A 57671-nucleotide genomic window follows, 5' to 3' on the forward strand; every position below is an offset into this window, starting at 1 on the left:
ACTCGACTAACTACAAGTTGATCTCTTACATTTTCCCATGCCTTATCAGTAACTTTATATTCCTTTCCTTGTCGCTGGAATAAATACATATCTTCTCGCATGACAAGCTCTTTTGTTAAGTAGTTTCGGATAAATGAACTATCAGACTCTAACTCTCGTACTTCAAACATTTTTTCTCGACCGCTGCCAGGTTTAACGCCTAATTCTTTCATTTCTTTTGTTGGATTATTATATCGTTCTTCGATATCTTCAAACATTCTTAGTCCTAAGTAGTATGGATTAATACTTGTTTTAGAAGGTTGAACTACTCCTGCGTTTAGTTTCGCGTATTCGATTGCTTCGTTTGAGTCTAGGTTCAGTTCGCGCATGATGCGGATGTGCCAGTAACTTGCCCAGCCTTCATTCATAATTTTCGTCTCAAGCTGTGGCCAGAAATAAAGCATTTCTTCACGTAACATTGTCAAAATGTCACGTTGCCATTCTTCTAGTTCTCTTGAGTATTCTTCAATAAATAAGAGGATATCTTTTTCCGGTTGAGGTGGGAATTGTTTCCGTTTAATAGGGATAAGATTTGAATCATTTTTCTTCTCTTTACTGAGATCCATATTCCAAAGATCATCATATGGTGTAACTCTTTTCTTCTCTTTAAGTGGAAAATCATTTTCTAAATCATATGCCAGTTTTGGTCTCATTAATGATGGATCAATATGTTCTTGAATGGAGAGGACTGCATCTAGGAAATTTTCTACTTCTTGTTTTCCGTAAATATGTTCATAGTGCTTAATTCGTTCAGCAGTAGCTGCCATACTTTCAACCATATCTCGCTTTGTATTTGAGAAACGAATGTTATTTTTAAAGAAGTCACAATGGGCTAAAACGTGTGCAACGATTAATTTATTTTGAACGAGAGAGTTTGTATCTAATAAAAACGCGTAACATGGGTCAGAGTTAATAACTAATTCGTAAATTTTACTTAATCCTAAATCGTAATGAAGCTTCATCTTATAAAACTGTTTTCCGAAGCTCCAGTGAGAGAATCTTGTAGGCATACCATATGCTCCAAAAGTATAAATAATATCTGCAGGACAGATTTCATAGCGCATTGGGTAAAAATCTAGCCCAAATCCTCTCGCAATTTCTGTTATTTCATCGATTGCATATTCCAAAGCCCTATAATCACTTGCCTTCATCACACTCTCCTCCTGTCTCTTCTTATATTATTCTATGAACAGAAAATAGAATTAATGTAAAAATAGTCATATCTCTACTATATTCATAAGCTTTATTCGAAATTGAAAAATGCAAAAAAACGTATGAAAAAATTTCATACGGTAGTTCATTTTATTTTTTTTATGCGATGGATATAACTTGTTTTTGAAATTTTTTATTTTTTGTGGAATTTCCATTTTAGGGTCATAATTTCCCTAGTGTTTAGGTTTGAATTTATTTAATGTTAGTATCTCTAGTTTTAATAAAAGTATTCTTATGATCTGGAAAGAAAGATTGCTGAAAATAGCTCAGTCAAATTCCGGGATCGAGAATAAATCTGGAATCGCAATTAAATTCCGAGTATCGGAAATAAATTCCGGGAATCGCAAATATATTCCGAGTATCGCAAATAAATTCCGGAAATCGCAATTAAATTCCGGAAATCGCAAATAAACTTCAAACAAACCTTAAAAATAACTGTAAATCACTAAAAATTAGCTCATTTCCATCTTATTTTGACCCTACCGAACTAAAATTAAGCCCCGTCTTTAATAAATTAATCAAAATCGACCAGAAATGATCTAAGTTACTTAAATATTCTACCTTCCCTAATCCCCGGTACCATCTGCTTTTCCAACCACTAAAATATCCATCCTTATTTTACCTAACCTCTACACTAGCACTTTGTCAAATTCTCTCAAGGCTAATTATTTTTTTTCGCCATAAACTATGTGTACCCTCTAAAAGGAGGTTCACAATGCAAGCACAATCCGATTATGATTTAGCATTGTATTACACTTATTGTTGTCAATGGGATAAGCTTCTCGTGTTAATGGTAAATACGAAAGACGAGCTTTTTTCAAAGCGTATTGAACATTTTCTGCATGCTTTTAAATACGAGAGGGACTTAGCGATTATTGATGAAAAATTAAAAGGAATGTTCCAGCATATTGAGCATGCTACTAGGGATGAAAGTGCCCAGGAACAATCTTTCATATCATCATTAGAACATCTTTAAATAGACAAAAAGAGCGACAAAATAGTCGCTCTTTTTTTTAGACTAATACTTCAATTTTTTCCATAAATGCTTGTTGTAAACTATCCAATTTTTGGATGCTGTTTTCACGAGATTGTCCAACGATTCCAAAATAGAATTTAATTTTTGGTTCAGTTCCTGATGGACGTAGGCATACCCATGAGCCGTCTTCAAGGTGATACTTTAATACATTTGATTTTGGTAGAAGAATTTGTTCTTTCTCTCCAGTTTCTAATGTTGTTTTCTCTTGAAGTTTGTAGTCTTCAACAGTAACTACTTTTAAGCCATTAATATCAGTAGGTGGGTTTTGACGGTAATTAGTTAAAATCGATTGGATTTTTTCTGTTCCTTCAATTCCTTTTAATGTTAATGATTTTAATCCTTCTAAGTAGTAACCATATTGTTCGTATAAGCTATTTAGACCTTCATATAAAGTCATACCTTTTGTTTTATAATAAGTAGCAATTTCTGCAGCAAGTACTGTTGCTTGGATTGCATCTTTATCGCGAACAAATGGCTTAATTAAATAACCGTAGCTTTCTTCATATCCGAATAAGAATGAATATTCATTTGTTTGTTCATATTCTTTAATTTTCTCACCGATAAATTTAAATCCAGTAAGTGTATCAATTGTTTTAACACCAAATTTAGATGCGATTACTTGACCGAATTCTGAAGTAACGATAGTTTTTAGCAATAACGCGTTCGAAGGAATATCTTGTTGACTTAATAAATAATGAAGCATTAATGCTCCTGTTTGATTTCCTGTTAGCACTACGTATTCGCCATTTTCGTTTTTTGTAGCGATTCCTAAACGGTCTGCGTCAGGATCAGTTGCGATTAATACGTCAGCATCAATTTCTTTACCGTAACGAATTGCATATTCAAATGCAGCGTGTTCTTCAGGGTTTGGTGATTTTACTGTTGTAAAATTCGGATCTGCTATTGCTTGTTCTTTCACAACTGTTACATTTTCAAAGCCAACAGCTTTTAATGACATCGTTGCAGGTATTAATGCTGTGCCGTGTAATGGTGTGAAAACAATTTTTAAATCTTTACCATGTTCTTGAACTAAATCATTGTTTACAACAACTGTTTTTAATTGCTCCACATATAATTTGTCCATCTCTTCATCTAATCTATGTATTAAGCCTTTTTCAACTAATTCGTATTCAGAAGATACTTCAATTTCTAACTCATTTTCAAATGAATTAACGTAATCAATTACTTGGTCAGCAGCAGCTGGAGGTAATTGACCACCATCATCGCCATAAACTTTAAATCCATTATATTCAGGTGGATTATGACTAGCTGTTATAACAATTCCACCGAAGCAGTTTAAGCTACGTACAGCAAATGATAATTCTGGTGTTGGACGTAATTCATTGAATACATATGCTTTAATACCATGTGTTGCTAATGTTTTTGCTGCTTCCATTGCAAATTCAGGACTTTTATGACGTGAATCGAAAGCAATTGCGACGCCACGGTTTTTAGCTTCTTCACCAAAGCTTTCAATATATTTTGCAAAACCAGCAGATGCTTTGCGAATTGTATAGATGTTCATACGATTCGTACCTGGTCCGATTTCTCCGCGCATACCACCAGTTCCGAATTCTAAATTTTGATAGAAGCTTTCCTTAAGTATAAGCTGATTATTCTCAAGTTTAATTAATTGCTCTTTCAATTCTTGATCTAATGTCGGTGATTTAATCCATTTTTTATAAGTTGTTTCCCAATTCATATTTGTTCTCCTCCTATACTTAATCAGAGTTTTGATTCGATAAAAGTCTTCCTAACTCCTTCTATCTTGATAAAAGTTTACAATATTCTCCTTAAAAATTCTACAATGGTCCTACTTTAAATCTGAATGAGATTGCAAAGTATGTAGAAAATAAAAACAAAGGAGGGCGAGTTCATGCCAGAAATAAGATGTAGTGTTGCTAATTGTAATTTTTGGGGACAAGGAAACTTTTGCCAAGCAGATTCAATTCTTGTTCAAACAGAAGCTTATGAATACTCAAACGACGTTGATTTAACAATTCAAAACGCAGTATTAGACGGTCAAATAACTACTTCTGCCGTTCATAGTGGTGAAACTTGCTGTCACACATTTCGACCTAAATATTAATGAAGTGGTGCCATGTACATAAACCGTATATGGCACCTTTTTATTTATTATCCGTTCACAATGACTCCACCATTTACATGCATCATTTGTCCTGTAATATAGGAAGCTTCATTACTAGCTAAGTATAGATAAGCAGGTGCGAGCTCTACTGGTTGTCCAGCTCGTTTCATCGGTGTTGTGCTACCAAACTTCGCTACTTCTTGTTCATCAAAGCTTGCTGGTATTAATGGTGTCCAAATTGGGCCAGGAGCTACACCATTCACACGAATTCCTTTTTGGGCAAGATTCGTAGAAAGTGAGCGAGTAAACGTTACAATTGCTCCTTTAGTCGCTGAATAATCAATTAATTGATCATGTCCCTTATATGCAGTTATTGATGCCGTATTAATGATTGAATCACCTTGCTTCATATGTGGAAGGCATGCTTTTGATAAAAAGAACATTGAAAAAATATTTGTTTCAAATGTTCGTCTTAATTGTTCTTCGGTAATGTCTTCCAAATTCTTTTGTGGATACTGAACAGCAGCATTGTTCACTAAAATATTGATTTTTCCGAATGATTGAATGGCATTTTGAACGACTTGTTTACAAACTTCTTCAGTTCGAAGATCGCATCTCATGATTTCACATTTACCACCAAAGTCATTAATGAATTTTTTTGTATCTTCAGCGTCGACATCTTCATCAAAATACGGAATAAAAACAGACGCTCCTTCTTTCGCAAATAAAATGGAAACTGCTCTTCCGATTCCGCTATCTCCACCGGTAATAATGGCCACTTTATCCTTTAATTTACCACTTGGTACGTAATTTGGATCATCCGATAAAGGGATTGGTGTCATTTCCTTTTCGATACCTGGTTGCTTATTTTGATGCTGCGGAATAAATTTAGTCGGAAACTGTTTTTGAGTCATTTACTACATCCTCCTTATAAATAATTCAGATTTAGCATACCCAAATCATACTTTTTGGAATACTAAACATAAGTCAATTGTTAAAAGATGTTAAATTCTAAAAAAGTATTGCACTTTTAGCATAAAACGAATATTATTAATAACTGTTGAGTTTATCATTCGTATTTTTTAACAAGGAGAACGATTATGTTTAAATTAAAAGAGGCTAACACCACCGTTAAAACAGAAGTTATAGCCGGCTTTACCACTTTTTTAACTATGGCTTATATAATTATTATAAATCCTATTATATTATCCGCTGCTGGTGTTCCATTTAACCAAGCATTTACAGCAACAATCATTGCAACATTGGTTGGAACATTATTTATGGCATTGTTCGGAAACTACCCTATTGCGATTGCTCCTGGTATGGGAATGAATGCATATTTTGCTTATTCAGTTGTTTCAAAAGCACACGGTATTTCTTATCATTTAGCATTTTCAGCAGTATTTGTTACTGGTATATTATTTGTTATTTTATCTTTAACTAAATTTAGAACTCATTTAATAGAAGCAATTCCAAATACACTAAAACATGCAATTAGTGTTGGAATTGGATTATTCATCGCTTTTATAGGCTTACGTCTTTCTGGTATTATCGTTGCTAACAAAGATAATCTTGTTGGATTAGGCGATCTACATTCTAAAGGAGTAGTCCTTACATTAGTCGGTATTGCAATTACAGTTATATTATTTGCCCTAAATGTAAATGGAGCTTTATTCTTCGGAATGGTTACAACAGCAATCATCGCAGGCTTTGCTGGAATGTTACACATTAAAGGAAGTATCTTCTCTTTCCGAAGCATCTTCTCTTTTCCTAAATTACCTGAGCATATCATTGTTTCTAATCCAATAACTGCATTTTCAGATGTGATTCATTATGGACTATATTCAGTTGTCTTTTCATTCTTATTAGTTACAATTTTTGATACGACAGGTACATTCTTAGGTGTTGCATCACAAGCGGGATTATTAAATAAGAAGGATGAGAAACGTACTGGTCGTGCGATGTTATCCGATTCTCTTGGTACAACAATTGGTGCAATGTTCGGTACTTCACCAACAACTGCTTATATCGAATCTACAGCTGGTGTTGCTGCTGGAGGAAGAACAGGTTTAACGGCACTTGTAGTTGCATTACTATTCGTTTTTGCAGCATTCTTTAGCCCACTTGTTAATTCAATTTCTGATGTTGCAGCAATTACATCACCATCACTAATCGTAGTAGGTTGCTTAATGATGGGTAGCGTTCGTCATATTGAGTGGGATAACTTTGAGGAAGCTTTCCCAGCATTCTTAGTAATTCTCTCAATGCCACTTACTTCAAGTATTGCAACAGGTATTGCTCTTGGATTTATTACGTACCCACTATTAAAAATAGTTAAAGGGAAAGCAAAAAAAGTCAAACCAGTTATTTATATATTTGGTATTTTATTCTTAATCCAATTAGCTTTCTTCCAACACTAATTTCAAATCATTCAAAGCACATAATCTATAAAAGATTAATGTGCTTTTTTATTTTTTATTTAGGTACTAGCCTTTCCTCGATAGGACATCTATGCATACCTTGTATATGTAGATTAATCAAGGAGGTGTTCTACGATGTGGAACAACCAAGATCAAGTTAACATGAACTCAAGTAGCTGTAGAAGAAATGACTGTGATTGTGACGATTGCAGAAGAAGACGTTGCGATTTTGATGATTGTGATAGAGATCGTTGCGATTGCCGTCGCCATGATTGTAACTGCAATTGCAGAAGCTGTTGCTTCAGAAGAAGAAGTAACTGTGGATGTATGAATCCGTGTTTAGGTGTCGATATGGTAATGTTTGAAATGATGATGAAAAACATGATGAACAATAATAACAAAAACAACAACAATAATAAGGATTAATCATTTATCTCCCTTCCCCCTATATTAGCGACCTAAATTTATAGGTCGATCACACTGTTGATAAACGCTCGAATTTCTCCGCTGTTTCATTAGCATCAAATTAACCAATAAGCAAATCTACAACTCATAATGTTTCACGCCTTGGAAGACAAGCGCTTTCAATCAGTCTGTATTGCTTTTTCAATATAAAAAAAACGACCTGCATTTTAACAGGTCGTTTTTGCGTAAGAAATAAATTCTTGGATTTGTTCACTAAGACTTTTTGCATCTTCATAGCCCTCTTTATATAACTCTAAAAGACGAGCTTTGTTTCGTTCGATTCGTCCAACCTTTAACTTTTTTAAAGGACGAATAACTAAAATATTCCCAGCCTTTTCTTGCTCCTCAATATAATCAAGCTGTTTATTATAAAGCTCATATCGATTTAAAACTGCCTGAATAAGTCCAGGATACTCTTTATATTTTTTCTGCAAATACCAAGTTCCTTTTGAAGGCTTTTTGCGATATCCAGCATTTCTAGTTAAAACAACTATATTTTTCTTATTCCCATCAGATTCAGATTTACAAATAGGAATCGGATCAGCAATGGCGCCATCCAACAAGAAATGCTCATTAAACTCAATAATCGGAGCCATAAAAGGTAACGAGCTTGAAGCTCGAATTATATTTAACATATCAGTTGAATCTACAATTTGATTTTTATCAAAATAAACGGGTTTACCCGTAACACAATCAGTCGTACCAACCACAAATTTTTGCTCAGCATTATAAAATGAATCAAAATCAAATGGATCTAATTCATTTGGAATAATATCAAATAATAAGTCCATACCAAAAAGCTGCTTATTACGAATTAAATTTTTAAAAGAAATATAATCTGGATGCTGTAAAAATTCCGTATTCACTCGTTTATTACGCCCGTGTTGTTTCGAAAGATAAGAAGTTCCCATACAAGCACCTGCAGAAACACCTATTACATAAGGAATTTCTATATTTTGTTCTAAAAAATAATCAAGAACACCAGCAGTATAAATCCCTCTCATTCCGCCACCTTCGAGAACTAAGCCCATTCCATCCTTCATTTACAGCCCCCCTTTTTTCCTGTTGATTTAGACAATCTACTTAAATATTTTAGTATATGGCGTGAGGAAAGGGAAGAAATTGGTGTTGGGTTAATAGTCGTGTTTCTGTGGTATTATGAACTGCAAATAAAATCAGCAATTGTGCAATTAAATTTATGAAAACTGCAATTAAAACAAGCAATTGTGCAATTAAATTTAATCAACTGCAAATAAAATCGGCAAAAGTGCAATTAAATTTCCCAAAACTGCAATTAAAATAGTCAATTATGCAATTAAACAGAAATTAACATAACGGTTTTCTCTAAAACCATCACTATATTAACTGATTTCACACAAATCTAATCAATTACATAATTAATTGACCAGATTTCCTTAAAAATCGCCCAGTTCCACCTATTTAACTCACCTCTCGCAAAAAAACAGACCTCCACGAGGTCTGCCCAAAACGTCTATTTACTTTTTCCCAGGTCCCAAAATTTCTTTCTCACCGTCAACATTTTTCAACGAAGTAGTATGATAAGTTCCGTTTGCCCAGTCTTCCATTTGGTCGCTATACCATTTGCTTCCGAGGTTGCCAGATTGTCCGGGACCTACTATGTTTGTTGATTTACTTAAGTCTGCGAAGTCTACTACAGTTCTCCAAGACGCACCGTGGTCTACTACTCCTTGGTCATCATACCCTGCAGCTTTAACGGTTGTTGCACTACCACCTACCGGGGTTGGGTTTTTTGCGTTAAAGAAATAGCTTAAAATTTTTATGCTTGATAGTGGGTGTTCAAAAGCAACTTTATGGTGATCTCCCCAGTTCCAATTAGATACTTTTTTACCATCTTCTTTACTAATATTTTTAATTGTTGTTTTGAATGTTTTTAATAAAAATTTGTCAATTCCGCCTTGTTCATCAATCCAGATTACTTTTTTACCACTTAAACTGTCGCGTAAAAGTTGATCAACTACGACTTTTTGATCCCCAAATAAATCCATCATGTCTTTTGAGATTTGTTTATCAAATAGTGCTTTATTAATTTCTGTCATCCACATTTGGAATATAAGGGGTGATGCCTCATTTTTATCATCTACAAAATTCCATTTTTCGAGATTCTTTAAAGCTGCCTTTTCTACAGATGTTAGTTGGTTTTCATTTTGTTTTAGTGATTGAATAAACTTCGGTGCGTGTTCTCTTGCTTGTAGGTTCATTTCATCCATTTGCAGGTTTTGCATATCTTTTACGGTCAGTTTGTCATTTGATTTTAATACTTCTTGAATGCGTAATTGACGATAAGGCTGTGCCCATGAATTTGAGATGTGGTATGGATACGAATCATCTACTACTTTATTATTAGCAGATGATATAAATCCTTCTTTTGGATTTACGCTCGTTGGTAATTTATCGTATGGAATATAGCCTTTCCAACCGTAATCACTAGTCCAACCTGGCACTGGCATTAGACCATTACCTTTTTTACGAATTGGAATTTTTCCGTTTGCTCGATAGGCAATTGTGCCGTCATCTGAGGCAAAGACGAAATTTTGTGCAGGTGCTTCAAATAAAGCTAGCCCTTCTTTAAAGGTATTCCAATCCTTTGCAACATCAAACTTTAACACTGCTTCGAGCTCAGTTGTTGGTTGTAGCGCTGTCCATTGTAATGAAAATACAGTTTTCTTCCCGGCATCACTTGCAAATTCTGAGATCACTGGTCCATGTCTAGTGATCATGACAGGTAAAACTTTACTCTTTTTACCTTTTATTTTGATAGTTTCATTTATAACCTGTGCTTTTTCCCATTTACCGTCATACAAAAATTCGTCTGACTTGCTAGGATTTCGTTTTTCAATATATAAATCCTGTACATCTGGGCCAACATTCGTTACTCCCCAGGCAATATGTTCATTATGACCTACGATAATACCTGGCACTCCAGCAAAAATTACCCCACTAACATTCATATCACCAGATTTTAATTGAGTTTCATACCAAACCGCTGGTGTTGCTAATCCCAGATGTGGGTCATCTGCCAATATTGGTTTGCCGGACTTAGTTTTAGAGCCACTGACTACCCAATCATTACTTCCGTTCCAAACAGGAGGAATGATTGCGCTCGCAAAGCTTTTTTCAACATCTACTTTTGCAGTATCACTTGGAATAATATACGGGTCTAAATCATTATTAGCAGGGAATAGTTCCAAAGCCTTGTCTTTTGGGAATTTATTCATAGCATAATATCGAAATGCTTGCTCATTCCAATGCCCGCCTAAATCGAACGCCATATATTTCCCAATTACAAGCGAATCAATTGCTGACCATTTGGTTGGTTTATATTTTAAAATTTTAAATTCGATTGGTAGTTTATTTTCCTTCTTTGCATAGTTAATGTACGCATTCACTCCTTCTGCGTACCAATTTAAAACATTTTGAGCATTTTTATCGTATTTACTATAAGAAGCTTCTGCAGCTCTCCTTAAGCCAAGGGTTCGAAAATATGAGTCACGATCTACTGTTGCGTCGCCGATTACTTCACTTAATTGCCCCGATGCTTGTCTCCTGCTTAAGTCCATTTGAAATAAACGATCCTGTGCAGTTACATATCCCTGTGCCACATATAAATCATGTAAATTTTTTGCACTTATATGAGGTACTCCTTTAACATCCCTAACGACCTCTACTTTATGATTCAATAGATTAATCGTTAGATCTCCATTAATACTTGGTAATGATTTTTTTGTTAAGTAAAGACCAGTTCCCGCAACGATCAAGATGATAACAATTAAGACTGCGGATGTAATTTTAACCCACTTCGGTAAGCGCTTTCGATTTTTAGATATCTCAATTGACGTACTCATTTTTCTCCCTCCTGCTTAAACTGCATATAAAATATATACTGTATATACATTCTTCAATACTTATTACATTCCTTCTTATTACGAATACGGTATAATACTATTTATCAACTATAAAGGAGTGTTTACAATGGCGTTAAATACTTGGTTCGAAAAAGGGATGACTTTTCAAGAATATGTAGAAGCAATGAATGTAAACAAGGAAGAACTCTTACAAATCTATAATGGTGTTACAATTCCTGAAAATACACAATTAAAACTTGAGCAACTTAAAAATCGTCATTGGAAAGTTGTAACTTTAACAGCAGATTGGTGTGGCGATGCATTACTTAATATACCAGTTATTCAAAAAATGATGGAAATAGCAAATGTAGATACTAGATTCCTAATTCGAGATGAAAACTTAGAATTAATGGATCAGTATTTAACGAATGGGAAATCTCGTTCAATTCCAATATTTGTTTTTATGGATGAGCAAGGGAACGAAGTAAATGTATGGGGTCCACGTTCTGCAGAGATTGAAGAAATTGTAACTGAAATGAAAAAAGAATTACCAGATAAAGAAGATCCAAATTTCCAAGAAAAACAAACGGCAGTATTTAAAGCAATCAGAACAAACTTCGTAGAAGATAAAAAATACTGGGATTCAGTAATTAGTAGTGTAGAAGATAAATTATTTTCATAATAAATAAGTAGAGGTTATTTAGTTGAGGGACATTTCAATTAAATAGCCTTTTTTCATGTTCTTTCATCCAAAAATGGAAAGATAAATCTCTAATAATTTTTCGCTATAAAAGTAACTAACGATTCCCCCTGCTGCAATGAATGGTCCAAAAGGAATCGGACTTCGTTTCTTTGATCGATCCTTCATTATTAAAAGTAATCCAAACATACAGCCTAAGAAGCATGAAAGCATAAATGTAATGAGCGTTAATTTCCACCCTAAAATAATTCCAAGCACACCAAATAATTTTATATCTCCCCCTCCCATTCCACCTTTACTAATGATTGAAATAAGAAGCAAGACCATGAAAGCTCCTACCGCTCCCACAACACTACTCCACCGTGAATCCAACGGAATAAAAATTCGTTCAAGTATAAAAAGAAACAAAAAGATTAGTAGAATCCGATTTGGGATCATCATAAACCTACTATCTGATACCACGATAATCATCAGTAATGCAATGAAAGACAATGAAATAATTAATTCTTTATGAAAGCCGATTTCATGGATTGCTATTACGAATAAGAAACCTGTTACTAATTCGATTAAAATATACATCTTGGAAATTGGTAGCTTACAACTTTTACACCTCCCTCTTTGTAATAGAAAAGAAAGTACAGGTATTAACTCTGCAGCACCTAGTTTATGTGAACAATTTGGGCAAGTTGAGCCTGGTGAGATAATTGATTTACCCAATGCAACCCTTATTCCTACCACATTAAAAAAAGAACCAAACACAAGTCCTAGTAGAAAAAAAGATAGGTAGATTATGGTTATGTTTACCATCTCCTTCAAAATATATTTAAATGATGAATGAATCTCATTATAACATTCGGGGATCTTCTACCTGTTTCATAAAATGGAACATTCTATGAAATATAAAAAAAAGCAATCTACCTTTCTTAAGAAAAGTAAATTGCTCTATTATTATGTTAGTTTATTTAATTACACTACCTGAGCCCGCGAATTTTGGTTTCCAATATGAATTAGAAAGACTTACAACAGCTACTCCCTTACTTGAAGTCGCTGAAATAAAATTGTTATTTCCCATAAAAATTCCTACGTGGCTAATACCTTTTTTATATGTATTTTTGAAGAAAACTAAATCTCCAGGTACGGGTTTTTTAACAATTGAACTAACAGTATACATTGATGAAGCAGTACGAGGTAATTTTTTACCTACTTTGTTATATACATATCCAACGTATCCCGAGCAGTCAAAACCATTAGTACTTGTACCACCAAAACGATATGGTACTCCAGTATACTTTTTAGCGATTACCGTTACCTGATTTTTCTTTGAGTACGGGTTATATGTAGATGCTGCTTGTGATTTAGTCGTGAAAAATACCATGCTCAGTAAGCATACGAAAGCTATCATTAATTGCTTTTTCATCACTTTCTCCCCCTTCATTGATAATGTAAGTCTAGCAAAATACAATAATGAAAGCCATTACAGGATTGTTACAAATTGTCGAAGTGTTTGTAATACTATAAAACGATGTAAGTTTTTGCCAAAGTGTGCAACAAAAAATGACTGCCATTCGACAGTCATTTTTCAGATTGATGAAGTGTAGAGCTATGAATGTGGGGAATGCGAACACTAAGTGGACTTTGTTGATATAGTTGTGAACTTTGTTGATATATCGGTGGTTTTTGTTGATATATTAGTGATATTTGTTGATATATCGAGGATATTTGTTGATAAGGTCATCTGTCCTTCTTTGAATGCGTATTTCAACGTGGGAATTTATAGATTTAATGGAGCTTCTTTAGTTTTCATTGTTTTCTCTTCTATTTTTTGATGATTTCACTCAATTTCTTTATGATTCTTGCCCTTATTTGCAGTTATGCTGATTTTAATTGCAGTTTCTCCTTTTTTATTTGCACTTCCTCTGATTTAATTGCAGTTTCAGCCTTTTTATTTGCACTTCCCCTGATTTTAATTGCAGTTTCAGCCTTTTTATTTGCACTTCTCCTAATTTAATTGCAGTTTCACCTTTTTTATTTGCACTTCCCCTGATTTAATTGCGGTTTCTCCTTTTTTATTTGCACTTCCCCTGATTTAATTGCAGCTTCACCTTTTTTATTCGAACTCTTTTACCTTGCAATATTAATTAGCAATCTCATTTTTCAGCCATAAAAAAAAACTGCCATATGACAGTTTTTTAAGTCTACTCTATTTCAGCGTTAGAATTATACTAGTCGATATACTCTTGCTTCAAAAGGTTTAAATTCCATTTTTTCAACTAATTTCTGATCTGCTTGATTGATGTTTGTTAAACATAATTCGCTAGTCTTGTTCGTAAGTTCTTTAGGTAATACAAATTTTTGTTTCTCAGAAGATAAGTTAGAGATTACCAAGAATGTTTCATTTTCTCCGTTACGAGTATATGCATAAATAGGTTCATTTTTTACATCTAAGTATTCATAGGGCGCATGAACTAATGTCTTATTTTGCTTACGTAATGTAATCATCTTTTTATAGAATGATAAAATTGAGTCAGCATCTTTTAGTTGAGTTTCAACATTGATTTCTTTAAAGTTTTCATTCGTTTTAAGCCAAGGTTTGCCCGTCGTAAATCCGGCGTTTTCTTCGCTATTCCATTGCATAGGTGTACGGGAATTATCACGGCCCGTTTTCCATAGAATGTCTAAAACAGCTTGTTCTGTTGAACCATTTTCAATCATTGAATTGTACATATTTTTTGCACTTACATCATTATAGTCGTTGATTGATGTGTAATGAACATTTGTCATTCCAATTTCTTGCCCTTGGTAAATGAATGGTGTTCCTTGCATAAAGAAATACATTAATCCAATCGCTTTAGCGGAATTTTTCCAATAAGCTTCGGCATCATTTCCTAATGTGCTTACTGCTCTTGGTATGTCATGGTTTTCTATAAATAACGCATTCCAACCGAAACCGTCTAGCCCAGTTTGCCATTTAGTAAGAACTTCTTTTAAGTCAGCGATTGACGTTTCAGAATCGTCAGTTTTCTTCCAAAGGTCTAAGCTTTCGAATTGGAAAATCATATTGAACTTACCTTCTTTTTCTCCAACCCATAGGTGAGCATCTTTCGTCGTTACGCCGTTTGCTTCACCAACTGTCATTATGTCATATTTATCAAAGGTTTCACGCTTTAATTCGTCTAAATATTTGTGGATTCCTTCTTGGTTCATATGCATATCAAAGCTTGCGACATATTTTTCTTCCTTGGGATTTGGCATATCGGGAAAACCTGTTCTTTTCTTAATGTGACTTATTGCATCCACACGGAAGCCGTCTATTCCTTTATCTAACCACCAGTTAATCATGTCATATATTTTTTGTCTTACTTCTTTGTTTTCCCAGTTTAAATCAGGTTGCTTTTTAGAAAATAAATGTAGGAAGTATTCCTCTGTATTTTCATCGTACTCCCATGCAGATCCACCGAAAATACTTTCCCAGTTATTTGGCTCTTTACCTGATTTATTTCCTTCTCTCCAAATATAGTAGTCTCTGTAAGGATTATCCTTAGACTTTTTAGATTCTAAGAACCAAGGATGCTCATCACTTGTGTGATTGACGACTAAATCTAAAATGAGTTTCATTCCTCTTTGATGTACACCTTCTAATAGCTCATCAAAATCAGCCATTGTACCGAATTCATCCATAATGTCCTGATAATCTGAGATATCATAACCATTATCATCATTTGGTGATTTATAAAATGGACAAATCCATATAACATCTATTCCTAATTCTTTTAAATAATCTAATTTTGAAATTACCCCTCTTAAGTCACCGATTCCATCACCGTTTGAATCCATGAAACTACGTGGATAAATTTGGTAGGCAACCGCTTCCTTCCACCAACTTTGATTTGTCATAATCTCTCTCCTCCAAATGCATAAAAGCGTTTTCAATATTAGTTATAATAATAAATACGATAAAAAAGATGATTACTAATTTCATTGCAATCGTTTGCACAATAATATCTTAACATTCTACTAGTTATAGTTCAATAACTGAAATCGACGCCAGCTTGCACATAATAGAAAAAAGCGGCTAGAAATTACTTAAGCCGCTTTTCGTTTACTTCTACTTATTGTTCTAATTTTTTTACATCGTTTACCTTTGCAGAAGGATGTATTTGCACATCTTCTGTATATTCCACTAGTTCAATTACACATTTTGGTCCAATTGTTACAGCATCGCCTCTTACGACACTCGCTGTCGTATAATCAACTTTTACAGCACTACCCTCGATCACGTCTGCTTTAAAATTCAACCGATTATTAAAAAGTTTACTAAAAAGTCGTGCAAATATATTGTTGTCATCGAATCGACTAATTTCAATTGTTTCTCCACCAATTTCAGGAATATAGCTAAATCCATTGTGAGGTAAATAACCAAATCCGCCATGTGTAATTTTTACGTTTTCAGCATTTAATAAACCATTCATTGATAAGTGACCCTTAGCTGTAAATACTTCACATTCAGATCCTTTTTCCGTTGAAAGCGATCCTTTTACAGTAATTACTTCTGCCTTTACTATACCTGTCGTTTTCATTGAACCTGAGACATTAATACTTTTAACATTTAAGTCACCTTTTGTTTTAAAGCTTCCGCTAACATTCACATCTCCACCTGAAACTTTACCATCAATCGAAGCCGAGCCACTGACACTCATTTTTTTCGCATCAACGTCACTTAAACATTTAGCGCTTCCGCTACAATTAAAATATTCAGTTTCAACTTTTCCATTGAATTTAGCTGAGCCACTTACTTTCACTTCATGACAAAAAATATCACCAAGTATTCGTCCGCTTCCACTAATTCTAACGTCATCATATTTGCCAGAACCAATTGTTCCTGAACCATTTATAACCGCATCTTGCCTTGATTGCACGCTCACTATAATCTCTCCTCCATTATTTATTTAACCGATTTATTTAAATAGCTTGAAAGAGCAACATTGATTAAGATCGAGTCCTTTTGATCAACAAATGTTTCATGTCGATTACCAATTATCCAATTGCCCATGCCAAATTTTCGAATATAAATTACGATTGCTTCATCTAATTTAATTTCTTTTTTATGTGTTTCTACTAAATTTAAAAATTGTGTTACTTCATCAATCGTTAAAGTGCCTTTGGAAAGCCAGTCGTTCACGCATAGTAATGAACTTAGTTGAACCGTACCTAAATGCTCTAACTTATTATTTGGAAAAAGTGTTTGATATATTTGTAGGACTTGTTTAGGGACTTGCTCCAAAGATAAAGTAGCATGCCCGCGATCAGAAACGATTTCTTCATTGATTGAAAACACTCTCGCAATATCATCTAATGATTGATCATCCTTCAACTCTTTTATTTTTTCAATCCGATCCAAAATTTGCTTCTTCGGAAAAAACGTTTCCTGTCCAGTAAAGCTTGATTTTTTCATAAACCACTCTTCAGGAATGATGTTTTTTCTTTTCCATCTATAAAGCTGTCCGTACGATATGCCTGTAAGTTGTAGTAAATCTTTTTTTGAAACTAATTCTTCACTCATATGACATTCCTCCTGACACGAGTATAACAAAACAATGTTTCATTGTAAAGTATTCACATAAAACACATTTGACACTAACTTTTCTCTTTTTACAACAATTTTATGCGTAACAATGTTCTAATTATAGTCTTTTTCATAAAAAAAAATACCCAAAATCCATTAATCTGTGAATTTTGAGTAATACTTCATTTCAATTTTTACGATATTAAATATCATTTTTAAGCTCCAGTTGCTCCTGCTAAATTAAGTCGACATCTTCCTTTTCAAGAACAAGAGCCACTTGATATTCCTTTAAATCAATTGTTTTCTCATCTATAAATTTAACCCCTTCGTTTTGTAAGAGCTCCTTTTGCTTTAGTGCTCCAACTTCATCTTGGATTCCAATTTTCCCTTGTGAATTCAATACCCTATGCCATGGCAATTGATATTTTTGCGTCATTGAATGTAAGATTCTTACAATTTGTCTTGCGCCTCTAGGACTTCCTGCTAATTTGGCAACTTGACCGTAAGTCATTACTTTACCTAAAGGGATATTTTTAATAATTTCAATTGCTCTACTTGTAAAAGATTCCATGTTTTCCCCTTCACGTTTTGGGCCATTTTATATTAATTTTACCACAAAATTTATTATGCCTATATTTTATTAAAATAGTGTCCAATTCTACTATGTAAGAATAATCTAGTTAGTAGATTTAAAAATATTAAGGAGGAAGATAGTGAATTGAACGCTAATTTTTTAATAGCATTGAGAGAAGGTCTTGAGGTATCCTTAGTGATTGGATTTTTACTCATTACTTTAATACAGAGTAAAAAGAATCATTTAATCAAGTCGGTTATTTACGGTACACTTCTAGGAGTAGTCGTTAGTATTTTCGCTGGATTTTTCTTATTTTCAACATTCGGTGATCTAAATGCAAATATTGAACATACTATTGAGGGCGTAATACAATTAATTGCAGCGTTATTAATTTTTTACTTTATCTACTGGTTAAGTGGTCAAAGTAGCATTAATATTTCAGAAAAGATGAAATCAGAAGTTAAAATTAAAGATAATAATTTATCATTATTTTTAATGGCGAGTGTATTTGTAATACGTGAGGGCTTAGAGCTAGTTTTATTTGTTTTATCAAATGCTCAAACAATCGAGTTTGTTGGAATGATTGCAATTCTACTAGGTATTCTCTCAGCAATCCTAATCGCATATTTATTTATCAAAACTACAATCAATTTAAATATTAAAGTCATTTTTACTTTACTAGGTATTCTATTAATTTTCTTTGGAGGAAAAGTATTTACTGAAGGAGTTTTCTCATTTGTAGATGCTTCATCATTAGTTGAACAAATTGTCTATTATGCTTTTGTCGTCATTTCACTATTTGTTTTATTTAAAAACAACATTTTATCATTCTTCAAGAAATAAAGATTACCTTAAGCAAATGTCTCATAATAACGAAAACCCACAGGGTGTAAAATACCTTGTGGGTTTTACTGTTATTTCAACAATTGCAACCATACTTAAATTATTAGTTTCCTTACTATCACTTTTCTGTATAGTTTTTCACATTCATACTATAATACTTTTATAAGATATCGAAAGGACGGTTGGAATGAAAATTACAATTACTGATGACGCAATAAAATGGTTCCAAGATGAGATGAATGTGAAAGAAGGAGATACAGTTCGTTTTTTCGCAAGATATGGTGGAAATAGTACAATACATAAAGGTTATTCATTAGGTGTAACAAAGGAACAACCAGTTAATATTGGAGAATCTATTACGATTAATAATGTTGTTTATTTTATTAATGAGACTGATTTATGGTATTTCAAAGACTATAATTTGAATGTAATTATAGACGATCAAAAAGAATTACATTTTAGTTATGAACCTAAATAAAAAATGAGCTTAGGTAACACCTATCCCATTTTCTGTTTCAATTGAAAAGAGTGCCTCACAATTTATGTGAGACACTCTTTTTGTTTATTCTTCTATTTTTTTCTTTTTACTTACTAATTTGTAGATAACTGGAATGATGATTAATGTTAAGAATGTTGAAGTTGTTAAACCACCGATTACAGTTACTGCTAGGCCTTTCGAAATTAAACCAGATGTTGAATTTGAAAGTGCCATTGGAACTAATGCAAGGATTGTTGCTAATGCTGTCATTAGGATTGGACGTAATCTTGTTTTTGAAGCTTCGATTAATGCGTCAGTTACTTCTAATCCTTTTTTACGGTTGTGTTCAACACGGTCTAATAATACAACTGCGTTTGTTACAACGATACCAATCAACATTAATAATCCGATCATTGCACTCATTGATAGTGTTTGCTTTCCGATATAAAGTGCTAAGAAAGCTCCTACTGGTACGAAGATTAATGACGATAATATGACAAACGGTGTTCTTAAGCCACCAAATGTCATGCTCATGATTAGGAATACTAATCCAACAGCAACTACCATTGCTATACCAAGACTGCTGAATCCATCTGTAATCATATCTAAACCGCCGCCAATTTTCATATCGACACTATTAGGAAGATCAATTTTCTTTAATTGTTTTGTTACGTCTTTTGTAATTGCTGCAGTGTCTTTACCTTTTACTTCAGCACTTACTGATGCATACATTTTTCCATCATCATGGTTGATTGAAACCGGTGCATCCTTTTGAGAAATTGTTACATAGTCTTTTATTGCTTTTGGACCTGTAGCAGTCATAATTTTGATGTTTTCAAGGTCTTCTTTTGTACTTGCTTTATCTTTATAACCAACAGTTAGTTTATTTGTTTCTCCGTTTAAATCATAATCGCCGATTTCAACGTCGTTAATTTTTTCGTTAATTGCTCCCATTACTTGGAACATTGAAATATTTTCATCACGTGCTTTATCGTTTAATGTTATTTCTAATTTTGGTTGTACATCTTTTAAATTATTCGTAACATTTTTTAAACGATCATCATTATTTAATTCTTTCTCAATTTTTGATGCTGCATCTTTTAACTCAGTAAAGTTAGCAGAGTATAGATTTACATCAATATTGTTTCCTGTTGGTGGACCATTTTGAGAAAGCTCTTTTGCTACAATTGTTGTACCTTTAACTTTCGCATCAACAATAGAAGGCACTTCTTTTGTGATTTTTGAAAGTTCTTTATCCATATTCTTTCCATTTTTTAGATTAACTTGGAAGACCGCTTTATTTTTACCGCCATCCATATTCATCATAAAATCACGTTTACCACCGACAGTAGCTTGTACACTATCAATTAAGTCAGAATCCGCAAAGTATTTTTCGATTTCCTTGGCAACTAAATTAGATTGTGCAACTGTACTATTTGATGGAAGAGTAGCTGTAACTTGAAGAGTTTTATTTACACTTCCAGGTAAGAATGAGAATCCTAATAAAGGAATCATCGACAATGAACCTGCTAATAAAACGATTGATAATAAAAGAACAATCCATTTACGTTTTAATGCAGAACGAAGAATTTTTTCGTATCTTCTCATAAAACGTGTATCATTACTATGTTCTTTTAATGGTTTAGATAAGAATTTTGCTCCTAAAGTCGGAATTAGAATAATCGCAACGATTAAAGAAGTTAATATTGAAACTACTACTGAAATCGCAAACGGTCTAAAGAATTCTCCAATAATTCCACTTACAAATGCTAACGGTAAAAATACTACTACTGTTGCAAATGTAGAAGAGGCAATCGCTCCGATAACTTCTTTTGTTGCAAATAGAGCCAATTCTTTTCTCTTAAATTGATTAGCTTTTTGTTGCTTCCATCTGTATATATTTTCAATTACAACGATACTATCATCAACGATACGTCCAATTGCAACAACTAGACCACCTAAAGTCATGATATTCAATGTATAGCCTAATGAGTTTAATACTGAGATCGTTGCAAAGATTGAGATTGGTAAAGATAAAATTGAAATTAAAGTCGCTCTAATATTTCTTAAGAATAACAGAATAACAACGACTGTAAATAAAGCTCCAAGTAGACCTTCTTTAATTAAAGAACTAACGGATTTTTCAATTTCTTTCCCGTTATCCATAATTACATGTGTTTCTACATTATTATCCTTCTTAAATGATTTAATTTCTTTCTTAACAGCTGTTGCAACGTCTGCTGTATTTGAATCTTGTGTTTGAGATACTGATAAAATATAACTTTCTTTTCCGTTATATCTTGAAATTTGATCTTGAACCGAAACTACTTTTACATCTGCAATATCAGCAACTGTAACATTTTTTGGCACTAAGTTTTGAGCTTGTCCTGCACCTCTACCTAATTGTGCACTACCGGCCGTAGCTCCCATTTGTGCACTTTGGCTAGCAGCACTAGATAAAACTGTTTTTTTGATTTGATCGATTGAGTTTAACGTACCTTTCATTCGAACAGATACAGTTTTGCCATTATTTTCAACAGAACCTAGTGGTACTGCATAATCAAGGCCTTGAATTGCAGTTTTAATTGTATCTAATGAGATTCCTTTTTCTTCTGCTTTTTTGTTATCTACAACGATTTGAATTTCTTCTTCTTTTGTTCCTTGAAGACTAACATCACTAACACCAGTTATTTTTTTAATTTGAGGTAGTAAATCATTTTCGATTGATTGCTGTAAATTTTTAGCTTGACCATTATTTGCAATCGCTACTTGATAAATTGGAGCAGAGTCCATCGCAATTCGTTGAACTGTTGCTTCAGCTTTGTCAGGTAATTTCGTTTTGTTGATTACGTTATCTACATCTTTTTCAATTTTATCCATATCCGTTCCAAAAGGATAAATTAAAAAGATTGAAGCCATATTTTCACTTGAAGTACTAGTTAACTGATCATAGTTTTCAAGCTTCATTAAACCAGATTCGATTGGCTTTGTGACCTCTGACTCTATATCCTCAGATGATGCACCAGGATATACTACCTGAACTGCAACTGCTGGGAATGAAACATCTGGAAATGTTTCAATTTGTATTTTTTGGGCTGAATAAATTCCACCAACTAATACAAGAACACTTAATATAATCACTGAGATGGTATTCTTTAAACTTAATTTTGTTAAGCCTGCAAACATATTGTATTTATTTCTCCTTCCATTAGTTACATTTCTAATACTTGATTATTTTATCAAAACTATATGAACAGAATATGAACAATTAGGAACATAATATGAACTTTTTAAGTTTCCAAGTTCTTAGGCAAGATGATCGTAAAGCTTGTTCCTTTTCCAACATCACTTTCCACTTCAATTTTCCCACGGTGCATTTCAACAATTTTTTGTACAATTGAAAGACCAAGCCCGGTTCCTTTTTTATTTCTAGAACGGTCTGCTTGATAAAAGCGTTCAAAAATACGCTCCATATCTTCCTTACTGATTCCTAGTCCACTATCACTAATGATGACTTTAATTATTTGATCCATTTCCCAAATATCTACTTTAATGTACCCAGCAATACTCGAGAATTTAATCCCGTTTTGTAATAAATTAATCCATACTTGTTCAAGTAGTAAGCGGTCAGCTACTATTTCAGTTTTTGGTAAATTTAAAACTAATTGAAGTTTTTTACTTTCCCAATGCGGCTCTAATGCTAAAATAATTTTTCGAATTTGTTCATCTAATTTATATGTCGTGGGCAAGAATGGATGTTGCTCAGAGTCTAAGGAAGCTAACTTCAATAGTCTTTCACTCATAATAGAAAGACGCTCACTTTCAGTCTCTATTATAGTTAAATAATGCTCTCTTTTTTCTTCAGTTAATTGCTTGTTCCTCAATACCTTTGCAAATCCTTTGATGGATGTTAAAGGTGATTGAATTTCATGAGAAACATTGGAAACAAATTCACTTCTCATCTCTTCTAAATTATTTAATTTATTCGTCATCAAATTAAAGTTGGAAGCAAGTAAACCAATTTCATCCTTCCGCTTAATTTTTACTTGAACGTCATAATTACCGTTCGCCAATTCTTTCGTAGCTCGAATTAGCTCTTTTACAGGCTTTATTAATAACTTAGCAACAAATAAAAATGTGATTGAGCCAATTATTAAAGTTGTAAGTAAACTAAAAAATAATACCCGACGCATTTTAAAGAATCCTCGATCAATATTTGGCTGAATAAATAAAGCATATTTATGCCCATCTTTTTCAAAAGGTAGAGCTATTAGATAAGGATTACTTTCTTTCTGAACATTTTTTTGGTTTAGCACTTTTAATATTTGGTCTTTTTTAATGCTCTTCTTTTTTTGTACTGTATTTTTCAAAACAATTTTACCCGACTCATTATAAAGCGTAATATAAAAGTTTTTACTAAGAATCTGTAAGGTCGCTTCTACTCCATTTTGATTATTTGGCTTAGAGTAAGTGGTAATAAAATTTTCTCCAACATCTATTAAATCACTTTGCACTTCTGTTTCAACATGTTTAATAAAGTATTTTGATGCGATAAAAAAAGTTATGACTAAACTCAGTAAAATGACTGATATGAAAATTAAGACGAGTCTTGTATACATACTTTTCATGTATTATTTTCCTCTAACTTATAGCCTAGTCCTCTGATTGTAACGATTTCAACAGTAGCCTTTAACTCTCTTAGACGTTCTCTTACTCTTTTAATATGTACGTCAACTGTCCGCTCATCACCCTCATAATCAAGGCCCCAAATTTGTTCAATTAAGTCGTTTCTCGTAAAAATTCTGCCAGATTGACTAGCAAGCTTAAACAGTAACTCAAATTCCTTTAAAGGGAGTGTAATCGATTGCTCATTAACAGCAATTTCATATTTTATTTGATTAATCGCTAAATTTCCTAAAAGGATATTTTTATCAGAAATTAATTGAAACCTTCTTAAAAGAGCTTTAACACGAGCAACAATTTCTAACGGATCAAACGGCTTCACCACATAATCATCTACCCCAAGATCAAAGCCTTTAAGTTTATCCTGTGACTCACCTTTAGCAGTAACCATTAAAATCGGAATATCATAAAACTTTTTAATTTCTTTTGTAAGTTCATATCCATCTATTTCAGGCATCATCACATCAACTACTGCGATTTGAATACTGTTTTTTTCTAAAAGCATTAATGCTTTTTCTCCGTTTTCAGCCTCAATTACTGAATAACCTTCAGCATTTAAAAAAATAGAAATCAACTCTCGAATATTTGCGTCATCATCAACGACTAAAACTTTAACATGATTCAAAAAAGCCACCTTCTTACATTAACAATTAATTATATTCCTATTATATAAATTCATTATGAACTAAATATGAATTATGAAACCAAAACTTAAAATGATTAAGAATACTCGCCGATCGGTCTACTTTGTATTTTAATGCGTAAAAAAGAGAGTGGTCTGATTGACCACCCTCCTATAGAAGGTTATAAATATCAATTTAATTATTTAAACTCGGTATTCCCTACTACTTTACCAGCTTTTCGTTCTCTTGCTATTCTAATCCTATTAGCTCTTTTCTTACTATGCTCACTATTACCAGAATCTTTACGAGTAAAATAAACTGCCGTTAACATTGTTATAATAAGAATTCCGCCAAACACGTACATATCTAACACTTCATTTCCCCCGTTTTATAAATTATTTTTTCAAAAAATGGATGCAAAAAGACACTGGAAGAATCTCCAGTGCCTAAAAATACATCCACGTGGAAACCTTCTCCTTACACGCCTACGAGGTTAGCTGTCGGATTCGGACCTAAAAAGTAGCCCTACCTAAAAAGGATTCACCCCAAAGTGCAATTGCACAAAAATCGGTTCCCCCGCTTCAATGTTGAAAAACCATTCCGATAAAATAGTAAAGAAGGTCTTCAACAGAACTCAGCGATCAACGGTCATTTATTTATATATATTACTTAAATTACAATTCAACTACTAAATTGTATACTATTTTGTTACATTTTGAAACTCTAAAGCTTTGATAAAGGGAAAAGGTAAGTGAAATACGTTAAAAAAATGGAAGAATCCAGCTCAATTGGAACTAATTAGGACGATTTTTAAAAATTTTTTTAATTTATTCTTCTATTTCCTAGTTGCCACATTGAAGGTCTCAAGATGAGAAATACGGTAATCCTTAAAACCGATCTCACCCTATAAAAAGCGAGTCCATATAGTGAAAATCAATGTACTTCTTAGTCAGAATTTAAGTCGCAAAACCAATCTTAAAGTTAAAATCTAGTTAACTTTTTTTCTTCAAAATAATAAGTTATTAAATTTTCTACTTCTTGTTCATATTCTTCTTGTTAAATAGTGGAATAATATGGAATACTAAAGCTAAGTATTAATATTTATTTTGTTTAATTATAACTTCAGGAGTGTCTTATGAATAAGATTCGGATTAGTAAAGTAGGTTTGTTTAAACTATTTTTCATTTCAATATTACTAGTTACATTCATCTTTGTTGGAAAAAGCGTACTTTTAAATTTCGACTTTCAAATGTTCTTTAACTATATGGAGTCTCTTACATTAATACAATATTTTCTAATTTTTGCATTAGGTATTATTGCTGTTTCTCCAATGTTTTTATATGATTTCGTCCTTGTTAGACTATTAAAATTAGATTTCAGTTTTCGTAAAATTTTAATGGTAGCTTGGCTTGCAAACACTTCCTCTAACTTAATTGGACTCGGTGGAGTGGCTGGTACTACTATTCGAACTCTTTTTTATCGACAAGAGCGCACTGGACCAGAAATTGTTAAAGCGGTAAGTAGTGTAACAATCTTCTTACTTTCTGGATTATCGATATTGAGTTTAGTTTTATTTACAGGAATCTTTGATTTATCATTTTTAAATGAATATAAGTACTTATATGTCGCAATCGTCATTGCCATTTGTTATTTCCCGGTAATGTTTTTAGTAGTTTATATGAAGCGAAATTTTTTCTCGGAAAATTTTTCCGCAAAATATATGATCTCATTGGTTACCATTTCCTTATGTGAATGGTCCTTTATATTTTTATTTATTTACTTTATTTGTTTATTTTTAAATATTGATATTTCGATTATCGAAGTTTTGCCCGTTTTTTTAGTGGCCTCTGTAGCAGCACTGTTAAGTATGATCCCTGGCGGATTAGGTTCATTTGATTTTATTTTTCTATTAGGTTTCACTTATTTTGGGATTGATAAAGAAACAACACTACTAGTTTTATTAATCTATCGTTTCAGTTATTTCTTCTTCCCATTTGCTTGTGGTATTGTTTTAGCACTTAAACTATTATGGAACAAAATCAATCAATCATTTAATGATATTCCAAACCAAATATCAACCTATTTGGGCCATAAGATTTTAACGATTTTAATTTTTTTGTCTGGAGTAATTCTCTTAGTTTCCGCAGCTGTGCCAAGCATGCTTTTAAGAATTAGTCTTTTAAATTTAATTTTACCGTCAACAATTATTAATCTTTCTCATTTGATTTCGGTCACAGCAGGCTTTACATTATTAGGGCTCTCGCGAGGAATTGATTATAAAGTGAAAAGAGCATGGTATATTACTTTATTCATGCTAATTGTTGGAGCAATTACAACTTATTCAAAAGGGTTAGATTATGAAGAAGCACTTTTTGTACTAGCAGTAGCATTTATATTATTTGCTTCAAAGAAACAATTTTATAGAGAAAGCTTCGTTTTAACTTGGGGAAAGCTGATCGTTGATAATTTTATCTTGTTTTTCTTTTTAGGGAGCTATTTACTAATTGCTTATATTAATCTTCCACATACAAATGTGCGAATCCCTGCCAAATATTTGCCTTATATTCTTGTCAATTCGAGGGATATCGTAATAAGTGCAGTGCTCGGTTTTGTAGCGGCTTTTCTATTTTTTTATATCGCTTTTTTCAAAGTTAATAGAAAAGAATTTAATTTTATAGGCACAAAAAATGAAGAAGAAAAAATAAGAGACCATTTAAATACATATGGTGGAACTGAACTTTCCCACTTAGTTTTTTTACATGACAAATATTTATTTTGGGCTCAAGATGAAACAGTATTATTTATTTTCCAACCATATGCAGACAAATTAGTTATTTTAGGTGACCCAATTGGGGAAAAGTCCCGTATCTATCCTGCAATTGAAGAATTATTAAATTATGCTGATCAATTTGGATATACTCTCGTCTTCTATCAAGTAAACTCAAATTCTTTAGCGTACTTACATGAAAATGGATTTGATTTCTTTAAACTCGGTGAAGAAGGGTTTACGGATATTTCAACGTTCTCTTTATCTGGAAAACGTAATAAAGGTATTCGCGCCCTTTACAATAAGTTTGAACGTGAAGAATATAGTTTTGAAATGATTGAACCTCCGTTCTCAAATGAGTTCTTTTCAGATTTAAAGGATTTATCTACTGAGTGGCTAAAAGGTCGAAAAGAAAAAGGTTTTTCACTTGGCTATTTTGATGAGAATTACATCAAACTTGCACCTGTAGCCGTCATTAAAAATAATGAAAATAAGATGATTGCTTTCGCGTCTATTATGCCTAACTATAATGACCATACAATTTCGATTGATTTAATGCGCCATAAAATAGATGCACCAAAGGGAATTATGGATTATATGTTTATTAATTTAATTGAATCGTTTAGATCGAAAGATTTTCACTACTTTAATATCGGCATGACACCTTTAGCAAATGTTGGACTTTCTAAATATTCATTTGCTAGTGAAAAAATTGCAGCACAGATTTATGAATATGGACAGTTCTTGTATCATTTTCAAGGTTTAAGAAGCTTTAAAGAAAAATACGTAGATTCTTGGACACCGAAGTTTTTGGCATATCATAAAAAAACATCTTTACCGATTACTATGTTACAAATTACTTCATTAATTTCTAAAACTAGAAAACCGTAAATTTGAAGTCAGTTAATGTACTTAACACATTAACTGACTTTTTTAGTGCGAAAAAAAGCTTTATTCCCTTCTTACTCTTAAATTTCTAATCAAAATATAAAAATTGGTAAAAAATAATAATCATTATCGCTTGCAAAATTATTTCCTATCAACTATGATTGTGTCATATTAAATTGTGCACAACTAATATATAAGGATGTTGACATATGAATAAAGAAAACCAGCTTTTGCTTGAAAATCAATTATGCTTTTCGATTTATGCTTGCTCTCGAGAAATTACGAAATTATATCGCCCAATATTAGATGAAATTGGCATTACTTACCCGCAATACCTGGCACTACTTTCTCTTTGGGAAAAAGACCAACAAACTGTAAAAGAGCTTGGTGGGACTCTTTTTCTTGATTCAGGTACACTTACACCAATGCTAAAGCGCATGGAATCTGCCGGATTAATCTATCGCAAACGTGATTCAAGCGATGAGAGAAAAGTATTTATTACATTAACTGATGATGGAAAAGCATTAAAAGAAAAAGCTTATTGTATTCCAGAGAAGTTTTTTAATGAAAGCGACACTACTCAAGAGGAATTTTTGACAATATTAAGTCAAATAAAGTCATTATTACAGAAAGTTCAATCTGCAAATGAAAATTAATAATTTATATAAAGGAGAAATTTAAAATGGAAAAATTATATACTGCTACAGCAACTGCAACGGGTGGACGTGACGGAAGAGTAATTTCATCTGATGATTTTATTAATTTAGAGCTTAAACCACCAGTAGAATTAGGTGGTCCTGGTGGTGCAACAAATCCTGAACAACTTTTCGCAGCTGGTTATTCAGCTTGCTTCGATAGTGCCTTAAACTTAGTAGCTCGTCAGAAAAGTATTAAATTAGAAGCTACATCTGTAACCGCAAACGTAACAATTGGTAAAGATCCCGCTGACGGAGGGTTTAAATTAGCTGCTCAACTCGATGTAAAAGTGCAAGGAGTACCAACTGAAGTTGCGGTAGAACTAGTTAAAGCTGCTCATGGTGTATGCCCATACTCTAAAGCAACTAGAGGAAACATGGACGTTCAATTGAGAGTTATTGGATAAGAGTTAAGGTTAAAGGTAAAAAAGGGAATAGGCTAAGGTTAACCTATTCCCTTTTTCTACCCCTCTAGTATCGTTTCGTATTTTAACGAGTCGTCTTTTGTAAAAAATTTTCGATAGGAAAGTAGTGTTGAGGAAAATACGCTTATTGCGATTGCTCCGATTAAGATGCATTCAATTAATAATTGGTATTTAATCGCATATAAGGGACTGATTCCTGCAAAAATCATACCAGTCATTGAACCTGGCAATGTAACGATTCCAACTGTTTTAGCACGATCAATTGATGGAATTAATGCTGCTTTTATTGAATTTTTTATGACATGATTTGATGCTTGTTTAGTTGTTGCACCTAAGCATAGTGCAGCTTCAATTTGATTTTTATTCGCTTGAATTTCAGCTCTAAGTCTAGTTAATGCTAAACTATTTGCGTTCATTGATGTACTAATAATCATACTTGAAATTGGAATAACATATTGAGCTTTTAACGAAATTTTATTTGCTACCAGTACGATTCCTAAAGAAATCATAACGCCTAGAAAAATACTAATAAATGAAATAAAGAATGCTCCCTCAATATGATGCGATCGTTTACTTGAAGTATGAGCACCAAATAAAATCATACAAAATAAAATAATGATGACTATGAAAAAATGTTCAATTTTAAGTATGTATTCAAGTACATAACCCATAATCATTAATTGAATTACTGTCCTAACAGAAGAAACACCAATATCTTTTTCAACGCCAAGCTTTTGATAATAAGATAATGCAATCGCAATAATAATTAATAGAAATGTTAGCGATACACCTGTGATATGCAAATTACCTTCCATCATTTCACCCTCTTTAAGCAATAGTGGAAAGAAAATTCTTTCCTAATTCAGTGCTTGGATTCTTAAAAAATTCATTAACTGGACTCACTTCTACTAATTGACCATCAATTAATAGCCCTACTCGATCTGCAATTTGTTGAACTAAATCCATATTATGTGTAACAAGTACAATGGACATATTTTCCTCTACTTTTAAGTTTACTAGGAGATCCTGAATATGTAGGGTAGATTGTGGATCTAAAGCCGAAGTAATTTCATCACATAATAATATATTTGGTTTCATTGCTAGTGCTCTTGCGATTGATACTCTTTGCTGTTGCCCAATCGATAGGGATAAAGAATTTCGATTAAATAAATCAGCTTCCAGTCCAACTTTTTCTAATAAAGTCTTCGCAACTGATACGGAATCATTCTTACTATAACTACCATTTAATTTTAGACCATACAAAATATTATCCTCTACGGTTCCTTCAAATAGAGATGGAGTTTGTAAGATCATGACCGCACTTTTTCGTAGATTTTGAGGCGTCATTTTATGAATTGATTGCCCATCTAAATGGATTTCACCTTTACTAATCGTTTGTAGTCGATTTAGTGCACGTAGTAAAGTCGATTTCCCAGCTCCTGAAGTTCCTATTAAACAAAAGATTTCGCCTTTTTTAGCCACAAAACTAATATTTTTAAGGATTGAACTACCGTTAATGTCTACGCATACTTCGTTGATTAATAATGTCATTTTAACCTCACCTCCTATTAAGCGAATCAAATTTTCTTAAAAACTAAGGTGCCCTTAATAGGACACCTTTTTAGTAAATAATTAGATTATTTTTCTTCCGCGGCCGTGTGGGATGCAAAGTGGTGTTCCAAACAAGGGGTCCTTTACAATGTCACAGTTCATACAAAAAACATCGCAAATTAAATCTTGGTTTATGATTTTCTCCGGGTCCCCTTCTGCATAAACTTCTCCGCCTGAGATGGCAACTACATTATGTGCATAACGACATGCTAAATTAATATCATGTAGTACCATAACAATTGTACGTTGCTCTTTTTCATTTAATTCATAAAGTAAGTCTAAAATCTCAATTTGATGTGTTAAATCTAAATATGTTGTTGGTTCATCCAATAGAATTGTATCAGTGTCTTGAGCCAAAGTCATTGCAATCCAAGCACGTTGGCGTTGCCCTCCAGATAGCGAATCTACTAATTGATCTTTCAAATCGTACATATTTGTTATTTTTAAAGCATTATTTACTTTTTCTTCATCTTCTTTAGACCACTGTTTTAACCAAGTTTGATACGGATATCTCCCTTGTTTCACTAATTGAAATACTGTTAAACCTTCAGGGGCAACAGGGCTTTGTGGTAAGATAGAAAGATTTCGAGCAATTTCCTTTGTAGGCCTTTTACTTATTTCTTTTCCATCAAGTAAAATCGTTCCACTTTTTGGTTGTAGTAATCTTGCAAGTGATCGAAGTAAAGTTGATTTTCCGCAACCATTTGCTCCAATTAAAACTGTAATTTTCCCTTTTGGAACTTGAAAGTTTAATTCATTTATTATTGTCCTGTCATCATACGATAACGTTAATTTTTCAGTTTCTATTGCGCTCGTTGACATCTTATCACCTTTTTCCAGTCTTAAATAATAAATAGATAAAATATGGTGCGCCAATTACGGCAGTAAAAACACCAGCAGGTATTTGAATCGGGCTAAACGCCGTTCTTCCGATTGTATCAGCCGCTAATACCATAATTGCCCCAATGATTCCAGATAATGGAATTAATACACCGTAAGAAGCACCAACTAATTTTCGAGCAATATGCGGCGCAATTAAACCAACAAATGCGATTGCTCCTGCAAATGCAACTGCACCTGCTACTAATGCTGTACTAATAAATAATAAAATTAAACGATTCTTTTCTACTTGAACTCCTAAACTTGTTGAAACATCGTCTCCAAGTTGTTGTGTATTTATATGTCTAATAAATATTAAAGCTAGCACTATAAAAATGAATGTCCAGACTGTTAAGATTTTAACTTGTTCCCAGTTTGCTCCGTATACGCTCCCTGTTAACCACATGTTTGCTTCAGTCGCTCTAAAAATTGGTCCGATAATCATAAAGAATGAAGTTGTTGCTTGAGCTAATGCTGAAAATCCAACGCCAACCAAAACTAATCTTAATGGCCTTAACTCCCCATTCTTATAAGCAAAACCATAGACAAATAGTAAACTGATAATGGCACCAATAAATGCTGCTAAAGGTAACCATTTTATGCTTACTGTTAATTGATTCGTACGGTCATTACTAAAAATCGCTAAAAATAAAACAACAGCAGCTCCTGCCCCTCCAGTAATCCCTAGAATATCTGGAGAAGCAAGTGGATTTCTTACTAAGCCTTGAAGAATAGCTCCTGCAATAGCTAAAGATATTCCAGCAAAAATGGCAATAATTATTCGAGGCATTCGAAACGCTTGAATGAATAATTCATCTATTTTTTCACCTTCACCAAAAATAACAGATAATACTTTTGGAATTGAGATGTATCGGTCTCCTAATGTTAAACTCACTACAAATGAACTGATCAGTAAAATGAGTGCAATCGTTAAAACGAAAATTGAACGTTTATTAAATAGTAATGAAAAATACTTGTTTCGTATTTTGAGCATGTTCATTTTACTGTACCGCCTTTTCTTGCTAAGTAAATAAAAAATGGTGCACCGATTACTGCGGTCATAATTCCAACTGGAGTCTCTTCTGGCATTAATATATAACGAGAAGCTACGTCTGCTAATAGTAATAAAATTGCCCCGAAAATACCGCAAAATGGAATCATCCATCGGTAATCATTTTTAACGAACATTCTAACTATTTGTGGAACAATTATTCCGACCAAACCTATTGGTCCGGAAATACTGACAGCGCCACCTGCTAGTATAATAACTAATACTACTAATGTAACTTTTAAGAGAGCTGTATTTTGACCTAAAGCTTTCGATACATCGTCTCCAAGCATGAATGTGTTAATTTTCCCACCAATTGCAAGTGAAATAACCCAAGCGATCACAATATAAGGTAACACCATATGTAAAGAATCGAGTGAACGACCTTGAACTGAGCCTGCTAACCAAAAAAGGACTTGCTCTAATGCTACTTCATTTGTTACTAGTAAGCCTTGGGTAATCGAGCTAAACATAGCGGCAATTGAAACCCCAGCTAAAGTAATCTTTATTGGAGTCGCACCATCTTTTCCTAAAGAACTTAATCCAAATACGAATACTGCTGAAATTGTAGCGCCTAAAAATGCTAGCCAAATAGTAGCATTAGGTGACTGTAAATGAAAAAATGTAATACTAAGAACGATCAACATTGAAGCACCAGCATTTATCCCTAAAACGCTCGGTGATGCTAAAGGATTCTTTGTTAAAACTTGCATAAATAAACCAGCAATCGCTAAGCTTGCGCCTACTATCGATGCAATGATTGCTCTTGGAATACGAACATTTTGAATAACTAAATGTTCATTAGATCCATTAAATTGTGTAAATGAATGAACTAGGCTTGAAAAACTAGTATTTGTGTATCCTAGTAAAATACTAGAAAAAAAACAAATGACTAATAATAAAACACAAGCGATAAGTACGATAATTCTTGATCTTGGGTGAATAAGCATTATTATTTCTCCTAATATTCTATTCTCTTTTTTCAGTCTAAATGATATGAATTATCAAGTCAATGAGAATGATAATCAATTTCTTGTTGACTTCTAATAAAATCTTAATCTATAATACATGTTGTCGAGAGAAATGATAATCATTATCAATATAAGGGGAGAGTAAAGAAATGAGAAAACTAAAATTTTCTTCATTAATTGCACTATTTATTGCAGCAATTATGGTATTAGGTGCTTGTGGCACTAAAAAATCAGATGAAACTTCTGGTAAAGAAAGTAAAAATACAATTACAATTCAACACGCTATGGGAACAACTAAAGTTCCAGCGAATCCAAAACGTGTTGTTATTTTAACAAATGAAGGAACTGAAGCTTTAATTGCTTTAGGAGTTAAACCAGTAGGTGCTGTTCAATCATGGACAGGAAACCCATGGTATGATCACATCGCTAAAGACATGGATGGTGTGCAAGTTGTAGGTTTAGAAAGTGAAGTTAACCTTGAGAAAATCGCTGATTTAAAACCAGACTTAATTATCGGTAATAAAATGCGTCAAGAAAAAGTATATGAGCAATTAAGTGCGATTGCACCAACAGTATTCGCTGAAACACTACGTGGAGACTGGCAAGAGAATTTCAAATTTTATGCTAAAGTTTTAAATAAAGAAGAACAAGGAAATACAGTATTAGCTGATTATACAAAACGTGTAGATGATCTAAAAGCTAAATTAGGCGATAAATTAAATCAAAAAATTTCAATGGTACGTTTCATGGGTGCTGATGTTCGAATCTATCACCAAGATACTTTCTCAGGTGTAATTCTTAAACAATTAGGTTTCCAACGTCCAGAAGAACAAAATGCACCTGATTTTGCTGAGCAAGGCGTTACAAAAGAAAGAATTCCAGCAATGGACGGAGATTACATATTCTACTTCACATATGATAACGGAAAAGAATCTGGCTCTGCTCTTGAAAAACAATTTACAGAAGATCCATTATTCAAAAAGTTAAATGCTTATAAAAATGGACATGTTATTAAAGTAAGTGATGTTATTTGGAACACTGCAGGTGGAATCAAAGCTGCTTACTTAATGTTAGATGACATTGAAAAAACTTTTACTAAATAATTAAAACTAAAAAAGGTTTACCTTNNAAGGTAAACCTTTTTTAGTTCAGGGAGAAGAAATAACTTAAATTTATTTCGCTGCCCCTGACTTCAACTTAAATTTCGAGAAATATTGTTGAAATAAGTCTGTCTAGAAGAAAAATAGGGGGTATGTAGGCGACGTTTTTCAATTAGCCTTGATTTTATGAATTCCATTTATCGATATTTAGTAGATTACTTCACTTTTTTTATCGGTTTAGAATGAAATAGAGCAACTTTATTATATTTAATTTCTATACAGCTACTTTTGAACAATTATTTAGCCGAGATACCCTAACCAGTATAGGTATTATCCTATCTAATTATGGATTCTAAGAAACTTAATTGCAGTTTCACTAATTTTATTTGCAGTTTTGTCCATTTTAATTGCAGATTCTCCATTTTTATTTGCAGTTCGTACTTTATTTGCAGTTTCAGAAATCTTATTTGCACTTTTCACAGTTTTATTTGCAGTCTCAGAAACCTTATTGCACTCTGACTTTTATTTCACCTATTCTACAATGCTCACTTTTGTGGCACCCTCTTTTTTAATTCAGTATCTCTAGCTTCCTACACTTTCCGCCTCTAACATAAGTATCATATGCTCTTGGTCCCAATATTCATTGTCCAACTTCAAACTATTAGGTGTTTTAGCAAATGTTTTAAATCCTAGTTTTTCATACAGATTTTTTGCTGTTTCGTTTCCTTCAATGATATTTAATGTAAGTTGTTCAAGTCCCAGGCTTTTCGCTAAATGGATTACCTCTTCGATTAAAAGATAGCCTGCACCCATTTTTCGAGCTCTAGATGAAACATAGACAGATTCTATTTTGCCTTTATGCTCTGCTTTAACCTTTTCAAACGTTCTTAAAGTGGCTACCCCAATTAATTCACCTTTGTCCGTAAATGCACCGATCGTATAATTTTCATCTAATATTTCTGCTTTGTATTCAACAGGGTCATCTTGATCTAGTATTTCATCCATAGTAGTACTAAAAACTTCAGGATTCTTTTTTAAACCTTCTAAACGAATATTAAGATAGATTTCTGCATCTTCTTTTGTTAATAAACGTATCTTCATCTATATCCCTCCGTAGTTATTGCAAAGTATAGTCTATAGAACAAACGGAAAATTTTCAACGCTTACACTGACTATACTCTTGTAAACTAGCAATGTCATAGACTTGTAAAAAACATAAAAAAACGCTTGTATATCAAGCGTTTAGGTACTTCTCTTATCATAAAATAGTGCTCTTTCTGTTACAGAATTGTTAGGTTTGTCATAGTCATTGAGGTAACTTTACTTAGCTTTTAACCAAATAAACTCTTTCTGGTCTTCCAATCGTTCCATACGCTAAATCTGCTGAAACTTTTCCTTCCGATACTAAATATTCTAAATATCTTCGCGCAGTTGTACGACTAACGCCAATTTCCAGCCCTATATTCTCAGCAGTCATCCCGTTTCGAACTTCTCTTATCGCGAGTAACACCTTATCTAAAGTAAGTTTATCTATTCCTTTAGGGTATAGACTTTGCTCTTCAATTATTGTATTATTCTTTCCTATTAATCCATCGATTTCATCCTGCGTAATATATGCACTTTTTGATTGTAAGCTTTTTACTTTATTAGAATAGTTTACATAGCGAATTAGTGACTTTTTAAAACGATCAAAAATGACTGGCTTTATAATAAAATCAAATACTCCATAATGCAAAGCCTTATTAACTGAATCGATTTCTTTCGATGCAGTGATCATGATGACATCTGCCATAATTGAATGTTTCTTCATCCATTGTAAAAAATCTAAGCCATTCATATCTGGAAAATACACATCTAGCAAAACTAACTGAGGATTTAAAATTTCAACTAAATCAACTGCTTCTTGATAATTTGTAGCAATACCAATAACTTTAAACCCTTCAATTCTATCAATAAATCGCTGATGGATTTCTGCAATCCTACTATCGTCTTCAACAATTAACACTTCTATAAAATTCTTTTTCATCATATCCGTTACTCTCCTTTTGGCGTTTCGGAATTGCAACAATAAATGTAGTTCCCCCATGTTCGTTTGAATGAAAAGTAATTTGTCCGTTTAATTTATGGAGTAGCCTTTGAACGAGGTGAAGTCCAATCCCTGAATTATGAGATTGATCCTTAGACGTAACACCGTATTCAAAAATTTCATCAATTAATTCATCAGGAATTCCATTTGCATTATCTTCAATTTCAATCACTAAATCATCACCTAAATCAGTAAGAAATAGTGAAACAAACTTTTCAGACTTATTCGTTTCTAATACTGCATCAAATGCGTTATTTAATAGATTTCCGATAATTGTGATTAAGTCTTCCCGATTTACTTCCTTCGGGACATTAACAAAACTACTATTATAGTCAATGTTAAAATCTACTTTTAGCTCATTAGCTAAACTTATTTTCCCTAGTAGGAGTCCCGCAACGACTGGATCCGAAATTTCTTCCATAATAAAATGGATGATATTTTGAGTTATATTCGATTCCTTTGAAATTAATTCAATCGCTTCTTGATAGGATTCAAGTTGTATTAACCCCAAGATTGTATGTAATTTATTCGAATATTCATGTGCCTGTGCTCGTAGTCCTTCTGAATATGCTTTTATTTGTGATAATTCATTTAGTAATTTATTCAGTTCCGATTTTTCCCTAAAAGTCGTTACCGCTCCAACAATTTTAGAATCGACTCCAATTATTGGTATACAATTAATAATCACCATTTTTTCATTAATTAAAAACTCTAAATCATAAATTGGCTCGCCAGTTTCAACTACTTTCTTTAAATGAGAATTATGCAAGACTTCTTCGATCTTTAATCCTCTAAGCTTAATATTATTTGGAATAGAAAGTACTTTATGGGCATTTTCATTTACTACAGTAATCTCTCCATATTCATCAATCGCAATGATTCCTTCATGAATTGATTCTAAAATGGCATGTTTTTCTTTGTACATCCTTCCAATCTCTTTCGGTTCTAAACCAAAGATTGATTTTTTAATATTAAACGAAATAAAAAAAGCTGCTCCGATTCCAAGTATTAATATGACAATACTATTTTTTAATAGTTTTTTACTAAAGGCTTTTGCCTCATGATCAATATCTTCTATTAAGTAGCCTACAGAAACAACGCCTATTACATTGCCTTTATCGTCAAATATAGGAGTCTTTCCTCTTAATGAAGGACCGAGTGTACCAGTAGATTCTGATACGATTTCCTGACCTCTAAATACTTTATCATTATCTCCGCCAACCATTTTCCGACCAATTAATAACGGATTTGGATGTGAATAACGTACCTCGTTTTTATTCCCAACTACGATAAATTCTGCTCCAACTTCTTTTCGGATTTTTTCAACGATTGGCTGAATACTGTCAGAAGGTTTTGCGTTTGAAAATGCTTCACGAATTTCTGGCATATTCGCAACAGTTTGAGAAATAGCTAGAGCTTTCAAACCTTTTTCATGTTTAAGATTCTTTAGAAACATTTCCTGAGATACTATTTCAAAAACACTACTTACTATTAAAATGAGAACTGATATAAAGATGATTAACTTATAATGTAAACGCATAAAATTTCCCCTTATGTTTTTATAATAATCAAAAAACTCCTTTTATTAAAGGAGTTTTGTTAGAATTTTTTAAGCTTCTACATTTATGACTACTTCTTTCCCTTTCAATTTCATCAAAATTGGAACTAAGATCCAAAGTGCTCCAATTATTAAAAATACTAATGAAATAGGATGTTTAAAGAAAATACTATAATCACCATTTGATACCGTTAATGCCCTTCTTAAATTATTTTCAATCATTGGGCCTAATACGATTCCTAATACTAATGGTGCGATTGGAAAATCATTTTTTGAAAGGAAATATCCAAAAATTCCGCATGCGATTAATAGAAGTAAATCATTTACGGATACTTGTACTGCATAAACACCAAATATTGAAATGGCTACTATTAATGGCAATAAATACTTCTTCGGTGTTTGAATAATCTTTGCAAATATTTTTACTAAAGGCATGTTTAAAATGATAAGCATTACGTTTCCGATAAACATACTCGCGATTAATCCCCATGCTACGTCAGGATGTTCATCGAATAACAGTGGTCCCGGTTGTATGTTATACATCATTAAAGCACCCATTAAGATTGCAGTTGTTCCTGAACTCGGAATTCCTAAAGTTAATAAAGGAATCATTGCTCCTCCAGATGCTGCATTATTTGCAGATTCAGGAGATGCAACGCCTGCAATTGTACCTGTACCAAACTTTTCAGGCGTTTTACTAACTTTCTTTTCTAATATATAGGCAAAGAATGAAGCTAAAATGGCACCTGCTCCAGGTAATAAACCAACGAAAAATCCTAATACTGAGCCCCTAGCAATTGGCGCCACACTTTCCTTTAATTCTGCTTTAGATGGTAATAAATTATTAATTTTTGCCATCTCACCATCTTCAATTTCATTTTCAATAATCGTTTTAAATACTTCTCCTAAAGCAAATAATCCTACCGCTACTGTTAAAAATTCTAAACCTTGATAAAGCCAAGGAATGTCATATGTAAATCGAGAGACACCTGATACAGAATCAATTCCGATCGTAGCAAGTAGTAATCCAAAGATTGTCATAATTAATGCTTTCGTTACCGATTTTCCAGCTAGTCCACTAACAGCACATAATCCAAGAAGCATTAAAGAAAAATATTCAGCTGGACCAAACTTAATTGCTAATGCCGATAATGGTTTTGCTAATACAATTAGTGCAAAAAGTGTAAAAATCCCTGCTACAAACGAACCAATTGCAGCAATTGATAAAGCACTTCCTGCTCTACCTTTTTTCGCCATTTGATAGCCATCTAAAGTTGTTACTACCGAAGAAGATTCTCCTGGTGTGTTTAATAAAATGGATGTAGTAGAACCCCCATACATAGCACCATAATACACACCGGCTAATAAAATAATTGCACTCCCCGCTGCTTGTTCAGGTCCTAAAAACCCAGTTACAGAAGCAGTTACAGGTATTAATAGCGCAACCCCACTCATTGGACCAATACCAGGTAACACCCCTACTGCCGTACCAATTAATACTCCGGCAAAAGCGAACAATAAGTTATACCATGTAAATGCAGTTTCAAATCCCTGCATTAAATATTGAAAAGTACTCAATTGATAACTCTCCCTTCTTTTCTCCTAAAACAATGACCAGCCAGGTAAAGTACCTTTTAAAACTTCAACAAAAATAACGTAAATGATGACTGAGTATCCTAATGAAATTGAGATTGATTTGAACCAGTTTCCACGCTCCAATGTTTGAATCGAAACAATAAGAAATAAGAACGAGCTGATTATAAAGCCGATTTTTTCAAGTAAAAGTGCATAAAGAATAGCTGAAACTAGGATAATAAAAAACTGTTTATAATTATATTGAACTTCATCCTTTTCTTTTACTTTATATGAAAATGTTTCGTAAAATAACCGGCAGCTTAATAGAGAAAGTGCACAGCCAAGAATAAATGGAAAAACATTCGGACCTACTACACTTCCATAAGCAGTGGTGGCAATATTGCGGCTTTCTAAAATAAAAGTAATACCTGTAATAAGAAAAATGATAGCCGCTAATCGATCAAATTTTTTACTCATGTATCTCACCTCTTTATTTTTAGTAGTGAAAAGAGGGAGTGCAATCCCCCTTTTTAGTTCAATTATTACTTACTCATTCCTAAAGCTTTTAATAAATCTTGAACTTGTGTTTCTTGTTCAGTTAAGAACGATTTAAATGCTTCACCATTTTTATATTCCGGCTGCCAGCCTTGCTTTTCTACTTCTTCTTTCCATTCATTTGTTTCTACTAATTTTGATATTGTTTTTTCCCAGTACGCATATGCATCTTTAGACATTTTTTCAGGTCCAAAAACTCCACGCCAAATGATAAACTCAGCATCAATTCCTTGCTCTTTAGCTGTTGGGAACTTAGATAATACATCTCCTTGTAAACGTTCAGGTGATGTGACCGCCAAAACTTTAACCTTACCTGATTTAACAAATTCAAGTGTGCTAGAGATATCAGTCGAAATAACATCAGCGTTATTCCCTAATAATGCTGTTATTGCTTCTGATCCACCATCATATGACACATACTTAATTTTTGTAGGATCAATACCGTATTTATACGCCGGTAAAATTCCAACTAAATGATCCATTGAACCTGGTGCAGATCCCCCAGCTAGCGTAATATTTTTAGGATTCTTCTTCATATCATCTAAAAGCGACTTTAAGTCTTTATACTTTGAATCAGCCTTTACAACGATTGCTCCATAATCCTTTGTTAGCTCTGCTAAAGGTGTACTATTTTTATAGCCATAAGGGCTATTTCCTTCTTTTTTCAAATTGTTAATAATAATTGGTGGTGAGTTTACAAATAATTTTTCATTATTTGCTTTATCCTGTGTAGCATACTCAGCCATAAATACTGTTCCGCCACCACCTGGCTTATTTTCTACTGTCATTGGTTCTTTAACGAGCTTTGTTTCACTTAATACTTTAGTGAAGGATCTAGCTGTTAAATCCCACCCGCCTCCTGCTCCAGATGGTGCTACAACCGATATTGCCTTATTCGGATAGGAACTTCCCGAAGTTACATTACTCCCTTTACAAGCTGCAAGACTCACTGCGACCAAAGACGTCATTATTAACAAACTAGTTTTTTTAACTTTCATTTATATTTCCTCCCCTTCTTTGTAAACGCTTTCTAATACTCGTATTATAGTTTAATAATTCTGAAAAAGGCTTTTGTGAACGTTAAAGACGTAAAGTCTATTAAAATCATTTTGTTCATAAAAACCACGCAAAAAAACTCGTCGACTGACGAGCTACTTCGAGTATTCCTTATTACAAAAACAAAAAAAATACGAGTTTGAAAATATCAAACTCGTATTCTATCAACTTTATTATTTACGAATCCAAACTGCACCAGCAGAATTATCTTTTGCTTCACCAACTACTTGGAATTTTAATCCATAGTTAGGAACTTTTCTACTAGCATCAGGAATTAGGCCTGTTGGATCTGCATATTTTTTAGAATCATCAAATGTTGTTACACCAGGTAACCCTTGATAATCAAAGATTCCACGAGATGGTGAGTTAATATAGAATGCAGGTGACTTATCATAACTGAAAGCAGCATCTGCAACTTGGTAACGTGTACTTTGATCTACAGAAGGTTTACCATTTAGAGTTCCTACGATTGCGTTAGGATGTGCGTCAACTACCCCTAAGAAACCTTCACCAGGATGATCTCCTGTCCAGTTATCTGTATAGCTATCATCACCATACCAAACTACTAAACCAGTATTATATTTAACGCCACGAGCGTATTCTAGTGATTTATCAGCACCAGCATAGTTTCTCCACTCTAAGTAATAAGAGTGGTCATAAAAATCAGTACCGTTAGATACTCTTGCACCACCATCTAATTTGAATAATGGAGTACCTTCAGCACCATCAGATAATACAGTATTTCCATTTACTGTTACTTTTGCTTCATCAAATCCAAAACCAGCTGGAGCTAATCCACCATCCGTAGTGTATTCAAATTGAAGTTGAACTTTTTGCCCTTTAAATCCACTTAGGTCATATGATTTATCAACCCATTGACCATTTGTTGTGTCAAATTGATCATCAGTGTCTTTTTCACCCAATGTTTCTAAAGTGCCAAGAACTTTACCATTTAAATCTAATACATTTACATCTAAATAATCATAATTATTTTCAATTTCATAGTTTGCTTTAAATGATAAATTTGCACTTGTAGCCGCAGTTAAATCAATAACAGGTGAAGTCATAGTCGTGTCTAAATTATCACCTTTTAAACTATGATAATAGTTTTTACCGAATAAAGGCTGAATTTTACTTTTCACTTCTTTTTTCGGTAAGTTTACTTTTACAACACCAGGATTACCTGATTTTGTTACACTTTGATCGATAACAGTTTGCATACCTAAACGATCGATATCTTTATAATCTACTTCTGTAATATTTGCCCAGTTACCACCAATTGTCTTTTGGAAGAACTCTTTATTTTGTGGAGAGAAACTTGAAGGTGTTGTACCTGCAATTTGCCCGTTCCAGCTTCCACCACTCATAATTGACCAAGAAGCAATCGGTTCACCACTACCTGTATAATTAGTATCGTACTCATCAGGTAAGCCTAAGTCATGACCAAACTCGTGAGCAAATACGCCTGTTGCACCGTCTTCTGGTTCTACAGTGTAATCAAATGCTGCCATTTTACCGCCCCAATAGTCAACAGACGCAGTAGTTCCTGCAAAAGGAGTTACCCCATTTAAAGTCCAACGGTGAGACCAAATTGCATCGTCACCTAGTTTACCGCCACCGGCTTCTTCACCAGTTCCAGCATGGATTACCATTAAGTGATCGACTAAACCGTCTGGCTCATTAATATTGCCATCTCCATCAATATCATATGGATCTAATTTATCAAAATCTGCTAAATTAACACCTGATTTAATAGCAGCTTTTACTGCATCTTTGATAAAATCACGAGGTCCTAATGAACCTCCATTATCAGTACCTGTTTCACTATCTTTTCCGTAGTCAGCTGCATTTCCAGGAACAGTTAACCAATCTGTAACTGTACCTTTTACAGTGTAGCTTCCACCTGATTGCTCTTCATAAAATTGCTTAAACGTTTTAACTTTAGAGCCATCATATAATTTGAAGTCTTTATCTCCAAATAACATATTTTCATAGTGTTTCTTGTTAAAATCAGATGCATACATATATCCATCTTGCTTATCAACATTATTATGTTTAAAATCTGCAAATTCAGCTAAGATAACTAATACATTATCTTCACGAGTTCCACCATTGTATTTACCTTGTTTAGCTGAATCAACTTGAACGAAACCATCAGCTTTACCTTTAGCAGCTTTCTCATTCGTATTATTTAATTGTTTTGCTAGCTGTTGTTTTTGTCTTTCGATTGTTTTTCTTTGCTTTTCAGCAATTAAAGAATTATGTACGGAAGCGCTTACTTTTACTTTTTCACCTTGTTTTTTATCAAGATAAGCTTGTACCTTTGCTTTAACTGTTTTTGCACTATCAGATTTTTTAATAACACCTCTGTCTGTTAATGCTTGTGCTAATCTGTCTTCATCAACAATGTTTAAATCTAGACTAGGACTTTCTACTAATTGCTTACTTTCACTTTCAGTTGGAATTGCTGCTTTTGTAGTAACTCCAGCTGTTAAAATCGACATACTTAAAGCTGTAACAAGTGAAACACTTGATAAAACTTTCCAATATGATGGTTTTGCCATAATTCTACACCCCTTTTTTCGAATCTTCTAATAACAAATAAATAGTACAGGCTTAAGGGGCATTGTACAATGAGTAATAGTGAATAATTTCTAATGATTCAATTAATCTATTTAATCTATTTTTAAAAATATTTTAACAAACAGAATAGGCAATACAACTTATTGTCTCGACAAAATAATACATTTTCTCTTTTTAACAAACAATTTTTGAGGAGTTTCTTATGAATTCGACATTAAAAAAAGATTTCTTTTTACAACCTACTTTACAATTAGCCAAGGAGCTTTTAGGTTGCGTCTTAGTTCATAGTACCGATGAAATGGAAATATCTGGAGTAATCGTAGAGACCGAAGCCTATATGGGACCGGATGATCGAGCTGCACATAGTTTTCAAAACAGACGCACGAAACGAACTGAAATTATGTTCCATGAGCCAGGTTTCATCTATACTTATCAAATGCATACCCATACTTTAATAAATGTTGTTTGCGGGGAAGTTGGAATACCTAATGCAGTTTTAATTAGGGCACTAGAACCTTTGGACGGGATTGAAAAAATGATCGAAAATCGGAAAAATCAGCCGATTACTAATTTAACGAATGGACCAGGAAAGCTTACGAAAGCATTAAATATTACGATGGAGTCTTACGGGAAGCCTTTTTGGCTACCTCCAGTTTATATTACGGAAGGGATTAAGCCAGAGCATATTAGTAGTGGTCCTAGAATTGGAATCGATAATACTGGGGAAGCAAAGGATTATCCGTGGAGATTTTGGATTACGAATAATAAATTTGTTTCAAGATAATTAGAAAACCCAGGCTGATCGCAAATGTATGCTTCCAATCAGTCTGGGTTTCATTTTAAAATTGCTTTGAACATCATTCATTATGAGCTGTAACTGCATTTTTTATGTGCTCTTCCAATTCCAGACGATATTCGATGATTTGATAGTTGCTCCAACCTAATCTACTTGTCATATAACGAATGACCTCTTCCTTATATTTATTAACCAAATCAATTTGAAAATATAAAAATCCAGTTCTTCGAATAAAAAAGTCCACCGGTTTTACTACCATTTCGTTTTGAATTCCATATTCCAACTGTAAAAATAGCGGTAGCGGTAAACTTGTTTGATTCTTCAAGTGACTAAATGAAATATTCAATAACTGTTCAATATTAGATCCATATTTCCTGCTTAATATTTTATACTCCGATTCACTTAAGCCAATCGCAATTCCTGCAGACGAAAATCGCTTTGTAAAGTAATTAATTCCTTTGGAACCACCAACATCTCCACCCGAAATTGGTAAATTTTTAGTTTGGCATTCTTTAAATTTATTTTTATTTTCTTTTAATAGTTTATCTACAATCGTCTCGGCCATTTTACGATATCCAGTTAACTTTCCTCCTGCAATCGTAATCAACCCTGAAGAAGATACCCAGACCTCATCCTTCCTTGATATTTCAGAAGGATCCTTCCCTTTTTCAAAAATTAAAGGACGAATACCAGCCCAGCTCGATTCAACATCGGTATCTTCCAATTTGATTGTCGGAAACATATACTTAATGCAATTTAATATATACTCTCTATCTTCATTACTTACATTTGGATTAGCAGTATCTTGATCATAAAATGTATCAGTCGTACCGACATAGGTCTTTCCATCTCTTGGAATTGCAAATATCATTCGACCATCTAGCGTATCAAAATAAACAGACTGATTTAAAGGAAACTTCTGATGATCAATCACTAAATGTACCCCTTTAGTTAATCTCAGATTTTTATCACTTTCTAGGCGTTCCATTTCCCTTAACTGATCAACCCATGGTCCTGTTGCGTTAATGATCTTATTTGCTCGAATTGTAAAAGGTACTTTTGTGATTAAATCAATTACATGTACACCTACTATTTTAGTATTTTCATAAATAAAATCTGTAACCTTAACGTAATTGATCGCCTGTGCCCCATGTTCAACTGCCTTTTTTATTACTTCGATTGTTAGGCGAGCATCATCTGTGCGGTACTCGACATAATATCCACCACCTTTAAGCCCATCTCTTTTAACTAAAGGTTCTTTATCAATCGTTTCTTTTTGATTTAAAATCTTCCTTCGTTCACTTTTTTTTACACCAGCTAAGTAATCATATATTCTTAGCCCTAAAGAAGTACTGAACTTTCCAAACGTTCCACCTTTGTATATCGGAAGTAACATCCATTCAGGTGTCGTAACATGAGGGCCATTTTCATAAACAATTGCTCGCTCTTTGCCTACATCTGCCACCATTTTAAATTCATATTGCTTTAAATATCGCAAGCCACCATGTACAAGCTTAGTAGAACGACTCGATGTACCAGATGCAAAATCCTGCATATCAACTAAAGCTGTAGTCATTCCTCTTGTAGCTGCATCCAGCGCGATTCCACAACCTGTTATTCCGCCACCAATTACTAATACATCGAACACCTTTTCAGCTAATATTTCCTTGATCTTTTTTCTTTTTAAACTCGAAAATTGTTCATCCATTGTACTACCTCACTTCAACAAATTTTCTAGTTGATTAGAAAGACACGCTATATAAGAAAGTCGCCTAAAATTAAAAAAGGACCACTACAATTACAATTGCATGTAGAAAGGTCCTAAAAGTTTAGTAAACAATTGAATGTTCTATTTACTTAAATGCAAGTGCTGCATTCACTGCTTTTTTCCAGCCAGAATATAACTCATTGCTTATATCATTTGACATCGCTTGCTCGAAGCAACGATCCATTTGCCATTGTCCAGCAATTTCCTCTTGGTTTTTCCAAAATCCTACTGCTAAGCCAGCTAAATAAGCCGCACCTAATGCAGTGGTTTCATTTATAATCGGACGTTGAACTGGTACATTTAGCAAATCACTTTGAAATTGCATTAAGAAATTATTTTTAACTGCCCCACCATCTACTCGCAACGTTTTTAATGAAATGTTAGCATCTGCCTCCATTGCTGTTAATACGTCTTTTGTTTGATATGCGAGCGCTTCTAATGTAGCACGAATAAAATGTTCTTTAGATGTTCCTCTTGTCAAACCAAATACTGCTCCGCGTACTTCACTATCCCAATATGGTGTACCTAACCCTACAAATGCAGGCACAACATAAACTCCATCAGATGAAGTTACTCTAGTAGCATATTTCTCACTATCCGCAGCATTTTTAATAATTCTTAAACCATCACGTAGCCATTGAATAGCAGAGCCAGCAACAAATATACTGCCTTCAAGTGCATATTCAACTTTTCCATCTATCCCCCATGCAATTGTTGTCAGTAGTCCATGATTTGACTTAACTGCATGATTTCCTGTATTCATTAGCATAAAACAACCAGTACCATATGTGTTTTTAGCCATACCTTTTTCAAAACATGCCTGACCAAATAAAGCTGCTTGCTGATCACCAGCTATTCCCGCAATTGGAATCTCACTTCCAAAGAAATGATAACTAACCGTGTTCGCATAGATTTCTGAAGACGGGCGAACAATCGGAAGCATGCTTTCTGGAATATTTAACATATTCAATAAGTCTTGATCCCACTTTAATTCATAAATATTATACATCATCGTTCTAGATGCATTTGAGTAATCTGTTACATGCGCTTTGCCACCAGAAAGCTTCCAAACTAACCATGTATCAATTGTGCCAAATAGTAAATCGCCTGCCTCAGCCTTTTCTCTAGCACCTTCTATATGATCAAGAATCCATTTTACTTTAGTACCGGAAAAATATGCATCAATAAGAAGCCCCGTTTTTTCACGGACTATTGAATCAAAACCACCTTGCTTCAGTTCCTCGCATATTTCAGCCGTTTGTCTTGATTGCCAAACGATCGCATTATAAATTGGGATCCCAGTATGTTTATCCCAGACGACTGTCGTTTCACGTTGGTTCGTAATTCCAATTCCACTAATTTGATCATGACTAATATTCGCTTCCGCAAGACAAGTTGCAATTACAGCAAGAACCGATCCCCAAATTTCATTCGCATTATGCTCTACCCAACCCGGCTTTGGAAAATATTGAGTAAACTCTTTTTGAGCTGTATGTACAATTTTACCTTCTTTATCAAACAATATTGCTCGCGAACTAGTCGTCCCTTGGTCAAGTGACAAAATATATTTTTCCATCTCAAATGACCTCCTTGCTATTATTTTATGTATGTGCACATTAAAAATGCGACTATTTAAGGGTGGGATACAAGATGAACAGGATAAAAGACATCAAAACCTCTATTTTAATCTCAACTTTGTTTTCCCTTCTTTTTAGAGTAGGATTTCGTTAATTTAAAATCAAGAGAAAGACAACTTATTCCTAGTGCTACAATTATTATTCGTCGTTATTTATAAGAAACCCTCGTACTGCTTTTTAAAATAAAGGGCTCTGTATAGTGGATTGATGATTTTCTAATGTTACTAAATGGCAGTTTAGTTTAAGTAAAGTTGTTCACAAACTGGTACGTGTTTTTATTTTTTAAAAATCTGATTCATCAACATCTTCCTAATATCGGACGAATTTTTAATGAAGGCGAGTAGGTTATTTTATTATTTATTATTTAATATTTATTAAGACTTAGCTCACAATTAAGATAGTTGAAGAAAAAAAGCAGCCATTGGCTGTTTTTTATATAGGACCTACTTAATAAACTAATTATAGGACTTAGGTACTTTTTTAATTCTATTAAATAATTTGACAGGGACAGGATGCATTGCATAGAATGAGTGAGTAACTTACTCATTTAGATAATTTAGAGAGGAAAAACTCAAAATGACAAAATCAAACATTTTACCGGATATCTTTTTTCGTAAATATAATCAAAAGAAAAATAAAAATAAATTAAAAATAAATACGGAATATATGATAAATGAAGAAAAGTTTGTAACTATTGGGGGAATTGATCAATGGATTACAATCCGAGGAGAAGATAAAAGTAACCCTGTTATTTTATTAATTCATGGTGGTCCGGCCTCGACTTATACAATTTTTAGCACTTTATTACGACCTTGGGAAAAGTATTTTACTATAGTTCAATGGGATCAGCGAGGCGCTGGAAAAACTTTTAAAAGGAATGGAAAAGATGGTTGTGGTAAAATTACATTTAACCAGTTGGCAGAAGATGGCATTGAATTATCTAGTCTTATTTGTCATGATCTTGAGCAAGATAAAATTATTTTGTTAGGTAGTTCTGTTGGTAGTCTTATAGCTACATTGATGATAAAAGAAAAGCCCGATCTTTACTATGCTTATGTAGGGACTGATCAAAACTGTTATGATCCAGAAAAATTAGCATACCACTTGGCAATTAATGCCTTGAATGATGCAGGGAATACTAGAGAACTTAAGCTAATCAAAAACTTTGGACCCGATCAAACAAAATGGACTCAAAAAGATTTTGATAAAAGAAATCAGATTTTAGTAAAATCTATAAAAAATGTTCCAAATATGATAATGGACCTTATGTTGCCTTCAATGCTTTCATCACCTCAACATAATATAAAAGATATATTCGATATTTTTAGAGGGATGAAATTTTCAGGGGATCAATTGTTTAACGAACTAATGAATTTTAATTATGAACATTTGGGAACAGAATTTTCAATTCCTTTCTTTATTTTTCAAGGAGATCAAGATATTATTACGCCTACAAAAAATGCAGAACGATTTTTGCAAGAAATAGAAGCCCCTTTAAAAGAGTTTGTTTATATAAATAACGCTGGACATTTAGCTTGCTTTGCTAGACCTGAACAGTTTTTACAAGAATTAATAAAAAGAGTAAGACCATTAGCAATTCAATGTACCCAATAATCAATAATTTATGTAAGAAAGTATAAATTGGAGTGAATAAGTTGTTACAAAAGGATAATAATCTACAAACTGATAGAAAGATGCTTATAAAACAATCTGCTTTGAAAATTTTCGCATTGTATGGCTATAAAAATGCAAAAACAAGCGTAATTGCAACTGAAGCAAATGTTAGTGAAGGTTTAATTTTTCGTCACTTTCACTCAAAGGCAGAATTGTTTCTTCAAATTATTGAAGGTTTAATGATTGAGTCTGAAAGTGAGCTAAGTTCACTTCAATTTTTTCCTGGAACTCCTTACCAGCTATTAACATTATTAACTGAAAAAATGTTAGACGAAAATCATAAATACGCATTTATGATAATCCAACAAGCGAGGAAAGACAATGAAGTACCTGAAAAAGTGACAGAATTACTATCAACATACTCTCCAGATTATTTGATTGATTTACTAATACCAATATTTATAAAAGGACAAGAAAGTGGAGAATTTTTAAAAGAAGACCCACGAAAATTATTAGTATGGTATTTCAATGTGATAAATAGTTTAACTATTCAAGATCTAGTCGATAAGAAATTTGGTTTACCAACTACTGAATTTTTGATGAAAATGTTAAAGGTTTAATAGAATTCAGAGACTAAAACAGCTTCTTTTTTAGTTCAAATACCAACAATGTAATTTAACTGAGCCAAAATAAAAAGCGACTCTACAAAATATATGTCGCTTTTTTTCTTATTTTGAGAAGTTTAATGTTCTTCTTATAATTTGTAATTTAACGTTATTTCTTAGGAAATAATGTCGGAAACATCCTAAATAATGGGTAATATTCTTAGATTAAGAAACAAAATGATTAACCTTTTAAAGATGAATGGACTGGCAATGTAATTTCAAAGCTTGTCCCTTCACCTTTTTTACTTTGAACTTTAATTTTCCCACCGTGCTCTTCAACAATCCATTTTGCAATTGATAATCCTAATCCAATTCCATTTTCAGATGTACGTGATGCGTCTTCTTGGAAGAACCGATCAAATATTCGAGGCAGATTTTCCTCGTTTATTCCAACGCCGCTATCTATAACTTTTATTAGAAAATGATTTTTCACTTGTTCACAGCTAATTTCAATCGTGTCATTTTCATTTGTAAATTTCATTGCATTATCGATTAAAATTACAAGCAATTGATGAAGTCTTTCCTGGTCACCAAAATGAAAATACGTTCCTTTAATTGTCAACAATAGTTCTTTATTTTGAAATGATATAATCTCAGTGAAATGGGAAGTGACTTCTTCTAACAATTCGTTTAAAGAAAATACTTTTTTATTTAGTTGTATTTGTCCCGAGTCTGACCTTGCTAACGTTAATAAACTTGCAACTAGTTTAGATAGACGCCTATTTTCTTTTAACATAATTGAAAAATCTTGTGCCTTTTCTTCAATTGAAGCATTAGGCTCTCTAAGTAATAATTCCAAACGTGACTGAATGACTGTTAAAGGTGTCCTTATTTCATGAGAAGCGTCAGAAACGAATTCCTGTTGCTTCTGCCAAGCATTTGTAATCGGTACAAGTGCACGCCCAGCCAAAATATACCCGGCCACAATTGCCAATGCACTTCCTAATACCCAACCAACAATTAATATGATGAGCAACGTATCTAGTAAATCCTTTTCCGAATCTATATTCCGTAATATTTGTAGTGTAATTTTCCCACGATTTGTCTCACCTTGAATTGAAATCGTACGATAATTCATATCACCAATTTTATCATTATATATTTCGTTTATTATTTTAGGATATTTTAGTTCATCTTGTAATACTATTGCATTAATACCTGGCATCGGATTTACTACTTTTTTATTTTCATCCCACATAATCATTAATACTCGGGGATCTCGATTAGAAATTGGTAAACGATTTGGATTATCACTATTTTGAATCCGATTAATATTCCATAAAAGTGATTGATCAACCTCTTTATATAAACGATTATTTGTGTATGAATAAATAATTAAAGAAAGGATTCCAATTAGTAAAATAAATACTACCGAATTTATAATTGTTAATCGAATTTTAGTTTTCTTAAACATTTCTTCACCTAGTCATCTTTCATAATATATCCAATTCCTCTGACAGTTTTTATTATACTACCGTAATTAAAAGGCTCTAGTTTTTTTCGAATTTGGTGAACATATACTTCTACAATCGCAACAGTTGTATCAGAATCAAATCCCCAAACTCGATCAAAAATTTGTTCTTTCATTAAAATTTTCCCTTGATTTTGAATGAAGTATTCTAAAAGCTCATATTGTTTAATTGTTAAATGGATAGTTTCATTATTTACTTCGACCGGGTGTTCTTTTCCTTTTAAAATAATACCTTGATATTTTAATGAACTATCAATTGTTAGTTTACCACTTCTTCTAAGTAGTGCATAAATTCTCGCAAGTAACTCCGGTCCTTGAAATGGTTTGACTAAATAATCATCAGCACCTAAGTTCAATCCCTCAACCCGATCCTCTAGTGAATCTTTTGCTGTCAAAAATAGTACTGGCGTATGAATTCCTTCTTTTCTCAAATCTTTTACGATTTCAAACCCATTTTTTTCTGGTAACATTACATCTAATACAATAACATCATATATATTTTGCATAGCCATGAAGAACCCTTCTTCTCCCTCTAATGCCTTATCTACTTTAAAATCATTTGATAATAATTCAACGATTGAATTTAAAACTTCTTTATGATCTTCTACAGCTAAAATTCTCAAAAACTTTACCTCCATTAGACTAAAAAAGAAGCGTCCCTAAACAATAGCAACGCTCCCTTTAAATTATTCAAAATCGCAAAGCCCGAATCGGTCCAGTCTACTTCTATCATATCACCAAACGTACTTAGTACGATTATTTCTATTAAAAATTTAAAACTTACTATTTAGTAAAAATCGATTGTTTCTCTTACATAAATTTTCATAATTCCAATGACTGATATAAATGCTGCATACATTTGTTTAGCGATTTCTACTTACATGTATATTAACCCATTCAAAATACCGTTATCATATGTGATTTGTAAGGTTGTTTAGTTCTTATCATGAAGTTTTTCCAAAATAGCAAAAATTTTTCACACTTTTTTTTGTATTAGTTCTTATTAATTGCTGCTACCAGATGCTGGTGGTTGTTGATTAAAATAGCCTCCGCCACCGTTTTGTTGAAAGCCTCCTCCGTTACGGAAACCTCTCATCATTTCAGTACGACTATTATTTTTATAGCTTAAATAACCAACTCCTATTAAAGTAAAAACACCAATTACCAAGTTTACTATTAGTAAAATTGAAATAACTTTAGGAGAAAATGAACGATTATTTTTCAAATTGGCTTTTTGATTTTTTTCTACTAAATTTGATTCTAAATTTTCCATATTGATCCCCACTCCTTAGAATTGAATAAGAGAATTATGCAATAGAATCCTTAATTTTTTCTTAATAAAATTACTAATATTTTGAATCTATCCTTTGCAAATAAACTCAATTATATGTTCTTTCTAGAATGGAAAGTCAATATAAAAAAGGTGCCTACTAGCTAGATAGCTAATAGACACCAAAATTTTATAAATTAGTCCAAAAAATAAATCAAAATATAGTTTTTTCATATGAAATTTAAATAATAAATAGTAAATAAATGCTTAAGCTAATTTTACCTTACGAACTACTTGAATTTTGACATGTTTAGGAATATCTCCCTTAATCGTCACCTCACCATTCGATAAAGCGATTTTTGCTCCCCATCCATTTTTAAACTTTTTAATTTTTACTCGAAGTAATCTTATTTCCACCTGACCTAATCCTGATTTGTTTTTTACTTCTAATTCTGGTGTTTTCGCATTACCAATATTATGTAGAAGTAGTTTTACTCTAATCAGAGGTTCTTCAGCGCTTTTTACGATAACGTATGCGTTGCCTTGTTCATCCTCTTTAAATTGGTCGTAAGTTACTGAAAAACCTTTTGTACTTAAGTAAATTTCTCCATCATCATTTACTTTGTAAACTGGTGAAAACATATGTCACTTCTCCTTGCCGTATATTGTTCATATGTAAATAAAGAAAATTTGCCAATTGGCCAGTCTTAGGGCGATGTGAGGGCCGTATGCGTAGTTGCCACTATTACTTTATTTCTAGAACTGGTTACTACGCCGAGTACTCGTCATCGCTCGCCAATTAAAAACTAAAGTTAAATAAAAAATTGACGATGAAATAATTGAGATTATTTTTACGTCAATTCTAACTTTAGTATGGCTTAACCATTAAAAAATGTTCTTTCCAATATTTAATATGTTTAAATTAGACTTTTATTACAATCAGACAGATTATTCTAGTTTATTAAAAATTTATCTAAAATGCAATTTTAAAACTCTGAAACTAATAGCTAATTTTTGGAAATCCCCATTTAATATATATCCATTTTTTTACATAAAAACTTAAATCCAAATCATAGAATTTACCGTATAAATATGCTATTGTTCTAATGAATTATTCAAAAATTTGAAATCGAGTGTTTTATTTACATTTTGTACTAAATTAAGAAATATCAAAAAAAGGAAGAAGGAAAGTAAGTTGATTTACAGTAAACAAGACGTACTACACAATGAATACCAGAGTATTAAAAATGGTGCCGCTTCTACAATTGCCATAAGCTTATCAAACAACTACTTTATTTTGTTTGCAATCGCAATTTTAGGTGCTACAAATTATCAAGTAGGTTTAATTTCTTCCTTACCTTCAATTGTCGGTATGGCCGCAATGCTGCCCGCTGCTTTTATGGTGAACAAGTTAGAGGAAAAAAGAAAATTCACGGCTTATTCAATTTTTTTCACTCGATTCTTTCTATTAATAATGGTTTTTCTACCATTTATTAAATCAGAACATATTTCATGGTTTTTTGTTATATTAATTGCATTAATGAATTTCCCTGGAACCTTTTTAAATTTAAGCTGGCAAGCTTTTATTGGAGACTTAATTCCAGCAGATCGTCGGAACACATTTTTTGGTAATCGCAATAGGATTCTTACCTTTACAGGAATGGTTGTAACACTTGTAGCTGGATTTTGTATGAAATCGATCAGTTCCAAAAGCGCTCTTCCTTATCAATTACTTTTTTTATTTGCATTTGTATTTGGAATGATTGAGTTCTATTATATTTTGAAACATAAAGAGGAGAAGCAAACAATTGAAACTTCTACTCATTACTCTCCATTTTCAAAACATCTTTTTCAGTATAAACCGTATATAACATTTTTAGTTTGTGCACTATTTTTTAACTTCGCATGGCAAATGGCTTGGTCTTTATTTTCGATTTATCAAATAAGATATGCTCATGCTACTGCTTTTTGGATAAGTTTATTTACTGTAAGCAACCAACTTTCTCAAATCGTCAGCTTCCGTTGGTGGGCAAAGATGGCGAATCGATATAGTAATACTCAATTATTAATTTGGATTTCAATAGGAATGGCTTCTGCACCTATTTTAAATATTTTATCTACTAATTATATTTACTTATTTTTTGTAAACTTTACATCGGGATTTTTTGTATCTGGAACTGTTTTAATCTTATTTAATAGCTTATTAGAATCAACAGAAGAAGAACATCGAACTTCTTATATTGCTAATTATAATTTCTTATTATCAATCGTAGCTTTTATCGCCCCGCAAGTCGGCGTATTTTTGCTGGAATCATTTAGTATGAATACTGCAATGATCATGTCAACGATCTTCAGAGGCTTATCTGGAGTTTTATTTGGTGTAATGGCATATAAAATGTCTCATTCAAATCAATTAGACTACAAGCGTGATAAAATTTCATTTTAAGACAATCAGGTAAGAAGGACCAAGGAAAACAAAGTTAAAGTCAAATTTTAACTTTGTTTTCCTGTCCTTTCTATTCACTTCCAATAATATTTATATCCTTACCTTTAGGTTTATTAATATGTACGATCCTGTTCTAGAATTCAACAAGATACTTTTCAAAATAATGGACAAAAAAAGAGCCCGTTTTGGACTCTGATTAATTATTTTCTTTTGGTAAATGCTCAACTTGAATTTCATAGCAAGTCAGTTGTGAACCTAACATAATGCTATTCTCTTTAGACGCCTGTTGCTCAGCACGTTTTGCATGTGCTCCGCGGAATGAATCAGAATTTACCCAGTTATGAAAGTTCTCCATTGACTCCCATGTTGTACTTACTCTAATTTCATCATATTCCTCTACATCCAATGTTTTTAAAACTTGCATTCGCACAAAACCTGGAAATTTATGTATCCCTTTAGAAACTCTAAATCGTTCAATTACTTCGTCAGCATGACCTTTTACAACTTTAATTGTATTCGTTGTCATAATCATTTTAAATCCCCCCTATTTTCATCTGAACGCAATGCAAGTTGATTTCCACACACCAAAAGATAATTTCTTTTTCCGCTCAGCTTTTTACAAAACGTACTTTCTCATATTCATTCGTCTTAATTATATTTCTTTTTGGTGTAAAAAACGGTCGGTTACCGTCACTGTATATTTCTACATCTATTTCAAATATGTCATGAAACATTTCTTTACAAATAACACTTTCCGAATTTCCATCGTATTTGATTTGCCCATTTTTCATTACTATTAACCGATCGCTATAACTAGCAGCTTGGTTAATATCATGAAGAACCATTATGACTGTCATGCCAAATCGCTCATTTAGCATTTGAACTAATTCCATAACTTCCAATTGATGAGCAATATCTAAAAAAGTTGTTGGTTCATCTAATAAAAGTACACTTGGACGTTGTGCTATTGCCATTGCAATCCAGGCTCTTTGTCTTTCTCCACCAGAGAGTGATTGTAAAAATCGAAACTCAAATGACTGTAAGTTGGTAACTTCTAGCGCCCAATCGATGATCTTTTCGTCTTCATCATCTAACTTTTGAAACCAGCCTTTATGTGGATTTCTGCCAAAGGAAACAAGTTCTCTAATTGTTAGATCAAGTTCACTGTTTTGTATTTGTGGTAGCATCGTTAATTTTTTTGCGATTGCCTGCCTACTTAGATTCTTTATTTCATTTCCATCTAATAATACAGTACCCTCATTAGGCTTTAAGAGATTTGAAATAATTCTTAGCATTGTCGACTTACCTGAGCCATTTGGTCCAATTCGACTAACAATTTCTCCTTTAATAACTTCCACATTAATATCTTTTAGTGAAAATGTTTCGGAATGTGCAAAAGAAATATCCTTAGTTAAAAGCACGAGTTTTTCCTCCTTTATTTAAAATGTATAGGAAGAACGGTCCACCTAAGAATGAAAGTAATACACCTACAGGCAATTCAATTGGGTCAAACCAGCTTCGTGCAATTGTGTCTGCAAGTACTAAAAATACTCCCCCACCTAATGCTGATAATGGTAAAACATATCGATAGTCATTTC

At 32.9% G+C, this 57671-nt stretch carries 51 protein-coding genes and 1 riboswitch (1 of these 52 running past the window's edge); of the genes, 15 read left to right on the plus strand and 36 right to left on the minus strand.

Annotated elements, in window-relative coordinates; all coding sequences use genetic code 11:
- The coding region (locus CN692_RS15915) for a SpoVR family protein (protein ID WP_142317532.1) at window positions 1-1190 on the minus strand (1190 nt) is incomplete at its 3' end.
- Window positions 1191-1966: 776 nt separating this feature from the next.
- Between CN692_RS15915 and CN692_RS15920 the strand changes: the two genes are divergently transcribed.
- Window positions 1967-2227 (plus strand): YhdB family protein, encoded by a 261-nt coding sequence (locus CN692_RS15920; protein ID WP_098120156.1) that lies wholly within the window; start codon window positions 1967-1969, stop codon window positions 2225-2227.
- A gap of 37 nt (window positions 2228-2264) precedes the next feature.
- Here the strand turns inward: CN692_RS15920 and CN692_RS15925 are convergent, their stop codons facing one another.
- Window positions 2265-3989 (minus strand): phospho-sugar mutase, encoded by a 1725-nt coding sequence (locus tag CN692_RS15925; protein ID WP_098120157.1) that lies wholly within the window; start codon window positions 3987-3989, stop codon window positions 2265-2267.
- Window positions 3990-4163: 174 nt separating this feature from the next.
- On the opposite strand from CN692_RS15925, the gene CN692_RS15930 reads away from it, so the two are divergent.
- On the plus strand, window positions 4164-4376 hold the full coding sequence (locus tag CN692_RS15930; RefSeq protein ID WP_098120158.1) for a DUF1540 domain-containing protein: 213 nt from the start codon (window positions 4164-4166) through the stop codon (window positions 4374-4376).
- Window positions 4377-4423: 47 nt separating this feature from the next.
- Here CN692_RS15930 and CN692_RS15935 read toward each other — a convergent pair whose 3' ends face one another.
- Window positions 4424-5290 carry an SDR family oxidoreductase gene (locus CN692_RS15935; RefSeq protein ID WP_098120159.1) on the minus strand — a complete coding sequence of 289 codons (867 nt, stop codon included), beginning with the start codon at window positions 5288-5290 and terminating at the stop codon, window positions 4424-4426.
- Window positions 5291-5476: 186 nt separating this feature from the next.
- Here CN692_RS15935 and CN692_RS15940 point away from each other — a divergent pair, with 186 nt between their 5' ends.
- Both CN692_RS15940 and CN692_RS26205 read left to right on the plus strand, forming a co-directional pair.
- Entirely contained in the window at window positions 5477-6796 is a 1320-nt protein-coding gene (locus CN692_RS15940) for an NCS2 family permease (RefSeq protein WP_098120160.1), read from the plus strand.
- 187 nt (window positions 6797-6983) lie between these two features.
- Window positions 6984-7127, plus strand: coding sequence for a hypothetical protein (locus CN692_RS26205; RefSeq protein WP_179865700.1), 144 nt, complete (start codon window positions 6984-6986; stop codon window positions 7125-7127).
- Between the two features lie 301 nt (window positions 7128-7428).
- On the opposite strand, the gene CN692_RS15945 is transcribed toward CN692_RS26205, so the two are convergent.
- Complete coding sequence (locus CN692_RS15945) at window positions 7429-8304, minus strand: patatin-like phospholipase family protein (protein WP_098120161.1); 876 nt, start codon at window positions 8302-8304, stop codon at window positions 7429-7431.
- 453 nt (window positions 8305-8757) lie between these two features.
- A complete protein-coding gene (locus tag CN692_RS15950; RefSeq protein WP_098120162.1) occupies window positions 8758-11145 on the minus strand; it encodes a penicillin acylase family protein in 2388 nt (795 codons plus the stop codon).
- 127 nt (window positions 11146-11272) lie between these two features.
- Between CN692_RS15950 and CN692_RS15955 the strand changes: the two genes are divergently transcribed.
- On the plus strand, window positions 11273-11827 hold the full coding sequence (locus CN692_RS15955) for a thioredoxin family protein (protein ID WP_098120163.1): 555 nt from the start codon (window positions 11273-11275) through the stop codon (window positions 11825-11827).
- A gap of 63 nt (window positions 11828-11890) precedes the next feature.
- On the opposite strand, the gene CN692_RS15960 is transcribed toward CN692_RS15955, so the two are convergent.
- The 6 genes from CN692_RS15960 to CN692_RS15985 form a co-directional block, all read right to left on the minus strand.
- Complete coding sequence (locus CN692_RS15960; protein ID WP_257144049.1) at window positions 11891-12652, minus strand: prepilin peptidase; 762 nt, start codon at window positions 12650-12652, stop codon at window positions 11891-11893.
- Between the two features lie 151 nt (window positions 12653-12803).
- Window positions 12804-13262, minus strand: coding sequence for a C40 family peptidase (locus tag CN692_RS15965; protein ID WP_098120164.1), 459 nt, complete (start codon window positions 13260-13262; stop codon window positions 12804-12806).
- Window positions 13263-14062: 800 nt separating this feature from the next.
- On the minus strand, window positions 14063-15739 hold the full coding sequence (locus CN692_RS15970) for a glycoside hydrolase family 13 protein (RefSeq protein WP_098120165.1): 1677 nt from the start codon (window positions 15737-15739) through the stop codon (window positions 14063-14065).
- Window positions 15740-15954: 215 nt separating this feature from the next.
- The gene (locus CN692_RS15975; RefSeq protein ID WP_098120166.1) at window positions 15955-16791 is read right to left on the minus strand and encodes a polymer-forming cytoskeletal protein; all 837 of its coding nucleotides are present in this window, start codon (window positions 16789-16791) and stop codon (window positions 15955-15957) included.
- Window positions 16788-17405, minus strand: a complete 618-nt coding sequence (locus CN692_RS15980) for a DUF4004 family protein (protein WP_098120167.1) — start codon at window positions 17403-17405, stop codon at window positions 16788-16790. Before CN692_RS15980 ends, CN692_RS15975 begins: the two co-directional genes overlap by 4 nt.
- 238 nt (window positions 17406-17643) lie before the next feature.
- Window positions 17644-17979, minus strand: coding sequence for an MGMT family protein (locus tag CN692_RS15985; protein ID WP_098120168.1), 336 nt, complete (start codon window positions 17977-17979; stop codon window positions 17644-17646).
- Window positions 17980-18126: 147 nt separating this feature from the next.
- Here CN692_RS15985 and CN692_RS15990 point away from each other — a divergent pair, with 147 nt between their 5' ends.
- Window positions 18127-18825: an FTR1 family protein gene (locus CN692_RS15990; RefSeq protein ID WP_179865698.1), complete on the plus strand. Its 699-nt coding sequence runs from the start codon at window positions 18127-18129 to the stop codon at window positions 18823-18825.
- A gap of 187 nt (window positions 18826-19012) precedes the next feature.
- Window positions 19013-19303: a HesB/YadR/YfhF family protein gene (locus tag CN692_RS15995; protein ID WP_098120170.1), complete on the plus strand. Its 291-nt coding sequence runs from the start codon at window positions 19013-19015 to the stop codon at window positions 19301-19303.
- Between the two features lie 84 nt (window positions 19304-19387).
- Here the strand turns inward: CN692_RS15995 and CN692_RS16000 are convergent, their stop codons facing one another.
- The 4 genes from CN692_RS16000 to CN692_RS26210 all read right to left on the minus strand — a co-directional run bounded on the left by CN692_RS16000 (window position 19388) and on the right by CN692_RS26210 (window position 24982).
- Complete coding sequence (locus CN692_RS16000) at window positions 19388-22489, minus strand: efflux RND transporter permease subunit (RefSeq protein WP_098120171.1); 3102 nt, start codon at window positions 22487-22489, stop codon at window positions 19388-19390.
- Window positions 22490-22593: 104 nt separating this feature from the next.
- Window positions 22594-23931 (minus strand): sensor histidine kinase, encoded by a 1338-nt coding sequence (locus CN692_RS16005; protein WP_098120172.1) that lies wholly within the window; start codon window positions 23929-23931, stop codon window positions 22594-22596.
- Complete coding sequence (locus CN692_RS16010) at window positions 23928-24611, minus strand: response regulator transcription factor (RefSeq protein WP_098120173.1); 684 nt, start codon at window positions 24609-24611, stop codon at window positions 23928-23930. Before CN692_RS16010 ends, CN692_RS16005 begins: the two co-directional genes overlap by 4 nt.
- 197 nt (window positions 24612-24808) lie before the next feature.
- Window positions 24809-24982, minus strand: coding sequence for a hypothetical protein (locus CN692_RS26210; protein ID WP_179874463.1), 174 nt, complete (start codon window positions 24980-24982; stop codon window positions 24809-24811).
- A gap of 93 nt (window positions 24983-25075) precedes the next feature.
- Window positions 25076-25216, minus strand: a riboswitch (cyclic di-AMP (ydaO/yuaA leader).
- A 528-nt stretch (window positions 25217-25744) separates the two neighbouring features.
- Between CN692_RS26210 and mprF the strand changes: the two genes are divergently transcribed.
- The 3 genes from mprF to CN692_RS16025 all read left to right on the plus strand — a co-directional run bounded on the left by mprF (window position 25745) and on the right by CN692_RS16025 (window position 29366).
- Complete coding sequence (gene mprF / locus CN692_RS16015; protein ID WP_098120174.1) at window positions 25745-28267, plus strand: bifunctional lysylphosphatidylglycerol flippase/synthetase MprF; 2523 nt, start codon at window positions 25745-25747, stop codon at window positions 28265-28267.
- A 206-nt stretch (window positions 28268-28473) separates the two neighbouring features.
- On the plus strand, window positions 28474-28920 hold the full coding sequence (locus CN692_RS16020) for a MarR family winged helix-turn-helix transcriptional regulator (protein WP_098120175.1): 447 nt from the start codon (window positions 28474-28476) through the stop codon (window positions 28918-28920).
- Between the two features lie 26 nt (window positions 28921-28946).
- Complete coding sequence (locus CN692_RS16025; RefSeq protein ID WP_098120176.1) at window positions 28947-29366, plus strand: organic hydroperoxide resistance protein; 420 nt, start codon at window positions 28947-28949, stop codon at window positions 29364-29366.
- A 56-nt stretch (window positions 29367-29422) separates the two neighbouring features.
- Here the strand turns inward: CN692_RS16025 and CN692_RS16030 are convergent, their stop codons facing one another.
- From CN692_RS16030 to CN692_RS16050, 5 genes are all read right to left on the minus strand, one after another.
- Complete coding sequence (locus tag CN692_RS16030; protein ID WP_098120177.1) at window positions 29423-30202, minus strand: ABC transporter permease; 780 nt, start codon at window positions 30200-30202, stop codon at window positions 29423-29425.
- Between the two features lie 10 nt (window positions 30203-30212).
- On the minus strand, window positions 30213-30935 hold the full coding sequence (locus CN692_RS16035; RefSeq protein ID WP_098120178.1) for a phosphate ABC transporter ATP-binding protein: 723 nt from the start codon (window positions 30933-30935) through the stop codon (window positions 30213-30215).
- A gap of 81 nt (window positions 30936-31016) precedes the next feature.
- Window positions 31017-31817 carry an ABC transporter ATP-binding protein gene (locus tag CN692_RS16040; protein WP_098120179.1) on the minus strand — a complete coding sequence of 267 codons (801 nt, stop codon included), beginning with the start codon at window positions 31815-31817 and terminating at the stop codon, window positions 31017-31019.
- 4 nt (window positions 31818-31821) lie between these two features.
- On the minus strand, window positions 31822-32874 hold the full coding sequence (locus CN692_RS16045) for a FecCD family ABC transporter permease (RefSeq protein ID WP_142317534.1): 1053 nt from the start codon (window positions 32872-32874) through the stop codon (window positions 31822-31824).
- Window positions 32871-33875: a FecCD family ABC transporter permease gene (locus tag CN692_RS16050; protein WP_142317436.1), complete on the minus strand. Its 1005-nt coding sequence runs from the start codon at window positions 33873-33875 to the stop codon at window positions 32871-32873. Before CN692_RS16050 ends, CN692_RS16045 begins: the two co-directional genes overlap by 4 nt.
- A 167-nt stretch (window positions 33876-34042) precedes the next feature.
- Here CN692_RS16050 and CN692_RS16055 point away from each other — a divergent pair, with 167 nt between their 5' ends.
- On the plus strand, window positions 34043-34996 hold the full coding sequence (locus CN692_RS16055; RefSeq protein WP_098120181.1) for an ABC transporter substrate-binding protein: 954 nt from the start codon (window positions 34043-34045) through the stop codon (window positions 34994-34996).
- Window positions 34997-35575: 579 nt separating this feature from the next.
- On the opposite strand, the gene CN692_RS16060 is transcribed toward CN692_RS16055, so the two are convergent.
- The 7 genes from CN692_RS16060 to CN692_RS16090 all read right to left on the minus strand — a co-directional run bounded on the left by CN692_RS16060 (window position 35576) and on the right by CN692_RS16090 (window position 44387).
- A complete protein-coding gene (locus CN692_RS16060) occupies window positions 35576-36094 on the minus strand; it encodes a GNAT family N-acetyltransferase (RefSeq protein ID WP_098120182.1) in 519 nt (172 codons plus the stop codon).
- Window positions 36095-36317: 223 nt separating this feature from the next.
- The gene (locus tag CN692_RS16065) at window positions 36318-37019 is read right to left on the minus strand and encodes a response regulator (protein WP_373605012.1); all 702 of its coding nucleotides are present in this window, start codon (window positions 37017-37019) and stop codon (window positions 36318-36320) included.
- A complete protein-coding gene (locus CN692_RS16070) occupies window positions 36985-38619 on the minus strand; it encodes an ATP-binding protein (protein WP_098120184.1) in 1635 nt (544 codons plus the stop codon). Before CN692_RS16070 ends, CN692_RS16065 begins: the two co-directional genes overlap by 35 nt.
- A gap of 69 nt (window positions 38620-38688) precedes the next feature.
- Complete coding sequence (locus tag CN692_RS16075) at window positions 38689-40215, minus strand: tripartite tricarboxylate transporter permease (RefSeq protein ID WP_098120185.1); 1527 nt, start codon at window positions 40213-40215, stop codon at window positions 38689-38691.
- A gap of 24 nt (window positions 40216-40239) precedes the next feature.
- A complete protein-coding gene (locus tag CN692_RS16080; protein ID WP_098120186.1) occupies window positions 40240-40689 on the minus strand; it encodes a tripartite tricarboxylate transporter TctB family protein in 450 nt (149 codons plus the stop codon).
- Window positions 40690-40754: 65 nt separating this feature from the next.
- Window positions 40755-41765, minus strand: a complete 1011-nt coding sequence (locus CN692_RS16085; RefSeq protein WP_098120187.1) for a Bug family tripartite tricarboxylate transporter substrate binding protein — start codon at window positions 41763-41765, stop codon at window positions 40755-40757.
- Between the two features lie 231 nt (window positions 41766-41996).
- Window positions 41997-44387, minus strand: a complete 2391-nt coding sequence (locus CN692_RS16090) for an immune inhibitor A domain-containing protein (protein ID WP_098120188.1) — start codon at window positions 44385-44387, stop codon at window positions 41997-41999.
- A gap of 221 nt (window positions 44388-44608) precedes the next feature.
- Here CN692_RS16090 and CN692_RS16095 point away from each other — a divergent pair, with 221 nt between their 5' ends.
- The gene (locus CN692_RS16095) at window positions 44609-45190 is read left to right on the plus strand and encodes a DNA-3-methyladenine glycosylase (protein ID WP_098120189.1); all 582 of its coding nucleotides are present in this window, start codon (window positions 44609-44611) and stop codon (window positions 45188-45190) included.
- Window positions 45191-45263: 73 nt separating this feature from the next.
- Here CN692_RS16095 and CN692_RS16100 read toward each other — a convergent pair whose 3' ends face one another.
- Both CN692_RS16100 and glpK read right to left on the minus strand, forming a co-directional pair.
- The gene (locus CN692_RS16100) at window positions 45264-46910 is read right to left on the minus strand and encodes a glycerol-3-phosphate dehydrogenase/oxidase (RefSeq protein WP_098120190.1); all 1647 of its coding nucleotides are present in this window, start codon (window positions 46908-46910) and stop codon (window positions 45264-45266) included.
- A gap of 145 nt (window positions 46911-47055) precedes the next feature.
- Window positions 47056-48546 carry a glycerol kinase GlpK gene (gene glpK / locus CN692_RS16105; RefSeq protein WP_098120191.1) on the minus strand — a complete coding sequence of 497 codons (1491 nt, stop codon included), beginning with the start codon at window positions 48544-48546 and terminating at the stop codon, window positions 47056-47058.
- Between the two features lie 637 nt (window positions 48547-49183).
- Here glpK and CN692_RS16110 point away from each other — a divergent pair.
- Together CN692_RS16110 and CN692_RS16115 are read left to right on the plus strand one after the other, a co-directional pair.
- Window positions 49184-50221, plus strand: a complete 1038-nt coding sequence (locus CN692_RS16110; protein ID WP_098120192.1) for an alpha/beta fold hydrolase — start codon at window positions 49184-49186, stop codon at window positions 50219-50221.
- Between the two features lie 41 nt (window positions 50222-50262).
- The gene (locus CN692_RS16115; protein WP_373605042.1) at window positions 50263-50841 is read left to right on the plus strand and encodes a TetR/AcrR family transcriptional regulator; all 579 of its coding nucleotides are present in this window, start codon (window positions 50263-50265) and stop codon (window positions 50839-50841) included.
- A gap of 226 nt (window positions 50842-51067) precedes the next feature.
- Here the strand turns inward: CN692_RS16115 and CN692_RS16120 are convergent, their stop codons facing one another.
- From CN692_RS16120 to CN692_RS16135, 4 genes are all read right to left on the minus strand, one after another.
- Window positions 51068-52300 carry a sensor histidine kinase gene (locus CN692_RS16120; RefSeq protein WP_098120194.1) on the minus strand — a complete coding sequence of 411 codons (1233 nt, stop codon included), beginning with the start codon at window positions 52298-52300 and terminating at the stop codon, window positions 51068-51070.
- A gap of 8 nt (window positions 52301-52308) precedes the next feature.
- Entirely contained in the window at window positions 52309-52980 is a 672-nt protein-coding gene (locus CN692_RS16125; protein WP_098120195.1) for a response regulator transcription factor, read from the minus strand.
- Window positions 52981-53360: 380 nt separating this feature from the next.
- The gene (locus CN692_RS16130) at window positions 53361-53630 is read right to left on the minus strand and encodes a hypothetical protein (protein WP_098120196.1); all 270 of its coding nucleotides are present in this window, start codon (window positions 53628-53630) and stop codon (window positions 53361-53363) included.
- A 264-nt stretch (window positions 53631-53894) separates the two neighbouring features.
- Window positions 53895-54269: a hypothetical protein gene (locus CN692_RS16135; RefSeq protein WP_098120197.1), complete on the minus strand. Its 375-nt coding sequence runs from the start codon at window positions 54267-54269 to the stop codon at window positions 53895-53897.
- A gap of 553 nt (window positions 54270-54822) precedes the next feature.
- On the opposite strand from CN692_RS16135, the gene CN692_RS16140 reads away from it, so the two are divergent.
- Window positions 54823-56073 carry an MFS transporter gene (locus CN692_RS16140; RefSeq protein WP_179865695.1) on the plus strand — a complete coding sequence of 417 codons (1251 nt, stop codon included), beginning with the start codon at window positions 54823-54825 and terminating at the stop codon, window positions 56071-56073.
- 196 nt (window positions 56074-56269) lie between these two features.
- On the opposite strand, the gene CN692_RS16145 is transcribed toward CN692_RS16140, so the two are convergent.
- From CN692_RS16145 to CN692_RS16155, 3 genes are all read right to left on the minus strand, one after another.
- Entirely contained in the window at window positions 56270-56605 is a 336-nt protein-coding gene (locus tag CN692_RS16145) for an antibiotic biosynthesis monooxygenase (RefSeq protein WP_098120199.1), read from the minus strand.
- Window positions 56606-56681: 76 nt separating this feature from the next.
- Window positions 56682-57494, minus strand: coding sequence for an ABC transporter ATP-binding protein (locus CN692_RS16150; RefSeq protein ID WP_098120200.1), 813 nt, complete (start codon window positions 57492-57494; stop codon window positions 56682-56684).
- Window positions 57481-57671: the end of a FecCD family ABC transporter permease gene (locus CN692_RS16155; RefSeq protein WP_098120206.1), read on the minus strand. Its footprint extends 874 nt past the window's final position; the window shows 191 of its 1065 coding nt (coding positions 875-1065); its start codon lies beyond the right edge, outside the window — the gene reads right to left on this strand; the stop codon is at window positions 57481-57483. The genes CN692_RS16150 and CN692_RS16155 overlap by 14 nt, the downstream gene beginning before the upstream one ends.

The sequence above is a fragment of the Bacillus sp. AFS002410 genome (assembly GCF_002556365.1).
In the GTDB taxonomy this organism is placed as follows: Bacteria; Bacillota; Bacilli; order Bacillales; family Bacillaceae_G; genus Gottfriedia.

What these genes read in the sequence shown, in the direction of transcription:
- CN692_RS16055 (WP_098120181.1), top strand. Translation starts at nt 34,043, where the DNA reads ATGAGAAAACTAAAATTTTCTTCATTAATTGCACTATTTATTGCAGCA.
- CN692_RS15920 (WP_098120156.1), top strand. Translation starts at nt 1,967, where the DNA reads ATGCAAGCACAATCCGATTATGATTTAGCATTGTATTACACTTATTGT.
- CN692_RS16070 (WP_098120184.1), bottom strand. Translation starts at nt 38,619, where the DNA reads ATGCGTTTACATTATAAGTTAATCATCTTTATATCAGTTCTCATTTTA.
- CN692_RS15955 (WP_098120163.1), top strand. Translation starts at nt 11,273, where the DNA reads ATGGCGTTAAATACTTGGTTCGAAAAAGGGATGACTTTTCAAGAATAT.
- CN692_RS16000 (WP_098120171.1), bottom strand. Translation starts at nt 22,489, where the DNA reads ATGTTTGCAGGCTTAACAAAATTAAGTTTAAAGAATACCATCTCAGTG.
- CN692_RS16005 (WP_098120172.1), bottom strand. Translation starts at nt 23,931, where the DNA reads ATGAAAAGTATGTATACAAGACTCGTCTTAATTTTCATATCAGTCATT.
- CN692_RS16065 (WP_373605012.1), bottom strand. Translation starts at nt 37,019, where the DNA reads ATGAAAAAGAATTTTATAGAAGTGTTAATTGTTGAAGACGATAGTAGG.
- CN692_RS15995 (WP_098120170.1), top strand. Translation starts at nt 19,013, where the DNA reads ATGAAAATTACAATTACTGATGACGCAATAAAATGGTTCCAAGATGAG.
- CN692_RS16110 (WP_098120192.1), top strand. Translation starts at nt 49,184, where the DNA reads ATGACAAAATCAAACATTTTACCGGATATCTTTTTTCGTAAATATAAT.
- CN692_RS16035 (WP_098120178.1), bottom strand. Translation starts at nt 30,935, where the DNA reads ATGACATTATTAATCAACGAAGTATGCGTAGACATTAACGGTAGTTCA.
- CN692_RS16130 (WP_098120196.1), bottom strand. Translation starts at nt 53,630, where the DNA reads ATGGAAAATTTAGAATCAAATTTAGTAGAAAAAAATCAAAAAGCCAAT.
- CN692_RS16020 (WP_098120175.1), top strand. Translation starts at nt 28,474, where the DNA reads ATGAATAAAGAAAACCAGCTTTTGCTTGAAAATCAATTATGCTTTTCG.
- glpK (WP_098120191.1), bottom strand. Translation starts at nt 48,546, where the DNA reads ATGGAAAAATATATTTTGTCACTTGACCAAGGGACGACTAGTTCGCGA.
- CN692_RS16145 (WP_098120199.1), bottom strand. Translation starts at nt 56,605, where the DNA reads ATGATTATGACAACGAATACAATTAAAGTTGTAAAAGGTCATGCTGAC.
- CN692_RS15945 (WP_098120161.1), bottom strand. Translation starts at nt 8,304, where the DNA reads ATGAAGGATGGAATGGGCTTAGTTCTCGAAGGTGGCGGAATGAGAGGG.
- CN692_RS15940 (WP_098120160.1), top strand. Translation starts at nt 5,477, where the DNA reads ATGTTTAAATTAAAAGAGGCTAACACCACCGTTAAAACAGAAGTTATA.
- CN692_RS16045 (WP_142317534.1), bottom strand. Translation starts at nt 32,874, where the DNA reads ATGAACATGCTCAAAATACGAAACAAGTATTTTTCATTACTATTTAAT.
- CN692_RS15925 (WP_098120157.1), bottom strand. Translation starts at nt 3,989, where the DNA reads ATGAATTGGGAAACAACTTATAAAAAATGGATTAAATCACCGACATTA.
- CN692_RS15965 (WP_098120164.1), bottom strand. Translation starts at nt 13,262, where the DNA reads ATGAAAAAGCAATTAATGATAGCTTTCGTATGCTTACTGAGCATGGTA.
- CN692_RS15970 (WP_098120165.1), bottom strand. Translation starts at nt 15,739, where the DNA reads ATGACAAATCAAAGTTGGTGGAAGGAAGCGGTTGCCTACCAAATTTAT.
- CN692_RS16030 (WP_098120177.1), bottom strand. Translation starts at nt 30,202, where the DNA reads ATGATGGAAGGTAATTTGCATATCACAGGTGTATCGCTAACATTTCTA.
- CN692_RS16120 (WP_098120194.1), bottom strand. Translation starts at nt 52,300, where the DNA reads ATGTTTAAGAAAACTAAAATTCGATTAACAATTATAAATTCGGTAGTA.
- CN692_RS16080 (WP_098120186.1), bottom strand. Translation starts at nt 40,689, where the DNA reads ATGAGTAAAAAATTTGATCGATTAGCGGCTATCATTTTTCTTATTACA.
- CN692_RS26205 (WP_179865700.1), top strand. Translation starts at nt 6,984, where the DNA reads ATGACTGTGATTGTGACGATTGCAGAAGAAGACGTTGCGATTTTGATG.
- CN692_RS16135 (WP_098120197.1), bottom strand. Translation starts at nt 54,269, where the DNA reads ATGTTTTCACCAGTTTACAAAGTAAATGATGATGGAGAAATTTACTTA.
- CN692_RS16025 (WP_098120176.1), top strand. Translation starts at nt 28,947, where the DNA reads ATGGAAAAATTATATACTGCTACAGCAACTGCAACGGGTGGACGTGAC.
- CN692_RS16040 (WP_098120179.1), bottom strand. Translation starts at nt 31,817, where the DNA reads ATGTCAACGAGCGCAATAGAAACTGAAAAATTAACGTTATCGTATGAT.
- CN692_RS15960 (WP_257144049.1), bottom strand. Translation starts at nt 12,652, where the DNA reads ATGGTAAACATAACCATAATCTACCTATCTTTTTTTCTACTAGGACTT.
- CN692_RS16100 (WP_098120190.1), bottom strand. Translation starts at nt 46,910, where the DNA reads ATGGATGAACAATTTTCGAGTTTAAAAAGAAAAAAGATCAAGGAAATA.
- CN692_RS16085 (WP_098120187.1), bottom strand. Translation starts at nt 41,765, where the DNA reads ATGAAAGTTAAAAAAACTAGTTTGTTAATAATGACGTCTTTGGTCGCA.
- CN692_RS15980 (WP_098120167.1), bottom strand. Translation starts at nt 17,405, where the DNA reads ATGAGTGAAGAATTAGTTTCAAAAAAAGATTTACTACAACTTACAGGC.
- CN692_RS15935 (WP_098120159.1), bottom strand. Translation starts at nt 5,290, where the DNA reads ATGACTCAAAAACAGTTTCCGACTAAATTTATTCCGCAGCATCAAAAT.
- CN692_RS16090 (WP_098120188.1), bottom strand. Translation starts at nt 44,387, where the DNA reads ATGGCAAAACCATCATATTGGAAAGTTTTATCAAGTGTTTCACTTGTT.
- CN692_RS16095 (WP_098120189.1), top strand. Translation starts at nt 44,609, where the DNA reads ATGAATTCGACATTAAAAAAAGATTTCTTTTTACAACCTACTTTACAA.
- CN692_RS16060 (WP_098120182.1), bottom strand. Translation starts at nt 36,094, where the DNA reads ATGAAGATACGTTTATTAACAAAAGAAGATGCAGAAATCTATCTTAAT.
- CN692_RS15985 (WP_098120168.1), bottom strand. Translation starts at nt 17,979, where the DNA reads ATGGAATCTTTTACAAGTAGAGCAATTGAAATTATTAAAAATATCCCT.
- mprF (WP_098120174.1), top strand. Translation starts at nt 25,745, where the DNA reads ATGAATAAGATTCGGATTAGTAAAGTAGGTTTGTTTAAACTATTTTTC.
- CN692_RS15950 (WP_098120162.1), bottom strand. Translation starts at nt 11,145, where the DNA reads ATGAGTACGTCAATTGAGATATCTAAAAATCGAAAGCGCTTACCGAAG.
- CN692_RS15930 (WP_098120158.1), top strand. Translation starts at nt 4,164, where the DNA reads ATGCCAGAAATAAGATGTAGTGTTGCTAATTGTAATTTTTGGGGACAA.